The organism is Dyadobacter pollutisoli, from assembly GCF_026625565.1.
GTDB classification, from domain to species: Bacteria; Bacteroidota; Bacteroidia; order Cytophagales; family Spirosomataceae; genus Dyadobacter; species Dyadobacter pollutisoli.
The window spans coordinates 5,708,358-5,766,028 of record NZ_CP112998.1 but is presented as its reverse complement, the minus strand read 5'-3'; the positions used below and the strand labels follow the sequence as shown (position 1 = coordinate 5,766,028).

The following is a 57,671-nucleotide window of genomic DNA, read 5'->3' as shown; positions in this document are numbered from 1 at the left end:
GGCCGGACACCTATTTAATATTTTGCAAAACAATGTATTCCAAACATTCAAAAATCAGCTGAATACATTGATAGGCGATCGGCAGGCCAATATTATCAATCCGCTGACAAATGCTTTTAAGCAGATCAAGCATCATTATCCTGCATTCAATGCGCCGAAAGTGCAGTTTATGATCACTGGCTTCACAGGTGACGACCTCTACATTTCAGATTCACTGATCATTATCGGACTGGATTATTTTGGAGGGCCCGAGGCACAGTTTCGGCCCAATGTGTTTGATTATCAGTTGCGTCGCTATCAAAGAGAGTACATTGTGCCCTCGATTGTATTTTTTGAGTCGAACCGGTTTAACAGAATGGGTGCAAGTGATCAGACTTTACTCGCAGACATGATCGGTTACGGAAAAGGATATGAATTTGTGAAAACTGTCATGCCTTCGACTCCCGACAGTTTGATTTTCGGTTATTCGGAAGATAACCTGAAACGAACCAATAAAAGCCAGCAGGCGATCTGGTCCTATTTTATCGCGGGTAAATTGCTTTATGAAAAAAGCGATCTCAAGAAGAAAAAATACATTGAAGAAAGACCATTTACCACTGAGATAGGCGAGAAGGTACCTGGCGCCATTGCGCGTTGGGTAGGCTGGCGAATTGTAGACCGGTATATGAAGGAAAATCCGGATGTGTCTTTGCCACAACTGATGGAGATTGACAATGCTGCCAGGATTTTGCAAGAATCGGGATATAAAGGGGAGCCAGACGAAGAGGAGTGAGTTTTTTACTTACTTTTGTGACATCTAGCGTACCTCAAATAGCTGTTAATGCCGTTTACTCTGATCATCTTTTTACTTCTTGTTCCCGGTTTTGTGGTGGTCGGCGTATACCTGGAACGTAAGGTTTCAGCATTTATTCAGGATCGTTTGGGGCCAATGGAAGTGGGGAAATGGGGTTTGTTACAGCTTTTTGCCGATCTGCTCAAATTACTTCAAAAGGAAGATATCGTTCCCAAAGCAGCGGACCGCAAACTTTTCCTGATCGCGCCATTCATTATTTTCATATCAGTTTTTGCAGGGTTTGCAGTTGTTCCGCTAGCACCGGATTTGGCGGGTTCAGGGGCCGCTGTGGGTGTTTTTTTTCTGCTGACCATTGTTTCTGTGGACGTAATTGGGCTGTTAATGGCGGGCTGGGGTTCCAATAATAAGTTCGCATTATTCGGTGCCATGCGGGCTGTTGCGCAGATCATTTCTTACGAAATTCCATTGGGGTTATCCATACTTTGTGTCGTAATGTTAACGCAAACACTTGATTTGCAGGTGATCAGCTTTCAGCAGGGAATTTATTCTCCCGATACCGTTTATCTTTTTGGAATAAAAAAACTGGGCATTGACGTAACCAATGTTGGCGGATTTTTGTCCTGGAATATTGTACGAAACCCCTTTCTTTTACTAGCCTATGTCGTGTTTTTCATAGCCGCTCTGGCAGAATGTAACCGCGCTCCTTTTGACTTGCCTGAGGGTGAATCGGAGCTAGTTGCCGGGTTTCATACAGAGTACTCCGGTATGCGTTGGGCGCTTTTTATGCTCTCCGAATATGGAATGATGCTGCTGGTATGTTTGCTGGGGGCTATCCTTTTTCTCGGAAGCTGGAACACGCCTTTACCTAATATTGGGCCGGTAAGGCTAGCTGATTGGACTAGTGGGGAACCCGGAACCTGGTTTGGTTATCTTACGGGTGCTTTCTGGTTATTAAGTAAGGCTATGTTCGGGATACTGGTGCAGATGTGGGCGCGCTGGACATTACCACGTTTGCGTGTGGATCAGCTGATGTACCTGGGCTGGAAGGTTTTGACACCAGTAGGGCTGGTACTTTTCTTTATTTCAGGCGTTTGGCGACTGATCGGAATCTGATCTTTTGCAAAGAAGTGGTTCCTAGTCTGTGACTTCTGCCGCATCCAGGATGTAATTCATTTGATAGATATCATCCGCATTGAGCTTCAATGTCCCTGTAAAAGTCAGACGCTCATCGGTTTTGAACTTCTTTCCATCCTTTTTCTTGAAATTTAATGTCATAACCGTCTCTGGTCCCGCGCCACCGCAGAAAAAGCAGGCGCTGAAAGGAAATGCAGACAGTACATATAAATTAGCATCCAGGTCGACCGGGAGAATGTAGCCTGTAATGGACACCTGCTGGTTTTTCAGCTTTTGAACGCTAGGCCCGAAGGTGGGGTGGAGCATGTAAATGGATTCCTCTGCATACCACTTCTTTTTAAAGGTAACATCCCGCAAAGTTTCCCAGGTAAGTTTAACAGGGACATTTTTTGGCGTAAATGCGAATAGGGAAGTGACACAAAATAATAGTACGAGTGCTTTTGCAGATTTCATCAGAACCTCAAATTTTGACTGAATTAAGGATTTAACCAGGTTAACAAATTTACACAGAATATCATTCCTCTGCCAATGTCCGGGATATATTCAGTTTGTAAATGCCCAGCGAAGGAAGAGCGGCCGCAATGAGTCCGATCGCCAATGCGCCAAAAAACAGATAGATTTCTTCTGGCAAAACAGTGAATTGTTTGAGCGAATAATGAAAATCCTCTTCCGCAGCTCTCGAAAAAAGCCACAGACCAACCCGGCTCAAAATCACTCCGGCGAAGAAGCCGATCACAGCCAGCATCAGCCCTTCGATCAGTAGCATTAGAAACAGTCTGGAACGGGTCGCGCCCATCGAAAGCATCAATGCCATTTCGTATTTTCTTTCTTTTAATGAATTATATAACGAAATGAAAACGCTCACGCCGGCGATACTAATAATGATCAATGCCAGGGTACGAAGCGTTTCGATCCCTACGCCGAGTAGTGAAAATAGCCGGTTGATTTCAATGCTGGGCAGGGCGGCCTGCATGGAAGTATTGGTGTTGATTTGCCTCGGAATGGTGATCAGGCCCATTGGATTTCTGAACTGAATAAGTGCGCTGGTGACCTCCTTTCCTTCCTCGTCCGGCTCAGGATCGGTTCCTGTCGGGCCAGTATGTTCAATGTTTTCGTCATGCGCTTCGTGACCTTCCTCCGCATGCTCATGTACATCCCACACACTCGAAAGCCGCGTGAGAATGAGCTGGTCTACAACGGTTCCGCTGGCTTCAAAAATACCGGTAACCTTGTATTTCTTGTCCCCATGAACTTCGCCTTTCGAGTCGAGGCCGTGGGCGCTGGAAAATGTATCGCCGATTTTCAGCTGTGTGTTGCGAGCGACCTTACTGCCGATTACAACTTCCATGGAAGCATTATAAACCTGTCCCTGAGCAAGTTTCGCCTGGAAATGCTCAATGTACTTGGGAGTAGTACCCACAATCCTGAATCCCTGATAGCTGTCGCCCATGGAAAGCGGAATGACTGTTTTGACGAAAGGATTTTTGCGCAATGCGTTCACCTCCGCCAGTGGTACATTGCCCGTCGGCGCGTCGATCTGGTAAATGCTGGACAGGATCAGTTGCAGCGGACTTCCTTTGGCACCTACTACCATATCAATGCCCCTGATATTTCTCCTGAATTGTTCGTCCAGCTGTTTGTTAAGCAAAAGCAGCAGCGAGATCATACCGATTCCCAGCGTAAGGAGAAGTGCGCTCAGAAAACTGTTGAGTTTTTTCTCTTTCAGATTGGCGAGGCTTATTTTAAAAAGATTCATCCTGTTAGTCATTTTACAAAAAAACCTGATTAGAGAACTCGTCTTTCAGCCGCCGGTCATGTGTAACCACCACCAGGCTGGCCCCTATCGATGCCGATTGTTTTTTTAAAAGCTCAATCACTTTCTGACAGTTATTATCGTCAAGATTGGAAGTCGGTTCGTCAGCCAGGATCACATTCGGGTTGTTCATTAATGATCTGGCAATGCTTACTCTTTGCTGTTCTCCCTGGCTCAGCTGTGCTGTTTTTTTAGCTAAATGCTCCGCAAAACCAAGCTGCTCGGCCAGTTGTTTTGCTTTGGTATGGTCCTGCTTTTGATTAGCAAGATAGTTGGATAGCAAAATGTTGTCCAGCACCGACAATGAACTTACGAAGTGTGGCCGCTGGTAAATGATACCGATATTTTTTGCCCTCATTTCGGTAGTCTGTATGGGGGAAAGGCCAATAGCAGGATTATTGGCTATGACAATCTCACCGGAATCAGGGGTAATAAGCAAGGCGAGCAAATGTAGCAGGGTCGTTTTTCCTTTCCCCGACTGGCCCAGAATAAGTAATGTTTCCTTATCCTTGCAAGTAATATCAGGGAAACTGAATTTTTTTTGGGAAGAGTACGCGAAGCGAAGATTCTTACTCGAAATCATTTTAGAGTGCTTTTTTCAGTACACAATGATAGTAAAGTTTTATTTCCTATCCAGACCATACGTTTGTTAATGTGCGGTCAGCATTGGATAAGGTATTAACAGCGAAGACAATTGTATATTTCGCGTCGGGAGGTTTTCTTAAAAAATATCACCGGTACAAATAAATCATTGGGAAATACGTTGAAATGGTGATACATCCTGAAGAAAACCAACAACTATTCTATTTTTGCAAAAAAATCGATCTGAAAATGCGTAGAAATTTTGAATTGAAAAGAGTATCCGGAGCGCTGACGTTGATCTTAAGTTTTGGGCTTTTATTAACAGGCGGAGACAGCCAGGCACAGAGCCGGGGCATCTTTGTTCCCTATTCTACGGCAGGTTTTGGAATTGGAACGTCCAGTTATTTCGGAGATCTGGCACCTTACAGACGTCCGCTTGCATCTATGTTTAAGATGATGAGATGGAGTATCGGAGGTAACTACACACGCCACTTTACACCGCGCCTGGGGGCAAGAGCCAGCTTTACTTATGCAAGGATCGCGGGGGATGACTACATTATGAACAGAGATTCGAAGCATGAAAGCAATGTTTTTTATGCACGAAACCTGCATTTTCGTAATGATCTGAAAGAGTTTTCATTACAAGGTATTTTTAAACTGATTCCTGACAATCGCAGCTACGATAGACGACCACAATTTGGAGCTTATGTTTTTGCCGGTGTGGCTTTAACGGCTCACAATCCGAAAGCATTGGACTCATTAAAGGGTGACTGGGTTAAATTACAGCCATTAGGCACAGAGGGCCAGGGAAATGAAGGTTATGCAAAACCATACTCTCTCGTTCAATTTGCGATACCTCTTGGTATTGGTGTGAGATATAAAATCAATAACAAATTTGACATTTCAGCCGAAATCGGATTCAGAAAAACATTTACTGATTACCTGGACGACGTGCATGGAAACTATGCCGATCCTGCACTTTTTGCTGACAATCCGACGGCATTGGCGCTTGCAAACAGAACGACAAACCAGTATGCGGTTCGTAAAGGAGCTGACAGAACAGACGCATTGAAAAAATTCCTTCAGGTGAATTATTTTCTTGACACCAATGACCCGCTGGCGGCATTGCCAACCACTGGTTTTGGGGCTCCCGGTACTGCTAGGGGAAACAGTCCAGGCTACACGGATAATTACTGGTTTGGTATGATCCATATCAACTATATGCTTCCTTCGCAGATCAAATGTCCTCCACTAAGATAATTGACGGTTACGTTGAAGTATTTTATAAAAAATTTGAGTCGTAGATACTTGCTGCCGGTTTTGGTGGCAGGTATCTGTTTTTTTGTAACATCTGGTACCACGCTTTTTGCTCAAAAAATTGAGATTGGAGCTGGATTGGGTGGATTTAACTACAAGGGAGACATATCGCCTTCAGTAAAAGCTCGATTTTTCGAGCCGGCTGGAAGTCTGTTTTTCAGATATAATCCGAGCCAGGCCTTGTCGCTTCGCGCGGAGGTTGCCGGAGGGATAATCGGAGCGGATGACAAGCATAGTAAAGATCCGTTTCAACAACAAAGAAATAGGTCTTTCACCACACGGATCATCGAAGGAAGTGCGGTTGCAGAATATAATTTCCTTAATTTTCAGGAGCGAAGATTTGCGGTAAATTGGAGCCCGTATGTGTTTGGCGGTATCGGTTATTCCAAATTCAATCCGAATGTTCAGACTAGCGCTTATAAAACCAGCTCATTTACATTGCCTTATGGCGTTGGAATCAAGTATCAGATCCGTCGTCCGTGGAATATCGGGATAGAGTATGGGGCAAGAAAAACGTTTACTGATTACCTTGATAATCTGGGAGGGGAGCCAACATCTACCGATAAACTTCAACAAGGCGATCCGTCGCTGAAAGATAATTATTACTATTTGCGGCTCTCGGTAAGCTATACTTTTTACAAAATTGTCTGTCCGTAAAATTTATGAAAAGAATTTTCCTCATTGTTTCAGTTCTAATAGTCATTGCGATTGCCGGATTTTTTGGGTTTAGGAAATATACCAAATCATTCAGCCCCGAAGCTGTTGCAGAAAGTACCGCAAATGGTGTCAGTGTCAAGGTTATCTACAGCAGACCGAACAAAAAGGGCAGGCTGATTTTTGGGCGGGAGCAGGATAATGCATTATTGCCTTATGGAAAAGTATGGCGTACTGGTGCTAACGAGGCAACGCTCGTGGAGCTTTCCAAGGATGTGTATCTCGCGGGAAAGGCGGTTAAAGCAGGAACCTATTCATTATATTCTGTTCCGGGACAAAGCAGTTGGAAGATCATCCTCAACTCGGAAGTAGGGCAATGGGGTACAGAATATAATGATGGGAAGGATGTTTTAAATGTTGAAGTTCCCATCCGCATCAGGCCTTCCGTACAGGAATTGTTCCTGATCTATTTTGAAGAAATTCCCAACGGTACCAATATGGTGCTGAGCTGGGACCAGACTGAAGCGCTGGTGCCTTTTACCAGTAAATAGCCTTCTCAGAATATACCCGCCTTCTTTTCTATGTTCGTTGAAGCTATTGAAAAAGTAGATCAGTACACGCGTCCCGTTCATTTCATATTGCGATACTACACCGGCAGCGACATTGTACCCGGTACAGCCACATTATTTTTTGTAAACGAAGATGGTTTTGCAATCACCTGCCGACATGTTGCCAGGCAAATTTTGTATGCCAATTCCATTTACGAAAACTATCTGAAATTTAAGGGAGAACTGAGAGTTTTCGAAAAGGATCCTGCTTTTGAGACGCAAAAATCATTTCTGGAAGCCAAATACAAAATCAATGCGGATAATCCGATACGCATACTTTTCAATTTTATTCAATGTGTTTCTGCCTACAAAGGCCTCACCATTCATCTGCACCCGACTCAGGATCTTGCCATTATACAATTCCGGGATTTCGAAACAAAGCAATATCAAGGCTATGCAAGGTTTCTGAAAGACACCCGGCTTGTCAAGCAAGGAAGGTATTTGTGCAGACTAGGTTACCCATTTCCTGAATTCTCTAATTATCAATATAACAAGAACACCGGTGATATTGAATGGACAAAAAGCGGACGAGTGAATACACCCAGCTTCCCAATTGATGGCATTATTACACGCCATATTGGCGAGGGCAATGAGGTGGTCGGAATAGAGATGAGCACGCCGGGGTTGAGAGGCCAAAGCGGTGGGCCATTGTTTGATAAAAACGGAGTTATATATGGTATGCAAAGCGCGACGAGGCATTTGCATTTAGGTTTTGATCAAATTAACCGGGAAGTGATTACAGAAGGCCACCGGAAGAGGGTTTCCAACTATCCATTCCTCAATGTCGGGCAATGCGTGCATGTGGATGTGATCAAACAATTTCTACGTGAAAAGAAGATTGCTTTTCATGAGAGCGAATAAGTTGGGTAGTTTTCGGTTATACAAATCTTTTTTTCCTGAAAAGAGATAGATTATGACCGATTTGCAAACTGACCTGATTAGCAAAGAATTATCAGAGCCTTACCAACTTCCCGAGGCTGCGATTGAACACTTCAATATTTATGGCTACGTGAAGCTTAAAGACGTTTTGAGCGAATCCATTCTCTCTCATTATGATTCACTGATTACTGACCTGGTTTTTAAGCTCAATAAACTGACCAAACCGATGGAGGAGCGGACGACCTACGAACGGGCCTTTCTTCAGGTAATGAACCTTTGGCGTGAAAGCGAGGAGGTGAAAGAATTTGTTTTCTCGAAAAGACTTGCCAAAATAGCGACGGACTTGTTACAAGTTAAAGGAGTGAGGTTATATCATGATCAGGCATTATACAAAGAGTCGTTGGGTGGCATAACGCCTTGGCACGCAGACCAATTTTACTGGCCGTTATCGTCACCCAAAACCGTCACTGTCTGGATTCCGCTACAAAAAACCTTGATGGAAATGGGGCCTTTGGCATTTGCGGAAAAGAGCCATCACGTTGAAATAGGGCGTGATTTGGAGATCAGTGATGAAAGTGAAGCATTGATGAATGAGCAGCTGAAGCAATTCCAACTGAATGAAACTCCATTCGATCTCGGTGAAGTGAGTTTTCATGCGGGCTGGTTATTTCACCGTGCCGGAGCGAACGTATCCGGGCGTCCGCGCAAGGTAATGACAATGATATATATGGACGAGGCCCAGAAAATTGTGCAGCCTCGGAACGAATATCAGCAGGCGGACTGGGAGACCTGGCTACTATCCAGACCCATCGGCAGTGCGGCTGACAGCGAGCTCAATCCGCTGCTTTTCAGTTATTAAAAAATAGCTAACGAGCTCTATAAAATAATCATCAACTCTTCCAGCCGCCGGATGTCGTAAGTAGGGGATTCGTCGAACTTTAATCCGGCAGGGTTGTAATAAACTGTGTCCATACCGACCTGTTTTGCGCCCATTACATCGGCAATCCAGTTGTCGCCGATCATCAAACTTTCCTCGGGAGTGGTTTTTGCAGTTTCCAGTGCGAATTCAAAAATCCGGCGGTCAGGTTTTTTGGCGTTAGCAGTTTCAAATGTGATAATATTCTCAAAGAAGTGGCCGATCTGGGAGCTGGCGATTTTTCTGGCCTGGATTTCATTGAACCCATTGGTTATAATGTGCATTCCATACCCGGCTGAAGAAGTGTAGTCGAGCAGATTCAGTGCACCTTCCAGTAAATGTTTTTTAGTAGGCAGCGAATTCAGGTAAAGTTCTCCGATTTCCGTGTGATTAGGCGGACATTCTGCTCCCAATTCCTCGAAAACCATTTTGAATCGATTTTCACGTATATAGGTATGGTGCAATTTCCCACTATCGAATGCGTCCCACAAAGCCGTGTTGATTTTGAGAAAAGACTGCACAAATGCGTCGAGTGATGACACTCCATATTCACTCAGGGCCATTTGATGAAAAACTTCGGTCAACGATTCGGAAGAATTTCTTTCGAAATCCCATAGTGTATGGTCCAGATCAAAGAAAAGATGTTTATATTTCATATCTGGTAAAAGTTCAATTTTTATTGAAAAAGTGAAATTACTACATGGCAACAGAAAATTTCACTGCTCACGAAGGAAAAATGATCTGTTTGAGATCGGATCGTCGTATATTATTTGATAAGTTCTATTATTTGTTCTAATAGGGATAGAGAAGTTATCAAACGCTTGGATATTCTAAAAAACGTCTCTGAGTTGTTAACATGTGTTAACGAAAAATAATTTGCTGAAAAAAGAAACCCAAACATTTGCAAATTATTTTTCAAATCCATTTCTTTGATTCGTATAATTCAAAATACAGAAAAGACACTTCAATTTTTTCACCAAACAGAAAGGAGAAACAATATCGACGAACCGCTCTACGTTAACTAAATCGAATAGTAAAAATGGAGAAAGTCCAAGTTAGCGACAGTGAGTTGGTAACATTGTATATCCGCGGTAATGAAAAGGCATTCGAAAAGCTTGTTCAGCGCCATAAATCAAGAATATACACCACTATTTATCTGATTGTCAAGGACCAGTATGTAGCCGAAGATTTATTACAGGATACATTCATAAAGGCAGTTGACACGATAAAGGGGGGTAGATATAATGATGAAGGCAAGTTCCTGCCATGGATTATACGTATTGCACATAACTTAGCCATTGATTATTTCAGACGCGATAAACGCTACCCCAATGTAGTGTTCGAAGATGGAAGCAGTGTTTTTAATACGCTGGATTTTTCGGAAGATTCCGTTGAGTCGATCCAGATTCGTCAGGAAACACATGAGCAACTGCGGGAGATGATCCAGCGGTTACCGGATGTGCAAAAGCAGGTACTGATCATGCGCCATTACGAGGACATGAGCTTTCAGGAAATTGCTGATGCTACCGGCGTGAGTATTAATACGGCATTGGGGAGAATGCGTTACGCGTTGATAAACCTGCGTAAGCAATTTAACCAACGTGCCCCACAGTATGACAAAAACTTTTACTTACGATGATGTTGTAAGGTACTTATATGCCGAAACAACAGAAAATGAAAATGAGCTGATTGTTGAGGCTTTAGCGCTTGACGATAATTTGATGAACTTTTATCTCGACTCGTTGGAAATTCAGAGTCAGATGGACAAAATTGTACGTATCCCTTCGGATCGGACAGTTGCAGAAGTTGTCAAATATTCACGGCAATTCTCTTCTAAAAGACCTGCTGCTCTCTCTTACTGAGAGCGGCGGGTTTTTTTATGCCAGCTATTCCTAAAAATAGCTGGATATTGTTGTTATTTGAGAACAAAAAATTCCCTTCTTTAAGTCAGGTAAAAATTGCTCTGAAGAATGATCCCTTCAGGAGCTGAATGAGTATATGTATTTATGCAAAGACAACAACGTTTTAACTTATTTCTGGATTATTTTACCAAGAACTTTCCCGAGCCCGAAACTGAACTACATTATTCCAGTCCATATGAACTACTAGTTGCAGTCATACTTTCGGCGCAATGCACGGATAAGCGAGTAAATATCGTCACGCCCCCATTGTTCGAGCGCTTCCCCGACCCGGAATCATTGGCAGCATCTAATGCGGAGGAGGTTTTTACTTACATTAGATCGATTTCGTATCCCAATAATAAAAGTAAGCACCTGGTTGGAATGGCCCGGATGCTGACCGAGCAGTTCAATTCGGAAATTCCGACATCTGTCGAAGATTTGCAGAAGCTGCCGGGTGTAGGCCGCAAGACGGCGAATGTGATTGCGTCCGTTATTTTTAACCAACCCGCCATGGCGGTTGATACACATGTCTTTCGGGTGTCCAGGCGGCTGGGATTGGTTCCATTGACGGCCAAAACGCCATTGGCAGTGGAAAAAGCATTGTTGCGATATATTCCCAAACTACTGGTTCACAAGGCTCACCATTGGCTTATATTGCATGGGCGTTACGTTTGCACCGCCAGGAACCCGCAATGCTTTCAATGCCCGCTGTCGCCATTCTGTAAATATTTTGCGACAAATGTTAAAATAGACGTTTTTCATTCGTGATTGCAACCTTTCCACATTTGACGGAGTCTATTAAAAAAAGTTATAAATCCCATTAATTAGAAAAGGAAATCAAAATGAAGCGTACCAGTTTAGCATTGTGCTTTTTGTTGTCATTGGCTGCAGGTTTGTCGGGTTGTATGAAGGACGATAATCAGGATGAGCAAAAAATTATAGAAAATGAAGCGGCCATAGAGGCCTATATCAAAGCAGATAGTCTTGCAAGCAAGGCGATTAGAGACAGTATTGGGTTGTATTATATTATCAGAAAGTCAAATCCGAATGGCTTGCGCCCTAAACTTGGAGATGCCGCTACTGTGAAGTTTACGGGGTATCTCTTGACCAACAATACCAAAGTATTGTCTATCCCGGGAGATTCTTCTTTCAGTTTTCCCGTAGGAGGTAATGCTACTGGTCTGGCAGGATTAGAGCGATCTGTTTTTCTGATGAAAACAGGAGAAAAAGCAACTTTTTTGTTGCCGTTTTACCTCGCTTTCGGGCAAATTGAGAGAGTTAATATCCCTGCGTATTCACCGATCAGGCTGGAAGTTGAATTGGTGAAGACGCGTACTGAAGTGCAGCAGATCGATGATTTCATCGCTAAAAAAGGTTTTACAGTCTCAGACAGAACTGCTGATAATCTGGTGCTTATCCGCACAAACACTGTGACGGGAGATACGCTTGGAGTAGGTAAGTCCGTTAATGTAAAATACGTCGGCAAGTTGTTGAGTGACACGAAATTCGATGAAGGAACACTCAGCATGACAACAGGAACAGGTAGTGTAATCCCTGGATTTGACAGGGCTGTCAGGAAAATGAGAAAAGGCGAAAAAGCAATAGTTGTCTTTCCTTCCCCGTTAGGCTATAAATCAACAGGCTACAATACAATCCCGCCATATACAGTACTTCAATTTGAACTGGAAGTTCAATTATAGAGATTGATTCAACACATAAAGGGCAGCACGTGACATTTCACGCGCTGCCCTTTACTTTTCGCATAGTTCTGATATTTTCTCACTCACAACTTGAATTGATTCGGGGGGAAGGTTTGACCCGGAGGGCAAGCACAAACCAGTTTCAAATAAAGTTTCAGCGACATTTCCGCCAAAGTAAGGAGTGTTTTTAAATATCGGCTGTAAATGCATGGGCTTCCAGACGTGACGTGTTTCAATGTTGCTTTTCTCTAATGCCAGCCTCAGGGTTTCAGGTCTGATCTCAGATTCTTTTGGATCAAAAACAACCACGGTTAGCCAGCGATTAGAGAAAAAACCGATTTGTTCTTCCTGAAAGCTAACTCCCGGAATATCTTTCAGGCGGCTTCTGTACAGATCGAAAATGGAACGTCGTTTTTCAACGAGATCCTTTAATACTTCCATTTGTCCGCGACCAATACCTGCACAGACATTGCTTAGTTGATGATTATAACCGGTTTCTGAATGCTCGTAGTGAGACGCATTATCTTTTGCCTGAGAGGCTAAAAAGCGTGCTTTTTCCAGATAATCTGGACGCTGGCATAGTAATGCACCACCTCCCGAAGTTGTAATGATTTTGTTTCCATTAAAAGACAAAATACCAGCATAACCAAAAACGCCTACATTTTGTCCGAAATAAGTAGAACCAAGCGCTTCGGCCGCGTCTTCAACTAAGGGAATGTCGTATTTGGCGCAAACCAGGATAATTTCTTTCAATTGCGCGGGCATTCCGTATAAATGGACCACTACAACTGCTTTTGGTTTTTTACCCAAAGCCAGATAATGTTTAATCGCCGTTTCCAGCGTATCTGGGCACATATTCCAGGTCGTAGGCTCGCTGTCTATAAAAGCCGGGTTCGCTCCCAGGTATAAGATTGGATTAGCAGTAGCAATGAATGTAAGCGATTGACACAGAACAATATCGCCTTTCCCAACTCCAAGGATATGTAGTGCCAAATGTATCGCAGCTGTGCCCGAGGAAAGCGCCAGTGCATACCTACTACCTGTAAATTGACACAAATCCTGCTCGAAACCGGTGATATTAGGTCCAATCGGTGCAATCCAGTTAGTATCAAACGCTTCCTGAATGTACTTCATCTCCCGCCCGGTCATGTGTGGCGTGGAAAGCTGTATTCTTTCGTTCATAGTGTGTTTTAAAATCTGATTATTCTGCCGGGATTTCCCCAAACCGTCGCACAGTCGGGAATGCTTCTGGTAATGACGCTTCCTGCGCCGATGATACAATTTTTTCCAATTTCCAGATTTGGTAAAATAGTACTACCCGCTCCTATCAATGTATTTTCTCCAATTCTCACATTGCCGCAAACTACCGCACCGGGCGCCACGTGAACAAAATCACCCAAAATGCAGTCGTGATCAATGATAGCACCGGTATTCACAATGATATGGTTTCCAAGTATCGTACCAGTCTGAACAACAGCACGGTGCACAATTACTAATCCATTTCCCAACACAGTATCAGAGGCAATCACTGCACTTGGATGAATCACATTTCCGAAACTATGGACAATGTGCTGTGCTATCGTCTTCCTGGTTGTATTATCTCCAATTGCAATAATTATTAGTTCGTTTGTATCAAAATGAGGCTGATAACCTCCTGCGGTAGGCATTCCGTTGAATGTTGCGTTTGGGTTATCATCTAAAATCGCGGTTACCTTCCTGTCGCAGTCTGCTAAAATGCTGCAAACCACTTTTGCGTGACCGCCTGCTCCATATATAATCATAACAGAATGGATTGCGGGCCCTTGAATTTTTCAGCTGGCATACAGGCATCTTCAGTACCAATCCTATTTTTGACGGTAAGCAGAAGAATTTCAATGTCCATGCTGAAAGATTGGTTTTGCACGTAAAGGATGTCAAACTCAAACTTTTCGTCCCAACTCAGAAGATTCCGGCCATTTACTTGTGCCAGTCCAGTAATGCCGGGAAGGACATTGTGCCTGAGATTTTGTCTCGAATTATAAAGTGGAAGATATTCCTCTAACAATGGCCTGGGGCCTACAATGCTCATTTCACCACGCACAACATTCCATAATTGCGGCATTTCATCCAATGAACTTCTGCGAAGAAACTTACCAAAAGCAGATATTTCCGGATCTGAAACTTGCAATGCGGTATCCGCAATCTTAAAACTCCGGAATTTGAAAAGCGTAAAAACCCGTCCTTTTAGACCTGACCGACGCTGACAGAAGAATGGATTGACCCGATGCAGAATTAGCAAGAGGACTGAAATAACAACAAAAAGCGGTGACAGGACAACCAAGCCCGTCACCGCAATCATAAGATCTAAAATTCTTTTACCTCTCGGTTTGTACATTGAATCAATACATTAAAACAGCTCCGGATAACGATCTGGGTCCGCTTCACGCATGATTTTATAAACAGCTTCAAATATATCGTCCATATTAGGCTTCGAAAAATAATCACCATCCGATCCGTAGGGTGGGCGGTGATCCTTGGCAGAGATCGTTACCGGTGGCGAATCAAGCCAGCGGTAAGCATTTTGCTTTTCTACAACCTGTTGCATCATATACGCCGATGCGCTGCCAGGCATGTCCTCATCCGCAAAAATGACCCTGCTCGTTTTTTTAATGGACTCTACAATGCTGCTGTTGATATCAAATGGCAAAAGTGTCTGCACATCGATCACTTCGACGTCTATGCCAGAACTTTGCAATTGAGAAGCGGCCTCCATTACTATACGGCACATTGAGCCATAAGTCACAATGGTCAAATCATTTCCTTCACGAATTATTTCGGGCTGACCCAGAGGAATGCAGATTTCACCGACATTATCCGGCAAAACTTCCTTCTGACGGTATGAGTTAAGTGGCTCGACGATCAATGCAGGATCGTCGCCTTTCAACAATGTATTGTAAAATCCGGCTGCTTGTGTAAAGTTTCTCGGAACGATAACGTGCATACCCCGCAAGCTACTGAGCATAGTTCCCATCGGTGATCCGGAGTGCCATATTCCTTCCAGCCTGTGGCCCCGTGTACGGACAATCAAAGGCGCTTTCTGGCCGCCAGCAGTCCTGTAACGCAATGATGCCAGGTCGTCGGTTAGCGTAGACAAGGCATAATAGATATAATCAAAATATTGAATTTCAACGATTGGCCTCAGTCCACGCATGGCCATTCCTATACCCTGGCCAACGATGGTAGTTTCGCGTATTCCGGTATCGGTAATTCTGAGTTCGCCGTATTTTTCCTGCAACCCGGCAAATCCCTGGTTTACATCGCCGATCATTCCAATGTCTTCACCAATCGCAACCACTCTCGGTTCCCTTTCAAAAAGTGCATTGAAATAGGAGCGTATCACTTCCCTGCCATCCACTGTCGGGCTATCCTCTGAAAAAACAGGATCAATCGCCTGTACATTTAATGGAGATTCAGCAGTTTCGCTGTAAAGATGGGAATTGAAGCGTTCTTTGTTCTCTTCAAGGTTTTTACGCAAATACTCCTGAAGGGTAATTTTAAATGGATTATTTTCTTTCCCGAGAATTCGGAGCGCCTTGCGGATACTGGAAATCATATCCCTCCGAACGGGCAGATAGGTTTTCGAAAGCTCTAAAACTACATTGCTTAATTCATGCGAAAAGTTACTCTCCTTGCCAGCGTTCTGAAGCAGCTGAATGGTTTCGAGATATTCTTTGTCAAGTTCGACGCGGTACGCCTGCCAGGCCTGGTTACGCGAAGTACTGGCTGTATCCTTAGCCTCCGCTTCGATCTGTTCAAGTTCCTCATCCGTGGCATAACCGTTTTTCAGTATCCAGTCGCGGAAACGGAGATTGCAGTCATGTTCTGTCTCCCATTTCAGCCGCGGCTTCGATTTATATCTCTCATGGGAACCCGAAGTCGAGTGGCCCTGCGGTTGCGTCATTTCCGTCACATGCACCAACACCGGTACCTGTTCTTCCCGGCAGATTTTTGCTGCTTTCTGGTAGGTTTCTAAAAGAGCGGGATAATCCCAGCCATGTACTGTAAATATCTCAATACCAGGCTCATCCTCATTGCGCTGTAAACCAGCCAATGCTTTCGAAATACTGCCTTTGGTAGTCTGGTATTCGATCGGAACGGATATTCCGTAGCCATCGTCCCAAACAGAAACCAGCATTGGAATTTGCAGTACCCCGGCAGCATTCATAGCTTCCCAAAACATGCCCTGAGAGGTAGATGCGTCACCTATTGTTGCAAATACGATCTCATTTCCATGATTGGAAAACTGGGTCAGGTATTGCAGGTCTTTATTTTCACGATATAATTTAGAGGCATAAGCCAATCCCACTGCGCGCGGAATCTGGCCGGCAGTCGAAGAAATATCACAAACAGAATTGAAGAGTTTTGTCTGGTCCAGCCATTGACCGTCTTCGTCCAGCCAGCGGGTCGAAAAGTGTCCGTTCATGGACCGGCCGCCAGTGCTGGGCTCGTGCGCAAGATCGGCGTGCGCATACATTTGGGCAAAAAATTCTTGCCAGGTGAGGTTACCCAACGAGGCTTCAATCGTTTGGTCCCTGTAATATCCTGAACGAAAATCACCCGGGCGGAAAGTCCTTGCCAGGGCTATTTGAGCTACTTCTTTACCGTCTCCGAAAATGCCAAATTTAGAACGACCTCCCATGGTATCCTTCCTTCCCAGCAAACTTACCTGCCGACTTTCGCACGCAAGACGATAATCATTGGTAATGTTTTCCTTACTCAACACACCGGAACCGGTTAAACTATCATTTTGAAGCATAAGCAAAATTTACGGGGTTGAATCCGTAGTTAAATTACGTTTTTTTGAATGCAAGCCAAAATTATGCAGGAAAATAATAATCATCCTACTCCCTGGAACAACTTTCGATCGCATTGTTAATATTGGTTAACGATTATTAAATTTCACTTTAATACGTTAATCTTGTTTTCTAAAATGTTTTTTCACCACTTAATGTATAGTTACAATTATGAAAGTATTCTTTTCAGCGTTGGTTTTACTGGTAGGCCTGACCACCGTTAGTTTTGCGCAAAAAGGTGTTTTGAAATTCAAAGAAGAAGCACACAAATTTGGTAAAGTACCACAAGGCACTCCTGTTACGCACGAATTTACATTCACGAACACGGGAACTGATCCCGTTGTTCTTTCAAACGTTACTGTTTCTTGCGGATGTACTACTCCGGTTTGGTCAAAAGATCCTGTTTTGCCAGGTAAAACCGGTTCGGTAAAAGCTACGTTTAATGCTGCTGCTGCCGGTCCTTTCAACAAGCCTGTTACTGTATTCAGCAACACAGAAGGAGGTTCTATTACTTTGTACCTGAATGGTGAAGTAGTTCCTAAAACTGTGGCTTCTAAGCCTTCTTCAAAATAATTAATATCAATATGATATTGGAATGGCTGTTCTTCGGGACAGCCATTTTTTTGTCTCAATGTAAATCAATAAGCAGCCCTGTCGTAGAATGAGCGGCGGCGGGTCACTTTCAGATCTTGCAGAATGGCCGATTTTACTTTTAGTGTGAAGCTGTAATTGCTCACCCGGGCAGCGCTTCCAGCAAAAGGTGTCCAGCTGAAACTCATGTCCCAGCAGTGCAGGTCGCGATACAAAGTCAGAGAAGTAATGGTGGGGCTGAAAGCTGTAAAGTCAAAACCGGTATTGATACTGATTTTGAAGTTCTTCGACAGACTTAGGTCGCCCGTAGCCTGCACCGCCTGTATCAGTTGTGCTTTCGAAAGACCTGGTTTGGTCAGGCCAAAGTTATAGTTCAGTGACACATTCCAGGGTATATTGAAATCCACATACATTTCAGGGTTTTGAGCAATAAATTCGCGTTGCTCCTGCGTCACAGTAGACGTCGTCGTTGCTCCTTGCGTGGGGGCATTCTTTGTCTTATCCGAGGCTTTGGGAGCGAAACTGGTGCCAATGGTGAAACCCAGATTTTGCAGATTTGCCAGTCCCTGCCCCTGCGTAATGGCGTATTTATTGATCTTAGTCCCCACCTGATTGCTCAAAATGTTCGGATTCGCCTGGTAAGCGTAAGGGTCCAGGTTCATGTTGAAGTTCAGGTTCAGGTTTTTACCAATACGTGCATTGGCGTTAACTGTAATGTTGGACAGGTTCAATGAGTCGGCCATCAGGTTGTAGCTTCCCCCCAAACTTAAATTATCCAGCAGTGATACTTTTTCAAATTGCGTTGCAGCAGTATCGCTTTTGGTTTTCAGTTTCATTTCAAATGAGTTGTTCAAACTGAATGAAACAACGCTTGACGCACGTCCATTCGTCACACCCGAGCCTACGCCGCGGAACCTGGACAATGAGAGGTCCTTATTCTCACCTTTCCGGTCAACCACAGTGATTTTTTGGTAAAACCCAAATGCATCTCCCGTAAAGTCAGGCGTGTATGTGAATGATAGTGAAGGAATAACAGTATGCCGGATCGCTTCGAGCCGCTTCCCGCGCACAAAAAAAGTACCATAAAAGCGGGTGTTCATTCCAGCCCCGAAATTGTAAGAATACTCGGTACCAGCCTGTTTCAATGTATCAATGCGTACTTTGTTTTCCTTGTCAACTGTGTAATTATATTGTTTCGTAAAAACCTCACCTTGTAGCGATAAACTCGGCGTAATGTTCACAAAACGCAGAACCTTGAAGTTGGGAAGCGAAATAGGCAAACTGTACCGGCCCGTAAACTGGGCATCTTTCAACATATCAGGCAGGTTGCCAACATTGAATGGTACTACCTTCACAGTATTGAGTCGGGTAGTGTCAATTTTATTGGAAATTTCAAAACCGAGGCTGCTATACGAAGTGTCAATGGCCGTTAATGAGTTGGTCAATGTGTAGTTACCACTGAAATCCAGACCCAGACGGAAACTTTCATACCAGCGCCCACGCCCGCCTTTTAATGCAAAAGGAGCGATTTGATTCACACCAAAACTAAAATCGGAAGACACGTTGGTTTTGCCACCTTTCCTCTTGTTGCCGTCAGTAGGGTCAGCCTGCCCAAAGTTCTGGTTCACGCGCAAGCTGGCCGCCGCACGCATGTATTGTCCGAAAGTACGGTTGTACTGTACCGAGGAACTGGCGACGTTGGAAATGTATTTTTGAGTACTAAATTCTTGCAACTGATTGTAGCTATTGCTACTTACATTGACGTTTGCCGAAAAAGTAGAATTTCCTCTTGGCCTTGGCGCATGTGACCATACGATACTGAAATCATTGGTAACCCCGCGGCCCAGCAATTTGTCAATCTCATCGCTGGACTTGTTACGGTTGAACTTGAACGCAAAGTTTCCGCTGTACTGGTATCTCTTTATATATGCCGATGAAAGCCCCACTCCCCAGCTTCCCGTCGAATAGATCTGCCCGGTTACTTTGGCATTGATATACTCACTGATCGCGAAGTAATAGCCGCCGTCACGCAGGTAAAAACCCCGTCCATTGGGCTCCTCTCCGTAAGTTGGGAAAATAATACCCGAGGTACCACTCTCCTTTTTCTTGGGGAACGGGAAAAAACCGAATGGTAAAGCAATCGGTAAAGGAACATCGCTGATCACAAGATTGAATGGCCCCGAAATGACCTGCTTTTTGTTCACCATCTTGATCTTCGGCGCGTTAATGAAGTAATGGGGGTGGGTAAGGTTACAGGTGGTGTAAATCGAATGACGGATGTAGAAATTTCCATCTGCGTCTTTTTTTACTTTTTCGCCACGTATGTTCCCGTCGCCTTCCTGGGTTACAATTCCCTGGATCAGCGCTTTCTTGGATTTGAAATTGTACCGGATTTCCTTGGTGTTATAGGTTTCCGGGCCATCCTGGAAGATAGGCTCCCCTGCCATTTTTTTCGCCGTTGAATCATATGTTCCAATGGCGTAAACCTCGTTGGTAACCCAGTTCAGCCGAATGTAACTCGCTTTGAGATTAATGGTACCATAGTTCACTTCCGCATTTCCGTACAAATGAACTTGTTTCAGAACGGCATCCATAATCGTGGAATCCTCTGCGGTATATTGGACAACATTTTGAAGATCGTCGGGATTTGACAAGGTATCTGTGGCGGTAGAATCGGCGGGTAACCCATTGTTGGTGAGTGTACTATCACCTTTTGTACCTGCTTTTAACCGGGACGCAGCATTCTTCCCGGCAGCCGTAGTGTCGCTACCGGATTGTTGCTTAGCTGTAAGAAGAGAATCCGCTGATTGCTTTGCAGAGATTGAAACTTTCTGCTTACTCTGATTTTTCCCGGATCTCTTTGAGCGTTGCTGTACACATGCCACAGTGCTGAACAGGAGAAACGCCACCACAACCGACGATATAATAATCGCCTTTCTTTTCAGTTCTAACAAATAGAGTAATTTTGCATTTCGAAGTTCAAAATTAGCAGAGAAACATCTAACGAGTAACGCCCCAATTAAAAAATAATGTTAAAAGTTCTTAAATTGGTATTTGTAGCCAGTTCCTTACTAGTAAGCCTAGCATTCGTTTTTAAGCAGGAACCGGTTGCCTCAAAGTCCAGTAGTAAAGTTAATACGGTTGTCATTGACGCCGGTCACGGAGGCAAAGATCCGGGTACCAGAGGGCGCACTACCAAAGAAAAAGACGTGGCATTAAGTGTCGCGCTTGAACTCGGCCGGAAGATCAAAGAAGAAACTCCTGACGTCAAAGTTTTATTCACCAGGTCCACGGATGTTTTTATTGAATTAGGCGAGCGTTCAGCATTCGCCAACAGGAATAACGCGGATCTTTTTATCTCCATCCATTGCAATGCTACGCCGAGGTCAAGAAGTGTGAGAGGTACTGAGACTTTCGTAATGGGTTTGCACAAAACAGAAGGTAACCTGGAAGTTGCGAAGCGGGAAAACTCGGTAATCTTGCAGGAAACGAACTATAAGCAAAAGTATAAAGGCTTCGACCCTAACTCTCCGCTGGCTCACATTATGCTGGCCAATTACCAGAGTGCATTCATTTCCAGTAGCTTGCGTCTTGCAGATCTGGTTGAGAAGAAATTCAAGTCGGTGTCGGACCGCGAGAGCAGAGGTGTAAAGCAGGCCGGATTCCTGGTGTTATGGCGATGCGCTATGCCCAGCGTCCTGATCGAAACCGGGTTTTTGTCTTCACCTGACGAAGAAGATTATCTGAGCTCGGAGGACGGACAAGAGGAGGTGGCAGAATCAATCCATCAGGCATTTATGGCTTATAAAAAAGATATGGACCGCTAAGTAAGGTCCTGTCAGATGTTTTGATTTGTCAAAACAATTTTTGATAATTTGATGTTAGGCATTAAAACCAGTCGATTAAGGCCGTTTGTAAAGAAATCTATTACTGCTTTAAGCCTGCTGCCTTATCTTGCAGGCAAATTACTTAGTCCATGAAATTATCAAGAGAAGCAAAAGTTGGAATAATGGCCACCTTCGCCATAGTCATGCTGTATTTCGGCTTTCATATCCTCAAAGGTTCCGACGTTTTTTCAAGAACCCATAAATATTACGTGATCTACGATAATATCGACGGGCTCACGGCCTCTAATCCTGTATTGCTCAATGGCTTAAATGTCGGAAGGGTTCAGGAGATCAGACTGCTGCAAAATCAAAAAAATCACCTTTTGGTTGCCCTCGATGTTCAAAAAGGCATCGCTATTCCGGCTGGAACGGCTGCCGTACTGGCTGACGGAGGTTTGCTGGGTGGTAAAGTGATCCATTTGTCGGTAGGCACAGGAGCTGCCCTGCATGATGGCGATACGCTCATTGGCAAAAAAGAGTCCGGTATCTCAGCCGTTCTTCAGGAAAAAGCATTACCACTCGTGTCTCACGCCGATTCATTAATTAAAAATCTGGATCTGGTTGTTGCAGGTTTTCAGGAGACGGGTTTGATCTTGAATCAGGTTTTAAAGAACTATAATCAAACAGGGACCAGTCTGCAGGGATTGCTGAGCGAAAACCGCGGCAACCTGGTGGCGCTGACTACCAATCTGAACAAGCTTTCTGCATCACTGGTCGAAACTGAAAAAGAACTGAAACCGCTTCTCGCTAAAACAGGGACATTGGCGGATTCACTGAGTGCATTGAGGCTTGGAGAAACGATGCAGAATGCGAACCGCACCATTACCGAGCTGCATACATTGCTCGCAAGCGTGGAGGCAGGTAAGGGAACCGCCGGTAAATTGGTAAAAGACGAAACGCTTTATAATAACATCGACCGCACCATTGTCAGCATGAATAAGCTGCTGACCAACCTGCGCGAGCATCCGAAACGGTACATTAATATTTCTGTTTTTGGTAAAAAGGATAAAGGCCCGGCCGAATCTCCGCTGGATACCGCCACGAAAATCAAGTAGTGATACATTTTACTTTTACCAAATTATTAAAGTCGTTTGCTTACCGGTAAACGACTTTTTATTTTTGAAAATAAACCTGCTATCTGCATTGGGTTAAGTTAATTATCATTTCATCTTCATCACCGATCAATGACCAACCAGGACAGTCTTCCGCAATTGATCCAAGCCCTCAATCAAAAATATGACCAGGTAAAACTGGGGGGAGGGTTGAAAAAAATGGATGCCCAGCACAAAAAGGGCAAACTGACAGCCCGGGAAAGGATTGATTACCTCATTGATACCGACTCTTATTTTCTTGAAATAGGCGCTTTTGTTGCCGACGGAATGTATGAGGAAGAAGGCGGCTGTCCTTCCGGTGGAGTGGTGACGGGCATTGGATATGTTGCGGGCAAGCAATGTATGATTGTCGCAAATGATGCTACGGTGAAGGCAGGGGCCTGGTTTCCGATCGCGGCTAAGAAGAACTTGCGCGCCCAGGAAATTGCAATGGAAAACCGTTTGCCCGTCATTTATCTGGTTGATAGTGCGGGGGTTTTTTTACCTATGCAAGCCGAAGTTTTTGCTGATAAAGAGCATTTTGGGCGTATTTTCAGAAATAACGCACAAATGTCCGCGATGGGAATCGTGCAGTTGTCTGCCATTATGGGAAGCTGCGTGGCAGGTGGGGCATACCTGCCCATTATGTCCGACGAAGCATTCATTGTGGAGGGTACCGGCTCCGTATTCCTGGCTGGCCCCTATCTGGTCAAATCTTCGATAGGTGAGGACATTGATGCTGAATCGCTAGGAGGGGCGTCCATGCATTGCGAGATCTCCGGCGTAACCGATAATAAGTTTCCGGACGATAAATCCTGCCTGGATGCGATCAAAAGGCACATTGATAAAATCGGCAAACCATTATCCGCAGGTTTTGATAGAAAAATTGCCATTACTCCAAAGCGGAACGCGGAAGAGATTTACACGCTGCTGCCGACCGATCGGCTGAAACCCTACGATGTAAAACCGATTCTTGAATGCATTGTTGACGACTCTGAACTCGATGAATACAAGCCAGATTATGGAAAAACCATCATATGTGCCTATGCGAGAATAGATGGCTGGGCCGTAGGAATTGTCGCCAATCAGCGTAAAATGGTGAAATCGGGGAAAGGTGAAATGCAGATGGGGGGCGTGATCTATGGCGAATCGGCTGATAAAGCGGCCCGGTTTATCATGAATTGCAACCAGAAGAAAATTCCGTTACTGTTTTTTCATGACGTAACAGGTTTTATGGTCGGAAGTCGTGCGGAGCAGGGAGGTATTATCAAAGACGGGGCCAAGATGGTCAATGCAGTTGCGAACTCGGTGGTGCCTAAATTCACATTTATAGTAGGAAATTCGTACGGGGCAGGTAACTACGCCATGTGTGGCAAAGCCTATGATCCAAGGCTGATATTTGCCTGGCCGACCGCACAAATGGCGGTAATGAGCGGGGCTACTGCTGCGAAAACACTTTTGCAGGTGCAAACGGCGACATTGAAAGCCAAAGGCGAAACCATTACGCCGGAAGCTGAAAAGGAATTATTGAGTCAGATTACAGACCGATATAACCAGGAATTGTCGCCATACTATGCCGCGGCACGACTTTGGGTAGACGGTATCATTGATCCTGTCGAAACACGCAGGATTATCTCAACGGGTATTGAAGCCGCAGACCAGTCACCGATTGAAAAAGCTTTCAATGTGGGTGTGATGCAGGTTTAATGTTTTTTAAAAATTAAAAATCTCAACTATGTCTGAAAAAATAGCATTTCTGGGTCTTGGAAACCTGGGAACACCGATCGCCGAAAGCCTGATCAACGCAGGATATGAACTGACAGTTTGGAACAGAACAGCTTCAAAGGCAGATCCGCTGGTCAAGCTGGGCGCCACAGTTGTGGAAGATCCGATGGACGCGATCATTCCGGGAGGTATTGTATTTTCGGTACTTGCGGACGATGCGGCTGTGGAAGAAATTTTCTCTATGGAATTGGTTGAAAAATTAGGCAAAGGGGGCATTCACGTTTCCATGAGCACCATTTCGCCTGAAACTTCACGCCAACTGAGCCAGATCCACGACTGGTATGGAGCATCTTACGTAGCTGCACCGATTTTTGCAAGACCGGAAGCCGTAAAAGCAGGGGTAGGTAATATTTGTGTTTCGGGAAAAGCGGAAGCGAGAGAGATTGTAAAGCCGATCGTTCAAACTTTTGTCAAAGGAGTTTACGATTTTGGTGATGATCCCGGAGCTGCCAATGTGGTGAAACTGGCAGGTAACTTTATGATTGCAGCCAGCCTGGAAATGATGGGAGAGGCTTTTACGATGGCCGAGAAGAATGGAATTTCACGTCAAAGCATCTACGAAATGCTTACTCAGACGTTGTTTGCGGCGCCAATATTTCAGAACTATGGAAAGATAGTGGCGCAACATGCCTACGAACCTGTGGCCTTTCGTCTGGCACTAGGCTTGAAGGACATTAAATTGACATTACAGACCGCGTCCGACGTCAATGTACCCATGCCGATGGCCGATCTCATCAAAAACAGATTTGTCAGCGCGTTAGCAAAAGGTAGGGATAATTTGGACTGGGGAGCACTGGCAATGGGAGCGTCGGATGATGCGGGATTGTAGAAGGTTGTCACGTTGGGATTTGCCCGTCACTCGTAGTCATGTTGGGCGATGCCCGTCACTTTTAGTCATTCATTGTCATTTCTCGTGCAGAGCTTAGTCGAAGCACAGTACACAGAGTGCTTCGACTAAGCTCTGCACGACAATAAATGACGATAAATGACCACTATGACCATTTTGACCACGTATGACTATTGCAACAAATTACGACTCATGTATTTCAAGCAACATTTCATCAGTAATATTATTTTTTGACTTAAAGTCAGCGAGTGTTTCGGTGAAAGAGGTTTGGAGATCTTCTACGCTCTGAAGATTTTTGTAAACACCATCATAAATCTCATTCAATGATTTGTCGAGGTCCTGAACATTCACATTCATGTTCTCCGTTTCGATCTGACCTATCTTTTTGATCACCGCAGTCTCACTGTTTTTCAAATCTTCGATTTCCCGGAGAATCTTCTCCATGGTCTTGAATTTTTCGATCTTATCCATAAGATTTTATATCTGGTTTGACCCATAACCTTAAAATATCATACCAAAGTTAGCGGTGCCTTACCGGTAAATTCGGGTACACTTCCTCTTTAACTGCTATGAATAAGAAAAACTTTCAGCGGCTTGCAGTTACCTTTTTAATGCTCACAGGGCCGTTTCTCTACGCTCAAACTTCCGAGAAAGTGACCTCCTGGAAGGGATTTGAAAAGGTCGAATTCACTTTTGAAAACAGGAATGCCTGGTATGTAAAACCCCAGAAGGCAATCGCCGGAAACCCGTGGATATGGCGCGCGCATTTCCCAACCTGGCATACTGATATGGACAGTATTTTGTTGGCCCGGGGATTTCATGTGGCTTACGTTAACACGAATGATATGTTTGCTCATCCGAAAGCCATGCAGGTATGGGATGCGTTTTATGATTATCTGGTCAAGGAAAAACAGTTTGCGCCCAAAGTGGCATTGGAAGGCGTGAGCCGGGGCGGGTTATATGTGTATGGGTGGGCGAAAAGAAATCCGGACAAAGTAAGCTGCATTTATGCCGAGGCGCCGGTGTGTGATCCCAAGAGCTGGCCTGGCGGCAAAGGGAAAGGATTAGGTTCGCCGAAAGACTGGGAAGCCTGGCTGAAAATATTCAATATTACCGAAGAGGAAGCATTGAAATTCACAGATATACCGCTGAATGATCTTGCCGGTCTGGCCTCTTTCAAAGTGCCTATCGTGCATGTTGTCGGGTTACAGGATAAGCACGCGCCCGTGGCAGAAAACAGCGACCTGCTCGTTCAAAACTATCTGAAATTAGGTGGGCCGATCAGTGTTTACCCGATGACGCGTGGCGAGCAAACTTTGGAAGGTCATCATTTTCCGATAGAGCACCCTGAGTTCTTCGCCAATTTCGTCGAGGAGAATAGTGTTCCCATAGTAAAGCCACTTTCCCACCAGCCTTACATTGAATTGAATCAGGGGCTGGGTAATGCGTTCGAAACGTTTCGCACTACAAAAAAGGGAACAGTAGCTTTCCTGGGCGGTTCGATTACGCATAATCCGGGATGGCGCAACAAAACCGCACAATATTTGCAGGAGCATTTTCCTGACACAGAATTTACATTTATTACAGCCGGAATTCCTTCGCTCGGAAGTACGCCGCACGCTTTTCGGTTTACCCGGGATGTGTTGGCCCAAGGCACTCCCGATCTGCTTTTTTTAGAGTCTGCTGTGAATGACCGGGGTAATGGTTTTAATGAAAAAGCGCAGATCAAAGCGTTGGAAGGCATTGTACGTCAGATGTATTACAAGAATCCAAAGGCTAATGTAGTACTCATGGCTTTTGCCGAACCCATGAAGAATGCCGATTATGATGCAGGAAAAGAACCTTTGGAGGTGGCTGTGCATCAAAGGATCGCGAAATATTATGGTGCCGCTTACATTAACCTGGCGCGTGAAGTGTATGACCGCATTAAGGCTGGTGAATTTACGTGGAAGTACGATTTCAAAGACCTGCACCCGTCACCATATGGGCAGGAAGTATATTTTCAAACCATTAAGGAGTTGTTGAAAATAGAACCGTCGGCAACTACGGCTGCTAAGTTACCGCCACCTATCAATAAATTCTCCTACGAAAAGGCCAGCTATCATGCTTTGGAGGAGGCTAAAAACCTGAAAGGCTTTACATTGGTACAAGATTGGATACCGGCAGATAAGGTTTCGACGCGGCCGGGTTTTGTGAATGTGCCCATGATCGTCGGTGAGGAAGCGAATGCGTCAATGGATTTTGAGTTTAAGGGGAGAGGAGTTGGTGTAGCGATCATTTCCGGGCCTGATGCCGGCAAAATAACCTACACCATCGACGGCAAAAAGCCTCAGACTCTGGATCTTTTCACGCAATGGAGCACGCAGCTGCATTTGCCCTGGTACCTCATGTTAGCAGACGAACTTTCCCCCGGCAAGCACAAGCTGCACATTACTATCTCGCCCGACAAAAATGAAAAGAGCATAGGCAACGCCTGTCGCGTTGTTCATTTTCTTGTGAATGAGTGAGGTGGGTTTTTATTCAGAAAAGAAATACATAATTTAGTATAACAATCTTTTCAGGATATGAGTAAAAATGATTTAAAATCCAGTCTTCACGCACTGATCGAAGGCATTGAAGATACCGCTGTTTTGCAGGCGTACCTTATTTTGCTATCCAGAGAAGTGAAATCGCAGGAGGATTTTTGGGAAACTATTGATAGTAAAACCAAATTGGCGATTGAAGAAGGTCTTGCTGATTTTGCGCAAGGCCGTGATCAGGACTTTTTTCAATATATGAAGACGGCACATGGCGTTGAACGTTAGGTTGTCTGATAGAGGGAATTTGCGTTCTCAAAGCAATATTTTATGACGTTAACCTTGTCATCCGAGCGGAGTCGAAGGAATTTTGCTGAGTGCTTGTGCACTTCGACTCCGCTCCTTGTGACAAACTGGTTAAACTAGGTGAGGCATTAATCACTTCAAAGTCTGCGTGGTATAAGTACTTTCAAAAATCTTGTCAGCATTGGCGGCTTCGAAGCCGTCGCGGCGGTGTTTTCTTTTAATTTCAGAAGTAGGGAGATTTTGGAATTCGGGTAAGACTTTCCGTTCGGCGAATTCTACATAAGAGCCTGAAATACTCAATTTTTCTCCGTCCGCGAATTCGGCATCAATCATTTCAGCAACCGTAGCGCTTTGTAATAAACCGCCATCTGGGCTAACCTTTATTTTTCCACCAGAAGTATTCAGCCGGATACCGATTTTTTCCAAAAATGTGTTGAAATCCGCCACGGTATTGTAACCCTCGGGCAGGTTATGCAGGCTGATCGTGAAATGATTGAGATAATAGCGATTGTAGATCACCCAGGCCGCATATTCGCTTTCTTTTAAAAGTGTTTGATAGTCCGCCACCGTCGGTGTTCTCCATAATGGCTTGTGCAAAAAAGCATCCACTTCTTCACCATTATCCAGATTCAACGTGTCGGCAGGATCATTGGGTACTTCATCGGTATAGCTCCTGATAATGCGCCGGCTTTCTTCCGAAAGATCTCCTACCCGTAATTCACTCACAAAAATGCGGGGATCCGTTTCTCTTGGCGGGCTGTACCACCAGGCATCCAGTTTTTTCCCTTCAAAAAAATAATGTTCCCGTTTTTCGTAGCCATAGTGAAGGAATATTTTTTCAAAAGACTGAACGCCAAGCTGCGGAACGCCCATGGTACGGAAAGCAATGTGGTCATTTTCAATATCTCCGATGCTTTCAACAATTCCTTGCCGTACCATTGCATTCAAAATAATCCCGACATCGGGAACACGCTCCCTGTAACGGCGCATGAGGCCATCCAAAACCGCATCCAATGTTGCCAGCCGACCTGATGAATCACTCATATTCTGGAAGTTTAAACTGAGAAATCATTAATTCCAATACAGCATCAAGCACCAACTTGACACTATTTAGCCTTTTGACAGTTCTGAGGAGCGTTTTTGTGCCGCGATAATTCCCTGTTTCAAAGTATCATCCAACTTGCCGGCTTCAAATTCCCGCAATGCAGCCTCGGTGGTTCCACCTTTTGATGCGACGGCTTTAATGAGTTCATCAAGCGATTTGTCAGCAGTATTGATCAAATGGAAGGAGCCGAGCATAGTTTGCTTCACCAGCAATGCAGCTACCGACTCTTCAAAACCCATTTGTTTGCCCGCCTCGATCATCGCTTTTACCACATAAAAAAAGTAAGCCGGTCCGCTACCGCTCAGTGCTGTCACGGCATTCAATTGTTCCTCATCTTCCAAGAACACCGACCGTCCGGTTGCGTTGATCAGGTTTTCGACTTTCCTTAATTGGTTAATATCCACTTCCGGCGACGCAGAATAAGCCGTAATGCCCATTCCGAGCATAGCAGGAGTGTTAGGCATAGCGCGGATCACCGCTTTATGATCCAATGCATCCTGAATGATCTGGATCGTGACGCCGGCCATGATCGACAATACAACCTGGTTCGGTTTGACCACTTCGCGCAGTGCTTGCGACACGGATATGAAATCCTGCGGCTTGACGGAAAGTATAATCAGGTCGTATTCGCCTACCTGAGGGCCAATGATGCCGGTAATAACCCCTGGCTGGAAGCTGTTGAGGCTATCCATGCGGTCGGCGCTCTTTTCGACCATCAGAAAATCTTCTTTTCGTACCAGGTCAAATTTCAGAAAGGCGCGTGCAAAGGCCATTCCCATGTTGCCGCAGCCAATTATTGCAATTTTCATTTGAAAGGATAATGTATTGGTATTGTAACGAATTAGGCGAATTACGTAACTTTTATACAATATTCAGCTTTGGCAGAATAAATACGCAAGGTAAGGGCGGGAATGAATTGCGGGAGAGGCACGTTAGAAAAATATACTGTTACCTTCGTTGGAAAAAAAGCGCAGGTACGGTCCAATGCTTTGGATTAGAAATTATATTTTGTGTAAATTATTTATTGCAATGATATATTTTGAAAAATAAGTATAATACATTTTTTTAGAATCAGGCAGTCTTGATACTGCCAAATTATTTAATATTATTGTAATACTCCAACTATGGCTATAAAAGTTGCTATTTCGCATAAAACAAGATATCAGTTTGACAGGAGTGTTTCACTTTCGCCCCATATTTTTCGTCTTCGCCCCGCGCCTCATTCGAGGACCGCTATCGAAGGATATTCTTTAAAGATTTTACCTGAAAACCATTTTATAAACTGGCAGCAGGATCCGTTTGGGAACTACCAGGCCAGGGTTGTATTTCCTGAGAAAACGACCGAACTGAGCCTCGAAGTGGAAGTGATCGCCAAAATGCAGGTCATTAACCCTTTCGATTTCTTTGTGGAAGAGTATGCCGAAATGTACCCTTTCGCTTACGATGCTACATTGAAAAAGGAGCTGGGGCCTTATCTCGAACCAAGGGAATTTGGGCCTCAGCTGATGCAATGGGTGGAAGAATTAAGGCTGGATAACAAGATCAAAATAGTTGATTTTCTGGTCCATTTGAATCAGAAAATATACAATGCGATCCACTATAATATCAGAATGGAAGCCGGGGTGCAAAGCTGCGAGGACACGCTGAGCATTAAAAGTGGCTCATGCCGTGACTCTGCCTGGCTTTTTGTACAAATTCTGAGGCATTTGGGTATCGCATCGCGTTTCGTGTCGGGCTACCTCGTGCAGCTTACTTCCGACATTAAATCTTTGGACGGTCCTTCGGGGCCTGAGGCGGATTTTACCGATTTGCACGCCTGGACGGAAGCCTATGTACCGGGCGCTGGCTGGATCGGCCTCGATTCTACTTCGGGGCTTTTCGCGAGTGAAGGGCACATTCCACTTTGCTGCACGCCGGATTACGAAAGTGCGTCGCCGGTTTCGGGGGCAACGGATGTTTGTGAAGTGACATTTGAATTCGATAATAAGGTTTTCCGTATCCACGAAGATCCGCGTGTGACCAAGCCTTACACGGAGGAACAATGGGCCGCCGTCATGCAGGTTGGCCACGATGTTGAAAAAGACTTGCAAGACGGTGACGTGCGGCTCACAATGGGCGGCGAACCTACATTTATATCTATCGACGATTTCGAATCGCCTGAATGGAATACTGCGGCAGACGGCGCATTAAAAAGACAACTGGCCTATGACCTTTCGTTGAGGCTGAAAAAGAGATTCGCTCACGGCGGTCTTCTACATTTCGGTCAAGGGAAATGGTATCCCGGCGAACCTTTTCCCCGCTGGCAATATGCATTGTATTGGAGAAATGACGGCGTGCCGATGTGGCGCAATGATGATCTGGTTACCAAAGAAGGGCAAACCAAATATACATTCCGCGAAGCTGAGCTATTCACTACCGAACTGACCAAATATCTCGGTATTGACATCAATAACATTACCCCGGCTTACGAAGACCCCATTTACTGGGCTTTGGAAGAAGGGAAAATACCGGTCAATGTTGATCCTTTAAAAGTCAATCTTAAAGATTCCATTGAACGAAGAACACTGGCCAAGCTTTTGGAAAAAGGGCTTAATAACCCTGCGGGCTTTGTTTTACCAATAAAATGGGAAGAAAAAGGGAAACACTGGACGAGTACAGCCTGGCAATTCCGACGTAACAACTGCTTTTTGATTCCTGGTAATTCTGCGATAGGTTTCCGTTTGCCATTGAAATCGCTGCCGGAGGTTGCGAAAGAGAACCGCGAGCAACCGGTAGACCGGAGTCCATTTGAGGATTTGCCACAATTGATTGACTATAAGCCAGTCGTTGAGTCGCGTTACGGAAGCGTTGCGCCTGTGTATCAGGTACCTGTAAATCCTAAAATTGAGGAAGAGGACGAAGACGGGAAGAAAGTACCTGAAAAAGAAGAGGAGGATCCGCTGCTTTTCAAAGTGCCAATTATTAAAACGGCGATTTGCGTGGAAGAACGGGAAGGCATTATATATGTGTACCTGCCGCCGACAGACTACCTGGAACATTACCTTGATTTGATGGCTTCCATTGAGGCCACAGCCGAAAAGCTGAAAATGCCGGTCCGGATCGAAGGCTATCCTGCGCCGTCGGATCACCGTGTGCAAAAGCTGATCGTTACACCCGATCCGGGGGTAATTGAAGTAAATATCCACCCCGCCAAAAACTGGCAGGAGCTCGTGGATAACATCAGTGCATTGTATGAGGAAGCGTTCTTTTCAAGATTAGGTACTGATAAATTCATGGTCGATGGACGCCATACCGGAACCGGTGGTGGTAACCACGTGACCATTGGTGGCGCGAAACCTGCGGATAGTCCGATACTCAGACGTCCTGATCTACTAAGAAGCCTGCTCACGTACTGGCAGCATCACCCTGCATTGAGTTACCTGTTTGCCGGGCCATTTATCGGCCCTACGAGCCAGGCACCGCGTATTGATGAAGGTCGTGATGAAAGACTTTATGAAGTTGAAATTGCATTTGACCAGATCCCTGAAGATGGCGAAGTGCCGTTCTGGATGGTGGACAGGATTTTCAGGAATTTACTGGTTGACATTACCGGTAATACCCACCGCTCGGAGTTTTGTATGGACAAACTTTATTCACCGGACTCTTCGACGGGGAGACTGGGGATATTAGAGTTTCGTGCATTTGATATGCCACCTCACAAGCATATGAACCTGGTTCAAACATTGCTGGTACGGGCATTGATCGCGAAATTCTGGAAGGAACCTTACAAGCATAAACTGATCCGCTGGGGTACTGAGCTGCACGACAGGTTCCTGCTGCCGCATTTTGCGTACCTGGACATGGTAGACGTGGTGAATGACCTGAAAGAAGCAGGTTATAACTTCGATATTTCGTGGTTTGACCCATTCTTTGAGTTCCGTTTTCCACATTACGGAGGTATTAAAGTGGATAACATTCAACTCGATTTGCGGCTGGGCATTGAACCCTGGCACGTCCTGGGAGAGGAATTATCGAACTCTGGCACTGCCCGTTTTGTAGATTCTTCATTGGAGAGGTTACAGGTAAAAGTGAGCGGATTTGTGGAAGGAAGGCATATTCTGGTCTGCAATGGATGCCGTGTACCGCTTCGGAGTTCGGGTATCAAGTCTGAATATGTGGCAGGAATTCGTTATAAAGCATGGAATCCACCATCGGCACTGCACCCGACTATTGGTGCGGATGCGCCGTTGGTTTTTGATATTGTAGATACATGGAATAACCGTATATTGGGAGGTTGTACCTATTTCGTTTCGCATCCCGGAGGACGTAGTTTTGATACCTATCCCGTGAACAGTTTCGAGGCAGAGTCCCGGAAAATCAGTTTGTTCCAGGGTTTCGGGCATACGCCTTCTTCAAGACAGGAGGTGCCGATCATGGAAAAAACCACGGGAAGTGTTTCCAGATTTGTAGCCGAAACGAAAAAAGAAATGAGGAGCGACACACCCATTGAATTAATCAATCCAGAGTATCCCAATACGCTGGATTTGCGTAAATACTGGAAATCGAAATAGATTTGCAGCGTAACCCCTACTTTGAATTATGCTTACCGAGGCTTCCGTGAATCTATTACAATCCTACCAAAATGGACTTAGCTCCTATGATGAAGTGCTGGATATGCGCGGAAATATTAAACCGCATTGGAAGGCGCTTTTTTCTACGTTGGAAAAGCTCGGTATAGAGGAACTCAAAAACAGGAATCAGGAAATTATCAGCAAGCTGCGCGAAAATGGCGTGACTTATAATGTATATGGTACCCCCGACGGCCTTAACCGTCCCTGGCAGCTGGATCCCATTCCTTTTTTGATTGAACAAAAAGAATGGAATGGCATTGCAAAGGGATTGCAGCAGCGCGCTACTTTGCTGGACATGGTCCTGAAAGATCTGTATGGTCCGAGGAACCTCGTGAAAGACGGCATCATCCCGGCGGAACTGGTTTATGATAACACCGGCTTTTTCCGGCCATGTGTCGATTTAAAACTTCCGGCCAGCAGACAGCTCACATTGTTTGCTGCGGATATGGCCCGCGGCCCGGACGGACAAATGTGGATTGTGGATAACCGTACGCAGGCACCGTCAGGATCAGGTTATACCTTGGAAAACAGGGTCGTGATGAGCAAGTTGCTGCCCGAACTGGCGGACGGAATGTACGTTAGCAAGCTGGCGCCTTACTTTAATAGTGTTCAGAACACGGTTTTGAGGTTATCGGACAAAAGTAAAGACGCTCCGAACATTGTTTACCTCACACCAGGACCCAATAACGAAGCTTATTTCGAACACGCATACCTGGCGTCGTACTTGGGTTACACGCTGGCACAAGGTGATGACCTGCTGGTAAGGAATGGCTGTGTGTGGCTCAAATCCATTGACGGACTCCAAAAGGTGGACGTGATCATTCGCCGGATTGATGATGACTGGTGCGATCCGCTGGAATTACATGAAGGATCAAGACTGGGCGTGCCTGGTCTCCTGCAGGCGATCCGCATGGGGAATGTACAAGTACTGAACCCGCCGGGCACCAGCGTGCTGGAAAATCATGCTTTTTTGGCCTTTATGGAAAACATTAGTACGTATTTCCTGGGAGAAAAACTGATGATGCCCTCGGTCGCTACCTGGTGGTGCGGACATGCGAAGGAATTGAATTATGTTCTTGAACACATTGATGAGCTGATCATTAAGAAGGCCAATCGCAAGAGTAGATTCAGGTCTATTTACGGTCGGCTGCTCTCATTTAATGAAAAGGAGGATCTGAAACGGATGATCACTCAGCGGCCGTATGAATTTATAGCACAACAGGAAGTCAGTTTGTCGACGACACCTTCGCTGGTGGATGGAAACATTGAGCCGCGTTATGCTGCTTTGCGGGCATTTATGGTGGCCGATGAAAATGGCTACCACGTCATGCAGGGCGGTCTGACGAGAAGCTCGCCGGTGAAAGACCGTTTTGTGATCTCTAACCAACATGGCGGCCTGTCGAAAGATACCTGGATTGTTTCGGACAAAACGGAGGAGTTGCAGGAAAAGATCACTTTGCCGATTCTGGCTACTGTCAATAAACATATATCCCTGCCTAGCAGAAGCGCTGAAAACCTGTTTTGGGTAGGCCGGTATTGCGAAAGGGCGATGTCGATCATCAAGTTCATGAACACGACCATTAATGTTCTGAACCTGGACCGCAACTTCGGCGGCCCGGCAAAACAGGAGCACATTAAGGTTTTGCTGCAATCGCTGACACACCTTTCGGCAACTTATCCAGGGTTTTTGGAAGAAGAAGACCCGCTTGCGGATCCATATAAAGAGATTATTGACCTGATCTCTAATACTTCAAGACCTGGTACGGTATCGTCGAATATAGGGCTGTTCCTGAATGCCGTGGGAGCGGTACGTAACCAGTGGGACCTGGAAATATGGCGAATCGTGGACCTGGTGGACAATGGTTTCCATGAGATACGGAATGCGTCAACCATGAATAGCAACAACATTCAGAAAACACTGGACGGTCTGTTTAACAACATGTTTACTTTCCTGGGCGTGATCGCGGAAAGTATGCCGCGTGACAATAGCTTTTTATTGCTGGAAACGGGGAAGCTGATCGAACGAATTTTATCCAGGATCAGCGTTTTGCAATCTAATTTTGGTGTAAAAAATGCGCAGGCGGTTGAAAATGAGTTGATCGAAGCTACATTGATCAATCATCATTTGCTGGTAAATTATCGTCAGATTTATAAGTCGCACCTGAGCGTAGAGGCGATGCTTGATATGGTTTTGTTGGAAAAAACACTGCCATATTCATTGGTTTACATGGTGGACGAGCTGAAAAAGAACCTGACAAAACTTCCTACCACCACCCGGAGTAAGCGATTGAATGACGCTCAGAAATTTGTTTTGCAAGCATCCACATTGATTAAGCTGGCCGATATTTCGGATTTGAGCAAATGCAATGCGGACTCGGAGCGGGTAGAGCTTTTCAATTTACTTTCCGAAGTATCCAGACTGATCAGCTCCGTGTCCAACACCCTGACGAATATGTATTTCAGCCACACGCTGATGCAACATTCATTTTTTGAACCTGCGGATTACGATACGGATGAAATATAAACTAATCCATAAAACCGAATATAAATACGCCGAGGCTGTCAATAATTATCACAGCCTGCTATGCCTTGCGCCGAGGACATTGCCCAACCAGTTGTGTCAAGGTTTTACGATACAAGTGACACCTGAGCCGTCGCAGCTCGTGGAAAGGACAGATTATTACGGCAACACCACGCATTATTTTTCATTGCATTCTCCTCATAAAAACCTCACTGTGCTCACTACGGGCATTGTTGAAAGACTGACTGAGGCAACCGGCTCGCTTTTTATTCCGTCGGAAGTTACCTGCAGCGGGGCGCGTGAACGGTTTAAAAATGACAGGGCGCTGAAAATCAATGTGCTGGAATATATGCTTCCGAGTCCATTGGTCAAATGGGATGCTGAAATCAGGGCGTATGGTCAGGATTGCTTTCAGGACAATATTCCGCTTTATGAATGTGTGAAGGCACTTTGCCGGAAAATTTATACCGAGTTCGATTTTGTTCCTGACTTTACCACGGTCAATACGCCAATCAAAGAAGTGCTCGCTTTGAAAAAAGGAGTATGTCAGGATTTTTCACATTTGGCGATCGCCTGCATCCGGAGTTTTGGATTTGCGGCACGATATGTCAGCGGGTATCTGGAAACGCTTCCCCCTCCCGGGAGGCCCAAGCTTCAAGGGTCGGACGCGTCTCATGCATGGATCTCTGTTTTTATCCCTGATTACGGCTGGTGCGATTTTGACCCTACCAACAATATTGTACCGGGTGAAAGGCACATTGTGACGGCGTGGGGAAGGGATTATAGTGATGTGCCGCCGCTGAAGGGAATTATATTCAGTTACGGAAAACATACGCTTTCTGTGGAAGTAGATGTGATCCCGCTATAATCACATCATTACGCGTATTTTTAACACAATGGTTCTTTGAAAGAATTTGAGAATTGACCTTGTTTCTCTAATTTTACCAGATCATTTTGAAATAAGTATACAAAACCTCTTTTAATGAAACCGTGCAGGTTAAATCCAATGAAAGATTTTGAAATTTTGCGCCGGTTTCTTCTAAGAATTAAATAATTATAAAATTACGAATGAAAGAATTAGCATTTAGAGATGCCATTCGCGACGCTATGTCGGAAGAGATGCGCCTTGACAAGAGTATATTTCTGATGGGTGAGGAAGTTGCGGAATACAACGGCGCCTATAAAGCCAGTCAGGGAATGCTGGATGAATTCGGGCCAGAGCGCGTAATAGATACACCTATCGCAGAGCTTGGTTTTGCAGGGATCGCTGTGGGAGCTGCCGGAAACGGTCTTCGCCCTATCGTTGAATTCATGACATTCAACTTTTCTCTGGTTGCTATTGATCAGATCATCAATAGTGCTGCTAAGATTCTTTCAATGTCTGCAGGACAGTATGGCTGCCCTATCGTTTTCCGTGGCCCGACAGGGAATGCGGGACAGCTGGGAGCACAGCATTCACAAAATTTCGAAAACTGGTTTGCTAATACACCAGGCTTAAAAGTAGTAGTTCCTTCCAATCCTTACGATGCAAAAGGACTTTTGAAATCTTCAATCCGTGATAACAACCCTGTTATTTTCATGGAGTCAGAAGTAATGTACGGCGACAAAATGCAGGTTCCTGAGGAAGAGTATCTGATACCGCTGGGCAAAGCAGACGTAAAGCGTCAGGGAAAAGATGTTACCATTGTTTCATTTGGTAAAATGATTCCGCGTGTTGTTATGCCGGCCGTTTTGCAATTGGAAAAAGAAGGTATTGATGTTGAAGTTGTCGATCTAAGAACAGTTCGTCCTATTGACTATCCTGCTATTATTGAGTCGGTTAAGAAAACGAACCGTTGCGTGGTAGTAGAAGAAGCATGGCCTCTGGCGTCGATCTCAACAGAGATCACTTACCACATTCAGCGCCATGCATTCGATTATATGGATTCGCCAGTGATCAGGGTTACCAACCGCGATGTGCCGCTACCTTACGCTCCGACATTGATCGAAGAGATTTTACCAAGTGTAAAACGGGTAGTTGAGGCAGTTAGGTCGGTTCTTTACAAGTAACCCGAAGCCAATGCTAATACCCAAGCAAAGCCATTTCCTGTTAGAGGTTGTGGCTTTGTTACGTTATACTCTCTGATATCGCTGTTAATTGAATTCTTTTTAGAAAGTAGTTATTAATATTTTATAATTCCGAAATAGGCAGAATACTAGTACTTTTGTACTTTGAAACGCTCCTTCATACTAAGATTAACAAAATCAATTAAGATTATGCAAGAAGAACGCACAAGATATTCAGAGGAAGAATTGAGGGAATTCGAAGAGCTCATTCGTGGAAAACTGGAAGCTACAATGAGCGAGCTTAATTATATCAAAGGAGGGTTGAGCAAAAAAAACGATAGCGGTACAGACATCACTGCCGGTTCAGCTAAATTGGTAGAGGATGGTGCTGATGCCAGCGAGCGTGAAAACCTGAGCCAGCTTGCGGCGAGGTTGCAGAAATATTCCATCCAGCTGGAAAATGCACTGGTTCGCATTAAAAACGGAACATACGGAGTTTGTATTGATACCGGTAAGCTTATCCCAAAAGAAAGACTAAGAATTGTACCTCATACACAGCAAACGATCGAGGCGAAATTGAGACGCGCGAGCTGAAAGTAGTAATAAAATAATAAACAGAAGCGACAGATAGTCTAAGGATGGTTTGTCGCTTTTGTTTTTATCCCCGGTCATTTTCAATTGTAGGTATTAAGGATTAATGTAAATTTACAACTGAACCTACCGAGCTAAATGAATGAGGAAATCAGATAAACCAAATATTCCTGCCCGGCTTCTCTGGGAATTTGACTACGATAATTTCAATTTCAGGAAGTCTTACAAAATTGTAATTGAGCGGGTATTGGAGCGAGGCAACCTTGATAATTGGCGTGAAATGATCCAGTATTATTCAAAGGAGCAAATCTTGGAAACCATCGAGTGGTCTTCACAGCTGGAAGAAAGGGACAAACGTTTTTCGAGATTATTTATAAACTCAGATTTTGTAAATGCTGTGTAAAGATCCATTCATAATTGATCCGGGTACCTTTCAGCTTATCCAACAAATCCAAGCTACGCCTGGCTTCAGTGAATTTTATCTGGTAGGAGGTACTTCACTCGCACTACAGATCGGGCACCGTAATTCAATTGATATTGACCTTTTTACGGCGGGAGATTTTGTAACAGATGACATAGTTGAATTCTTACAACCCTTTTTTAATGTAGAGGTATCGTCCAAGAGAAATTTAAATAGTCTTTTTACATTCATCAATAATGTGAAGGTTGACTTTATACGTCATAATTATAGTTTGATAAAATCCCCAAAAATTGAAGATGGGATAACCTTTTTATCCGCTGAAGATATTTCGGCCATGAAGTTAAATGCTATTATCAATTCGGGTAAGCGCTTGAAAGATTTCGTAGATATATATTTTTTGCTGGAGCATTTCAGTTTGAACCAAATCATTTCATTTTTTGAAACGAAATATCCTCACATGAACGCAGTGATTGCGTTAAAATCTCTCTCTTACTTTGATGATATTGATCCACAGCTTGATCCCCCTAAAATGAAGAAAAAATTATCTGCGGGACAGATTCAAAGAAGGATTGAGCAGGCAATATTAAACAGGGATATACTATTTTAAGACTCCTCTTCTGTACCCAGCACCTCCCGAAAGACCTCCATTAAACCCTCCGATGGTTCCTGGCCCTTATTTCTGGTTTTGAAATATTCGCCAAAAAGCTTTTCAATGCTTAGCGAAAGGTCGATTTCCGACGTAGCTTCGGCTACTTCACTCCTTTTTATTTGCGGAATAATCTGGATAATGCCTGAATGGGCTTCGGTAAGCCGCTTTTTGTCTGCCGCTTCGAGGTAGTTGTCTGAAATAATGGTCAGCTCGATGAGATCGTCGGTGTGTCCGCCGAGCCAGGTGATGGCTTCGTCAATGCTGTGAAAGCTTTTCCGGCGCAGTTTTTTGCCTTTTGTGAGTTCAATGGGCCGGTAACTAGCCAATTTTCCAGTCTCTGCCTCAATCAGAACTACATATTTGGTCTGGTTAGCTTCGGAAAAACTGTAAGCCAGCGGGCTGCTGGAATAGATCGCGGGTGCAGGATTTTTATCCACAACCTGATAACGGTGCAAATGACCAAGTGCAATGTAATGCACCTGTGCCGGGAAATTTTCGGTATAAATGGCCTGCGCGCCTCCAATGTGCAGAATAGGTCGCTCGTCATCCGGCTCTTCGGGCATTGGGCCGCCATTTTGCATCACAAACAAATGCGTGGCGAGTAAGTTGAAACCTTTGTCGTCGAGGTACAAGTCTGCCAGTTCCTGCCAATGGTTTTGCAAATGAACTCTTAATGCTTCTTCCGATTCTTCAATGCCCAGAAATGTGCGCAATCGCTGTTCATTGGCATAAGGTGTATGCAAAATGCGCAGCGGAAAATCAGCATTGGGCAATGTGAGCTCAATAAAACCTTTGGCCGTCCGTACGATCTCAACTTTCCCCTGCGTGCAGAATGGTTTGATCTCGGTGTTAGGAAAGCCCACGAATAATATTCCGCAAACTTTCGCCAATGCATCCGGTACCTGTATGCGCTCGGGGGAATCGTGGTTACCTGCGATCGCGATCACTGCGCGGGTTCCATTCGCTGAAAGACGATGCAATGTGCTGTATAGTAGCTCGGTAGCTTCTGACGACGGATTAAAATTGTCAAACAAATCTCCTGCGACGATGATAGCATCTACATTTTCCCTCTCCGCAATCTCACATATCTCGTCCAGCACGAGCCGCTGCTCTTCCAGACGGGAATAGTTATCTAGTCGTTTGCCAATATGCCAGTCGGCGGTATGGAGAATTTTCATTTGCAGTGATTAATTTAGCGAAAATAACATTTCATCCCGGAAGTATTGAAATATTCAGCCGTAAGAACCACATTCAGCCCAGGCATTCAGATAGCCTTTTTAATGTTGATCATTTTCATGTCGGCCTGCTCGAACAACGCTGAAAACACTGAAAAGGCCGGGATAGCGATTTCTTTTGACGATCATTTTATCAATGACTGGTATGAATTAAGGCCATTATTCCAGAAATACGGGGCAAAGGTGACATTCTTCGTTACCTGCGGCGATACATTGACGACGGATGAAATTGCAAAGCTGAAACAACTCGAAAAGGATGGGCATGAGATCGGGTTTCACGGTACGGTACATGGCAAATCCACAGAATTGATAGCTGCAGTGGGGCCAGCCAAATATGCAGAAACTGAATTGACACCCGGGCTGCATTACATGAAACTGGCGGGTTTTGCTCCACAATCCTACGCGCATCCGGGAGGTAATCACAATGACCAGGTTGACTCGGTACTATTGGCAACTGGTTTTAAAATCCTTCGAGACGTAGCCATTTCGCGGCGAAAAATGTTTGGGGTACAGCTTTATGCATTGGCGCCGAGGTTGATGGACTGGATTTTTTATCCGTTCGATCAGGAAAAAATTGTAGATGCCCTTTTGATCGATACGGATGCGGAATTGACGGCGGAGGAAATGAAGGAAGCGATTACCAAAGCAAAAAAGACGGGTACTGCATTAATGTTATTTGGCCACCAACCATTATATAGTCAGCCCAAAAACGGTGCGTATGGTTTCGATGTGGCCTTTCTTGAAAAAATATTGAAAGAAGCACATGAGCAAAAACTCCAATTTTATAAGATGAGCGAGCTGCCCGCAAAATGAAAAACAATACTATCGTCCGAAACGCTTGTCCTTAAATGCAAGCAAAGGCTTCTCAAAGTAGGAATAGGATAGTGACGCCACCGCAATGGATCCCAGGAGCGATAAAATGTAAAGAACTGTTTGATAAACGGGCCCTTCCCATTTCGGAGAATATTTGGTAAGTACATTGATAATGACCACGATCACAAATACGTGATAAATGTAAAGGCCGTAGGAAATCCTTCCCATATAATCCATAAATGGGTTTTGCAAACTAATGATCGTTTTCTTATTACAGGAGACATTCAACACGAAAAAGGCAAAGAAGACTGCGTATACTTCCAGAAATCCATTGAAATGAACCCCGGAAAAAAACAAAACAGCGAGCATGGTGTAAACTGCGATCTGCAAATCTTTTCTGAAAACGATCCGGAGAATGTGCTCTTTTTCTTTGTAAACAAGCCAGGCACAAAATCCACCCAGTGCCATCGTTTGAATGCGGAACTGTCCCAGAAATGTCGTGATCATCGCGTCCTTTACTTCTTCGGATGGGTTCACCATTTTTAAACCAAGAAACAAAATCCCTGCGGTAATCGCCAGAAAGAAGAAAATGATCGGAATACGCCTTTTCGGATACTTGATCAGCCAGGGCCAGAGATAATAAAACTGCTCTTCCACTCCAATGGACCACGTTTGGGCGCACCAGTAAGGCAGATCATAAAGTACGAAAGCAAAATTGGGCAGTACGAGCAAAAGGAGACCGAGGCGTTCTGCCAGATCGACGGTCAGCTTCTCTTCGACGCCGGGGTAACTAAGCAGTTCTAAATGCGGAAAAACAAAGAATGACAGACCAATGATAAGGAAATAAATAGGCCATATCCTGAAAACCCTGCGCAGGTAGAACTTTTTGGCATCGACATTGCCGAACCGGCCTCTTTCTTCCAGCAATAGATAGGTAATAAGAAAACCGCTCAGAACAAAAAATAAGCCGACGCCCAGTCTTCCGGCATGTTGGATAATGGGCCATTCATATACATTAGCAATTCCCAGAGCATGCTTGGCTTGTTCCAGGTGATGAAAAACTACCAAAAGTGCCGCAATGCAGCGAATGCCGTTCAGGTTTGGGAAGTAACGCTTTTTTTCCAAAGATTTCTGCACCGTATTTCTTTCGTCAGTCGTTTATTCAAACCAGGTCATCCACTTTCCCTGCACTTTCATTACTTGTTCTATCAGGTCGCGTACTGCGCCGCGGCCGCCATTTTTAGGGGATATATAATCTGCAATTGCAAGAATTTCATCGGCTGAGTCGGCCGGGCATGCGGCAAGTACATTGGTGCGCATTACTTCATAATCGGGCAGGTCATCTCCCATGAAGACAATTTCGTCTTCGGTAAGATTTGTTTCAGCAAGATACTTTTTGAAAACAGGGAGTTTGCCGTCTGGTGATGTTCCGATAAAAATGTCGGACACGCCCAGGTATTCGAGCCGTTTGCGGACACCCAGCTGGCTTTGTGCCGATATAATAGCGACCCGGTAGCCCATTTTAACGGCCCGATTGATACCGTAACCATCCCTTACATTAAAAATTCGGGGCTGCTCGCCGGTTTCAAGAGCGATCACGCTTCCGTCGGTCATGACACCGTCGATATCAAAAATAAAGGTAGTAATGCGCTTGAAACGGTCCGTTAATGTAGAATTCATGAAAATGATCTATTGTGAATCCTGCAAATATAGCCTAACTTTTTTCCGGACGGCACGGGTTCTTATTATTTTGAAATATAGAAGTTTCGGATTTTGTCCGTCATCAGTCGGTAAATTTCCGTCCAGTCTTCATCCGTTTCCTGCAGGTATTCAAGATGGCGGCCGGTTGTTTTCCAGTCACCACGTCGCGCCGGGCCAGTTTGGGCCACGGCAGGATTGTTGGATACCAATGCTTTTTCAATGGTGGTTTGAATCAATGGTTTGAGCAATTCGAAATCCAGCTGCTCGCGGTCGAGCATATCGTGGGAGATAGTAAGAAGGTAATTGGTGAAATTGCTCGCAAAAACGGCTGCAACGTGCAGAATAAATCGCTCGTCTGAATCCATCCGGCTTACATTGTCGCTGATACTCTGCGCTAGCTGTATCAGTTTGTTCTCAATCAGCTCGTTTTTGGATTCAATGCAGAAAGGAAGCGACTTATAATCCATTTCAATTCCTTTGGTAAAAGTCTGAAGTGGATAAAAAACACCGGTATGGACGTATACGTCACTGTATATCTCAATCAGATTTTGAAATTCAGCTAACGAACGGGTACCAGAGGTATGGACCAGAATTACACCTTCCGGCAATACAATCCGTTGAATAATACTCTCGATAGCATCATCGGAAACCGCAATAATGATGACATTTGCCTCGCTTTCTGAGAAGTTTAGGTCAGGCTGAATGTTGGTATCATATAAAGAAGAAGCCAGCTGACGTGCCTTTTGAGTGTCACGGCTATACACTTCACAAATCCAGTGACCAGCATCTTCAAAAGCCTGGGCAAGATGCCAGGCCACATTCCCTGAGCCAACGAAGGAGATTTTCATGCGGAGTAGAATTAATATCTGTCCCTAAGTTATAGCAGAAAGTTTATTTCACCAATCAATTAACCACCGGCGCTGTTTGTGCGGCCGAGGTAATTCCTGAGGGTAATTCGAGAATCCTGAAATTACGGAAATGAATCTCTGCGCCTTCTGCTTCGAGGCATATATAGCCTTTTTTACGCTCCGAATTGCGCAGGCCATTAACAAACTTGCCATTCACCGACAACTTCACGGTCCCGTCGACGCATACCACTACATATTTGTTCCATTCTCCTTTGCCTTTACACCTTTTTTCAAGCGATTTGCTTCTCGGGCCGCGGGGGTTGTCAGGAATCGCAGTCATACCCATGGTCGGGAAGAGTTCTCCGTGGACGTAGTCTTCAGTTGCATTGTGCTGCCGGGCGTAGTCCAGTTCGAGCATCTGTACTTCGATGGCTTTGGTGAGGGGATCATTTTCCTGAGGGGTACCTTCGCTCCATATGAAAATACCCGAGTTGCCCCCTGCTTCCATATGTTTCCATTCAATTTCGAGGATGAAATTCTCGTATTGTCTGTCCGACCGCATGACACCGATCGGCTTGCCGGAACAAATGAGAGTGCCGTTTTTCACTTTCCATGTTTCCTTCGACGTGTTCACATCTACCCAGCCGTCCAGGTTCTTACCGTTGAACAATGGAACGAAGGATAAATGATCGGTACCCTGTGCTAATGCCTGGTAACTAAATATGCATAATAAATAGCATATTGTCAAAGATTGGAGCAAAGGGAATATTTTGTTAAGCATAACGGGTGCTATATTTAACAAAGCGTTATCCGAAGTGTCTGAGTTTACATTTCTCATCGAACTGAATTTTAGCATGAAAGTATTAAAAGTATTGTTTCTTGTTTTATTACTGAAAACCGGGAATGGATGGGCACAGAATGTCTCCCCCATCGGTGCTGGTGTAGACGTGGGAACAGGAATAGGCAGTATCTCTTGGGCGCCGTCCATCTTATATCATGAAGAATTAGGCTCTAAAAGACTACCCTGGCTGCGAGTTGGGCTGGGGTTCAGGGCGTGGGGATATTATGCCGGACGTACAAATCTGGAATCTAAGGCAATAAAGAATACAACGGAGATTTTAGAATACCGCGATGTTTCGGTGAATGGACTGAGTGTAATCACCGGACTCAACATTGTATTCTGGAAAATTGACCTTGGAGTGAACACTGATTTACTTGGATTGGCTTTCGGTTCGGAGCGAAACGCATTTTATGAAAAAACTGCACAGGTGCCGGGCAGCGGGCAAGCTAACTATAACAAATGGCTCCCCACGCATCCAACTATATTCAATGCGCTGCCACTGGTACTAAATAAAAACAGCGGACAATCCGAAGCTTTTGTGCGTTTCAGGTTCAGTCCGAAGGTGGGAATAAAGCTTGGGTATCTCTATGGAAGAACGACTTATACAACTCGTAAGGCAAAGGACTTCAACGTTTACCTGGACAACAGACAGCGCCATGTTTCAGTGGTTTATGGCCTGCCTTACGCCGCGTTGTCCTTTTCAATCAGCGATTGACGAAGGAATTTCCCAAACATACTTGTAATTCAATTTGTTAAACTCTATATTTGCACTCCCATTTTGCGATGGGACTGTCTTGTTACAGTGTAATTTATTGAAAATCAATTAAATTTTTGTTAATCGTGGATACGTTAAGCTACAAAACCATCTCGGCGAACAAAAACACAGTGAACAAGGAGTGGGTTGTTGTGGATGCTCAGGATGCAATTTTAGGTCGTTTGGCCAGTGAAGTTGCGAAAATTATCAGAGGCAAGCACAAGGCAAGTTACACTCCTCATGTGGACTGTGGTGATAATGTTATCATTATCAACGCCGATAAAATTAAGTTGACAGGAAAGAAAATGACGGACAAAATCTATGTTCGCCATACAGGTTATCCGGGAGGTCAGCGTTTTCAAACTCCCCGTGAGTTGCTCGAAAAACACCCAGGTCGTGTAATCGAGAAAGCCGTAAGAGGCATGCTTCCAAAGAATCGTTTGGGACGTCGTTTATTCACAAATCTGTTTGTTTATGCTGATGCAGAACACCCGCACAGCGCTCAGCAACCAAAAGAAATCAAGTTGTAATTCATGGAAGTGATCAACACAATAGGTAGAAGAAAAACAGCCGTGGCTCGTATTTATATGACGCCGGGTAAAGGAGATATCAAAGTAAACGGTCGCGATTACAAAGAATATTTTCCATTTGAAGTTCACCAGATCGTTCTTCAGCAACCTTTCGCTACTATCAGCGGTGGTAATGGATATGATATCAAAGTGAATGTAAGAGGTGGTGGTATCACAGGTCAGGCGGAAGCAATCCGTATGGCAGTATCACGCGCTTTGGTTGAATATAACGGAGAATTCCGTGGAGCACTTAAAAAAGAAGGATTTCTTACTCGTGACCCTCGTATGGTTGAACGTAAGAAATACGGACGTGCTAAGGCCCGTAGAAGATTCCAGTTCTCGAAACGTTAATATTACACTGTCATGTGTGGTCATTGATAGTCATGACTGGTCATTTATTGTTCTTTTTTAATTTGAAACAATACCTGACTACAAATGACAACTCCTGACAATAAATGACAAAAAAATTGTCCAGACATTGCTTATCGTGCCCGATGCTTTGTGCTGCGTAATTTCAAAAACATTTTAAATTTAATTTGGCAATGGCACAAATAGAATATAAAGAACTATTGGATGCAGGTGTCCACTTTGGTCACCTTACCCGCAAGTGGGATCCACGTATGGCTCCATATATCTTCATGGAGAAGAACGGGATCCACATCATTGACCTGAACAAAACTTTGAGCTGCATCGATCAGGCTGAGGCCGCTTTGAAGCAGATCGTTCGTTCAGGACGTAAGATCATGTTTGTTGCTACTAAAAAACAAGCTCAGGAAATCGTAACAGAAGAGGCAAAACGCCTTAAAATGCCTTACGTAACTGATCGCTGGTTGGGTGGTATGCTTACAAACTTCGGTACTATTCGCAAGTCTTTGAAAAAAATGCAGACTCTTGAGAAGATGCTAAAAGACGAAACCACGGTTAGCAATATTGCGAAAAGAGAACGCCTGATGCTTACACGTGAAAAGGATAAATTGGAAAGAGTGTTGGGTGGTGTAGCTGACCTGACCCGCCTTCCTGCTGCCCTTTTCATCGTTGATGTAAAACGCGAGCACATTGCGGTTGCAGAAGCAAAAAGATTGAACATACCCATCTTTGCGATCTGCGATACCAACTCAAACCCTGAACTGGTTGACTTCCCTATTCCAAGTAATGACGATGCTTACAAAGCAATCTCATTGATCACTTTGGCAATTGGAAAAGCAATTGAAGAAGGTTTGATGGAACGCAAACAAGATAAAGACGATCAGCGCATGGTAGAGGAAGAAGAAGCGAAACGTCAGGTTGACAAAGGCAATGAAGAGGCTGCAGCTGCTGCACCTCGTGCTGAAGTAGCCGAAGAAACAGCTGTCGCTGAAAGTGATGAAGAGTAATCAGGGCGATATGGATCGGGTGTAAGCCTGTCTCCTGTCTGAACAGATAAAGTAGCCCATAGCCTAATTGCTATGGGCTACAGTTTTTTTAAATTCAATCTGAAACGGATTTCTTAACCATTTGATCATTCAAGGATAACAGGTCAGTTTCTTTCAAAACAGTAATAAAATTTATTAAATAAAATCATGGCAATTACCGCACAAGATGTAAACAAACTCCGCCAAATGACTGGCGCAGGCATGATGGATTGTAAAAAAGCACTTCAGGAAGCTGATGGTGATTTTGACAAGGCTGTTGATATTCTTCGTAAACAAGGACAGAAAGTAGCTGCAAAACGCGCTGACAATGCAGTTTCCGAAGGAACCGTAGTAGTACAAATCAGTGCTGACGGCACAAACGGAAAGCTTATTGCCCTTGCTTGCGAAACTGAACCGGTTTCTAACGTTGAGGATTTCAAAAATCTGGCGCAAAGCATTTTGGACAAAGCGGTAGCAGATAACATTTCTGATAAAGAAGCTTTGCTTTCAGCTACTTTGGCTGATGGTCGTCCGGTAAGCGAGCACATCGTTGACCTGGTTGGTAAATTGGGAGAGAAACTTGAAATCACAGCTTACGAAAATGTAACTGCTGATCAGGTTGTTCCTTACATTCACTCAAACGGTAAATTGGGCGTACTTGTCGCATTCAACGGTGTAAACGGAACGGATGTTAATGAGCTTGGTAAAGACGTAGCAATGCAGATCGCTGCGATGAAACCTATCGCTTTGGATAAAGACGAAGTTGATTCTGCGACTGTTGAGCGCGAAATCGAAGTAGGTAAAGAGCAAGCCCGTGCAGAAGGTAAGCCCGAAGCAATGCTTGAAAAAATCGCGCAGGGAAAACTTCAGAAGTTTTATAAAGACAATACTTTGTTGAATCAGGAATTCGTAAAAGATTCTTCTTTGACTATACGCCAATTGCTTGAGAAAACTGCGAAAGGATTAACCGTTAAGTCTTTTAAGCGTATTGCTATCGGAGGCTAAGCACATTCGGTAATAAAATAATATTGACAACGCCTGGTATGTATTTGTATACCAGGCGTTGTTTTTTAATATTTACAAAAAATTAAGGATATAGTTTAATTTTTTGCACACACTATCGGCGACATTTTGGAATACCAATGCTTGAAACATTAGTTAACAATTATGCACGGCATAATTCAACGGACGAAGAACTAGTCAAACTTTTCCTGGAATCCCAAGACAACCGTTACTTTGAAAAGCTATATGAAAGATATTCATTCAAGGTTTATCAAAAGTGTTTGTCATTAATTAAAGATGCCTCAAAGGCAGAAGATCTCACCCATGATGTTTTCCTTAAACTGATGTTCAAAATGAACACTTTTAAGGAAGATGCCAAGTTCTCAACGTGGCTTTTCTCAATCACATACAATCATTGCATGGACCTGCTGAGGTCGGGCAAAAAGCAAATCGTGACGGTGCACGAAGAAAAAGCTGATTTCGTGGATGACTTTGATATGTACGACATTTTTGAGGTCGAAGCGGTCGACACTCGAAAACTTAGAGCCGCATTGAAACAATTGAATGTTGAAGAAAAGGCCATGCTTTATCTGAAATATATGGATAACCGTAGCATCCGCGACATCGCTAATATCTTCAGATTAACCGAAAGTGCTGTAAAAATGCGCCTCATGCGCTCACGTGAGAAGCTCAGAAAGAAATACCAGGACTGCATTCTATTTAGCTGATTTCTTTTAATCAAATTTTAAAATGCGTTACTTTATCCGCACCCTCTTCAACTCGTTCAAATACAAAAGTGGAAACTTAATCAATTGATTCACTAAATATCTTGAAAATGAGCGGAAAACTCCAAAACGTTACCTTTATTGCCCTGGTACTATTCCTTTCATCAACCATCCCCGTATTTTCCCAGAATAAAGTTGATCTCAGTAACTCGTTGAATGCCGGCAAATTGAAAACGCAGGGAGATACGACCTGGAAAAAAATTGAATTTGGTGCAAACCTGAACCAGGGTTCTTTTAGCTCAAACTGGACCGGTGGTGGAGTAAACTCAATCGCATTGGGTCTCTTTTTTAACGCTTTGAGCGAAAAGAAAAAAGGTAAAAACTCCTGGCGAAATGACTTTCAGTCGCAGTACGGTATTGTCAGGAACAAAGGCCAGCAAAGTCGCAAGAATGTGGACAGGATCTTCTTCGACACCAAGTACAACCGCGAGCTGACATCGAAATGGAGCCTTTTTGCTAACATTAACTTTCTTTCTCAGTTCGGTTCGGGTTATGAATACTCTTCCGATCCTGACTCTGCGGATGTTAAGAAAAAAGTATCCGGAATCCTGTCACCTGCCTACCTGACCGAAGCAATAGGTATCGAATACCGTCCCGTCCCTTATTTTTTCATTGATTTTGCGCCAGGTGCTTTGCGGCAAACTATAGTAGTCGACAAAGATCTTTACGTAAACACACCGGATCAGAAAAATTATGGTGTTCCTATCGGCAAGCGAGTGCGAACGGAGGCTGCCCTGATCCAAATGGTAGCCAATTTTGACAAGGACATAGCTAAAAGCGTCAACCTGAAATTCAGGTATTTGTTATTTTCGAGTTTCAAGCATCCACTTAATATCGATAACCGTCTGGATGCGATGTTAACTGCCAAAGTGAACAAATTTGTGAATGTGAACCTGGGCGCGATAGTCGTTTATGATGAAGATCAGAGCGACAAAATTCAGTTTGCCCAGGCTCTCAGCATAGGTTTTTTATACTCTTTTTAATTTTCATCCAACTAACCTCAACTTATTATGCTTAAGGAATTCAAAACCTTCATTGCCCAGGGAAATGTATTGGATCTGGCCGTCGGTGTTGTTATTGGTGCCGCTTTTGGAAAAATCACTACTTCGCTCGTAGAGGACATCATTAATCCTATCCTCGGATTGCTCATTGGCGGAGTGGACTTTACCCAGCTGAAAATTGTATTGAAAGAAGCGGTTGGCGAAACGCCGGAAGTTGCTGTTAAATACGGAAATTTTATTCAGGTACTCATTCAGTTTGTGATCATTGCCTGGGTTATTTTCATGATTGTGAAGGCTGCTAACAAGTTGAGACTTTCTGAATCAGCGAAAAAGGAATAGGATAAATCATTCGAATAAATTGGTACAGAGAGGCATATCTGATATGCCTCTCTTTTTATTCAGGTTAATGCCCGGAGAGTAAAAAAAATTTTCGCCAAAAGATTTACCTTCGTATTCCATGCTGGTTGTTCAATGTTTAAACGGAGTCTTGTGCAAAATAGAGTAGTTGTTTTGGGAGGAGGAGAAAGCGGTGCCGGAGCTGCAATCCTAGCCAAATCCAAAGGATTTGATGTTTTTTTATCTGATAAAGGCCAGCTTCATCAAAAATACAGCGACATCCTGATCGCTGAAAATATTCCTTTTGAACAAGGGCAGCATACGGAAGAGAGAATTCTGGATAGTGATCTGGTTGTTAAAAGCCCGGGTATTCCCGACACGGTTCCGCTGATCGTCGCGTTGAGAGAGAAGGGCATTCCGGTTATATCCGAAATCGAATTTGCCTCGCGTTATACCGATGCACAGCTTATTGCCATCACGGGCAGCAACGGCAAAACTACTACGACGCTTCTTACATATCATATTCTGAAAAATGCAGGCTTGAATGTAGGGTTGGCGGGTAATATTGGTGAAAGTTTCGCCTGGCAGGTAGCCGAGAAGAAGTTTGATTATTATGTGCTCGAAATCAGCAGTTTTCAATTGGATAATATTATTGATTTCAGACCGCATATTTCAGTGCTGCTCAACATTACACCGGACCATCTGGATCGATACGGGTATAGTTTTCAGAACTATGTTAATTCAAAATTCAATGTGATCCGTAATCAAAAAGTGAGTGACCATTTGATCTATTTTGAAGATAGTGAAGTGATCACGGACGAATTTGCGAAAAGAAACATTATACCTCATCAATGGGGGATTTCATTGGAAGAAAAACTCGAATCGGGTTCGTACTTGAATGATGGTCAGCTGTTTTCCCAAATCAATGGTAGGACTTTCGAGCAGGAATTCGATAAACTACCTATAAAAGGACCGCATAATGCGATCAATGCGATGGCGGCCATTTCGGTCGCACAGTTATTAGGAGTTAATCCAGCCCAAATCAGCGAAGGGTTGTTGTCGTTCAGCAATGCCCCGCACCGACTGGAAGAAGTAGAAGTAATTAATGGGGTAACTTATGTCAATGACTCCAAAGCCACCAATGTTGATTCGGTTTTTTACGCATTGGGAAGTTTCAATCAACCGGTCATTTTGATTGCCGGTGGGGTGGATAAGGGTAATGATTACAGCCAGATAGAAGAGCTGGTGCGTAATAAAGTGAAGGGTTTGATAGTTTTAGGTAAAAGTTTTGAAAAACTACAGGACTATTTCTCCGGAAAGGTTCCTCAGATTTATACTACGCAGGATGTTCAGGATGCCGTCAATAAGGGACAGGAGTGGGGAGTTCCGGGTGACATTGTCCTGCTTTCTCCGGCTTGCGCCAGTTTTGATCTTTTTAAAAACTACGAAGACCGGGGAGATAAATTCAAGGCCGCAGTCAGAAATCTTATCAGTCAATAATAATCAGTAAACCATTATTAACCGGTAACCATTATGGATTTCTTGCAAAGGTCGAGAGACGATACACAGGCATGGTTTGGCAAAAATCTGAAAGGTGATCCCTGGATCTGGGGTATTTGCATTATTATGCTTTTGTGGAGCATCGTGGTGGTGTACAGCGCCAGTGTGAAAGATGCTTACAGCCAAATGGACGGCAATACGGAGTACTATTTGTATAAGCACGTCCTGTTATGCGTGCTGTCATTGATCGTCATGTATTTTGTCCATCGCATTCCCTATATCAAGTTTGTGTACGTAACCAGGCTTGCCGTGTGGAGCTCAATTTTGCTGTTGATTTTCACGATGTTCTTCGGAACGTCCGTCAATGATGCCGCACGATGGATTGAAATTCCGGTGATTGGTCAGCGGTTTCAGCCTTCGGAATGGGCCAAGGTGGCGCTCATTGCACATTTATCGTTGATCCTTGCCAGGCATATCAAAGGTGGCTGGAACACCAGGGAGCTATTTATGGAACCGCTTGCGCTGGTCGGCGTAGTGTGCGGGCTCATCTTTACCAGTAATGTGTCCACGGCGGTCATGTTGGCGGGAATTTGCTTTTTGCTGATGTTTGTGGGCAAAGTACCAATTCATTACTTGTTATTTACGGCAATGGGGCTGGTGTTTTTCGCTACCATTGCTATTCTTCTTAATTCTACACAAAGGTCAGGAACGGCCCAGAGCAGGATCTCTACTTTTTTTGATAAAGATGTGGTGGTATACCAATCTCAACAGTCGTACATGGCGATGGCGCGTGGCGGACTTTATGGGGAAGGTGTAGCCAAAAGCCGCCAGAGACGCTTTCTTCCTGAGCCTCAAAAAGACTTTATTTTCGCTGTGGCCGTGGAGGAATACGGCACATTGGGAGGTACTATCCTTATTGTCCTTTATCTGATCCTGCTATATCGGGGACTGAAAGCAATTGAAGCAACCAAGCGACCATTTGGTGGACTACTATCTGCCGGACTGACATTTATCGTGGTGAGCCAGGCATTTTCAGCCATGGCAGTAACGGTGGGACTGGTGCCTGTTACGGGGCAGACATTACCTTTTTTCAGCCAGGGAGGAACATCATTGTTATTTACGGGCATTGCCATGGGCATGATCCTGAGTGTGAGCCGCGGCGAGACGCTCGAAGAGAAACGCATTTAAAATGTCAAAAAGAGTCATTATTAGTGGAGGTGGTACCGGCGGACATATTTATCCGGCCATTGCCATTGCCAGTGCATTGCAGCAAAAACATCCCGACCTGGAAGTTCTTTTTGTGGGCGCCCTGGGGAAAATGGAAATGGAGAAAGTGCCTCGTGCAGGCTATAACATTGTAGGATTACCGATTGTAGGGATTAAGAGAGCGCTTTCATTGTCTAATCTCGCATTTCCTTTTAAGCTGGCCGATAGCCTTCTGAAAGCCAAAAAGGTGATCAAAGACTTTAAGCCGGATGTTGCCGTGGGAGTCGGTGGCTTTGCGAGTGGGCCTTTGTTAATGATGGCGTCTTTCGCAGGAATACCTACATTGATCCAGGAGCAAAATTCCTATGCAGGGATCACCAACAAGTTGCTTTCCAAAAAAGCCAGCACCATCTGCGTGGCTTATCCTGGAATGGAGTCTTTTTTCGCCAAAGAAAAGATCAGATTACTGGGAAATCCGGTAAGAAGCGACATTGTAGATGTATCTTCCAAAAGGAAGGAAGCATTGCTGCATTTTGGATTGAATGAGGGTCGGAAAACTCTTTTTGTAATGGGTGGGAGCCTGGGGGCGAGGTCTATTAATGAAAGTATTGAGGCAGGACTTGGCCAACTGGTTGATGCGGGTTATCAGGTACTGTGGCAAACTGGCAAGACTTACATTGATACCGCACAAGCGACCATCGCTGGCCTTAGAACAGATCAGGTGAAAGCCTTTGATTTTATTTATACAATGGATCTTGCCTACGCGATAGCGGATGTGGTCGTGTCCCGAGCGGGTGCGTTGTCGGTGTCAGAACTTTGCCTGGCAGCAAAACCGTCAGTGCTGGTGCCTTATCCGGCGGCTTCTGAGGATCATCAGACCAAGAATGCATTGACATTGGTAGAACAGGACGCGGCAATCATGGTCAAAGACTCGAAAGCGAGACAGGATCTTGTTGCGGCTGCACTTGAACTGCTAAATGATATTGCGAAACAGGAGGACCTTAAAACCAATATCAGGAAACTCGCGCGACCAACAGCGGCGGACGATATCGCGGAAGAAGTGTTAAAATTAATCAGGTAACTAATCTCAGAATTACGAATATCATGTCATCTTCTATGACGAATTGGAAATACATTTATTTTGTCGGAATCGGCGGAATCGGCATGAGTGCATTGGCCAGGTGGTTTAAAGCCAATGGTTTCACTGTAGCGGGCTATGATAAAACCTCGACAGTCCTTGTGAAAAAGCTCGTGGAAGAGGGAATCGAAGTCACGCTGGAAGATGAAATTGGAAGTATTCCCGAAGCATTTATCGCAGATCCCGAACATACGCTTATCATTTATACGCCCGCCGTGCCGGTCCAACATAAGCAAATGAATTATTTCCGGGACCAGAATTTCCTGATCTTAAAGAGATCTCAGGTACTTGGTTTGCTGACTAAGAATTTACGGACGATCGGAGTGGCGGGGACGCACGGAAAAACTACTACATCTTCGTTGGTAGCTCACATTCTCCGCCATGCTGAGGTTAATAGCACAGCATTCCTGGGCGGAATAACACAGAATTACGGTACTAACCTGCTGCTGAATGAGCCTACTGAAAACCTTGAAGAAGTGTTTTGTGTGGTAGAGGCAGATGAGTTTGACAGGTCATTTCTTACGCTTTTTCCGGAAATAGCAATTGTGACTTCCACGGACGCGGACCATTTGGATATTTACGGGAAACATGAGAATGTGCTGGAATCTTTTCGTGACTATGTAAGCCAGATTGATGATGACGGCGCGCTTTTTATGCGCGACGGTTTGGAGTTGGCGGATAGTACGAAAGCGAAAGTTTTTACCTATTCGCTGAATTCCGGGGCTTATCATGCTTCCAACATTCACATTGAGAATGCACGATTCGTTTTTGACCTGGTTCATCCTGATGGTGTCATTAAAGACATTGCGATGAAAATTCCGGGTTATCATAACATTGAAAATTCGGTTGCAGCGAGCGCGGTAGCACTTTACATTGGTGTGGCCGCGGACAAAATAAAGGAAGCGCTTGAAAGTTATGGCGGCGTGAAAAGGCGTTTTGAATATCAGGTTGAGGAGAAAGGCCATGTTTACATTGACGATTATGCGCACCACCCGACCGAGATTGAAGCGTTTTTATCTTCTGTGAAGGGGTTATACCCCGGAAGGCATGTGACAGCGATATTTCAGCCGCACCTATTTACTAGAACCCGCGATTTTGCGGACGGTTTCGCGGAGAGTTTGTCCATGGCGGACCGACTTCTTTTACTTGAAATTTACCCGGCCAGGGAATTACCGATCGAAGGTGTAAATGCCGAAATGTTACTGGATAAGGTCACCACGTTAGATAAACAATTGGTTGCTAAAGATAATGTTTTGAGTGTTTTAGCTGGTTTAAATACCGATATTGTGGTTACAATCGGGGCCGGAGACATTGATACTTTGGTGGAGCCGGTGAAGAACTTGCTTAAAAATCCATTTGCGAATAATTAGTCAAAGCATTTTTAATATTACTAAGATGTTACGTAAATTTGACTATTCATGGCTTTTGTTGAAACGTAGTTTGTGGCTTATTCTGCCAATTGCCGGCATTGGCATGGCAGAAAGCAGGCTTGGGCAACAGCGTTGCGAGAATCTCGTCATATCGATTGAAGGGGATTCGGGTACGCGCTTTTTGAATCAGATGGACGTACAAATGCTGGTTACCGAAAACGGAGGAGATCCGTTGCTGGGCAGCAGACTAAAAGACGTAGCATTGAATGATCTTGAAAACAGGGTCAAAAGGAATAAATTGATAAAGAAATGTCAGGTTTTTCGTGACCTTAGAGGTAATATAGTTGTAGAGGTAGAACAGGAGAAACCGCTCGCGCGCTGGATTAACACGTCGGAAAATGGGGAATTGCGGAATACGTCGGGATACTATATTAACGATGAGGGCGTTTTTTTTTCCGCTGTCAGAGAGTTATTCAGCCAGAACATTATTGGTTTCAGGATCCTATTTCAATGATCCTAAAAGATTGCAGACTGTAAAAGGGGCTTCTTTTATGGAATTGCTGCGTTTTTTAAACACAGATCCATTTTGGAAAGCACAAATTGCCCAGCTTCATGCTGACAGGTACGGGGAGATTTCCTTAATGACAGTTTTGGGTGACCAAAGAATAGAATTTGGTTTGGCAGAAGATTATCAGGCCAAATTCAAAAAGCTCAGAACGTTTTATGAAAAGGTACTAAGTCAGGACTGGAGCAGATATAAGAAGATTAGTATTAAGTTTCAGAATCAAATAGTTTGTGAATAATAATTCACCATCAGCATGGCACACGACAAAATTGTAGTAGGAGTAGATATAGGAAGCACGAAGATAACCGTGATTGCCGCGCAGGGGGCCGCATCCGGAGCCCGTCAAAATAACATCGAAATTTTAGGATTTAGTGAAGTTCCTGTACCAGCAGGAGCAGTAGTAAACGGATCAGTAGAAAATATAAAACAAGTTGGTAGTGCCATTCGGGAAGCACTTGCGGAAGCATCGTCCCGTTCCGATCTTGACATTGGTATTATAAATGTAAGCTTTGGGGGAACGC

58 protein-coding genes (2 of these 58 cut by a window edge) are annotated in these 57,671 nt (G+C 44.4%); 41 read left to right on the top strand and 17 right to left on the bottom strand.

The window, feature by feature from the left end; all coding sequences use genetic code 11:
* Window positions 1-772 carry the 3' portion of a gliding motility protein GldB-related protein gene (locus tag ON006_RS23625; protein WP_445438767.1) on the top strand. Its footprint begins 239 nt before the window's first position, so only the last 772 of its 1,011 coding nucleotides appear in the window; the start codon falls outside the window, past its left edge; its stop codon occupies window positions 770-772.
* Between the two features lie 48 nt (window positions 773-820).
* Complete coding sequence (locus ON006_RS23620; RefSeq protein ID WP_244822484.1) at window positions 821-1,906, top strand: complex I subunit 1/NuoH family protein; 1,086 nt, start codon at window positions 821-823, stop codon at window positions 1,904-1,906.
* 21 nt (window positions 1,907-1,927) lie between these two features.
* On the opposite strand, the gene ON006_RS23615 is transcribed toward ON006_RS23620, so the two are convergent.
* The 3 genes from ON006_RS23615 to ON006_RS23605 all read right to left on the bottom strand — a co-directional run bounded on the left by ON006_RS23615 (window position 1,928) and on the right by ON006_RS23605 (window position 4,323).
* Window positions 1,928-2,380 (bottom strand): DUF3299 domain-containing protein, encoded by a 453-nt coding sequence (locus ON006_RS23615; RefSeq protein ID WP_244822483.1) that lies wholly within the window; start codon window positions 2,378-2,380, stop codon window positions 1,928-1,930.
* Between the two features lie 61 nt (window positions 2,381-2,441).
* Window positions 2,442-3,683 (bottom strand): ABC transporter permease, encoded by a 1,242-nt coding sequence (locus ON006_RS23610; protein ID WP_244822482.1) that lies wholly within the window; start codon window positions 3,681-3,683, stop codon window positions 2,442-2,444.
* 13 nt (window positions 3,684-3,696) lie between these two features.
* Entirely contained in the window at window positions 3,697-4,323 is a 627-nt protein-coding gene (locus ON006_RS23605; protein WP_244822481.1) for an ABC transporter ATP-binding protein, read from the bottom strand.
* A gap of 248 nt (window positions 4,324-4,571) precedes the next feature.
* Between ON006_RS23605 and ON006_RS23600 the strand changes: the two genes are divergently transcribed.
* The 5 genes from ON006_RS23600 to ON006_RS23580 are packed head-to-tail and all read left to right on the top strand — an operon-like array spanning window position 4,572 to window position 8,639.
* On the top strand, window positions 4,572-5,582 hold the full coding sequence (locus tag ON006_RS23600) for a DUF6089 family protein (RefSeq protein ID WP_244822480.1): 1,011 nt from the start codon (window positions 4,572-4,574) through the stop codon (window positions 5,580-5,582).
* Window positions 5,583-5,615: 33 nt separating this feature from the next.
* The gene (gene porG, locus ON006_RS23595) at window positions 5,616-6,296 is read left to right on the top strand and encodes a type IX secretion system protein PorG (RefSeq protein ID WP_244822479.1); all 681 of its coding nucleotides are present in this window, start codon (window positions 5,616-5,618) and stop codon (window positions 6,294-6,296) included.
* 5 nt (window positions 6,297-6,301) lie between these two features.
* The gene (locus tag ON006_RS23590; protein ID WP_244822478.1) at window positions 6,302-6,844 is read left to right on the top strand and encodes a DUF2911 domain-containing protein; all 543 of its coding nucleotides are present in this window, start codon (window positions 6,302-6,304) and stop codon (window positions 6,842-6,844) included.
* A 30-nt stretch (window positions 6,845-6,874) separates the two neighbouring features.
* Complete coding sequence (locus ON006_RS23585; RefSeq protein ID WP_244822477.1) at window positions 6,875-7,762, top strand: trypsin-like peptidase domain-containing protein; 888 nt, start codon at window positions 6,875-6,877, stop codon at window positions 7,760-7,762.
* Window positions 7,763-7,814: 52 nt separating this feature from the next.
* The gene (locus ON006_RS23580) at window positions 7,815-8,639 is read left to right on the top strand and encodes a phytanoyl-CoA dioxygenase family protein (RefSeq protein ID WP_244822476.1); all 825 of its coding nucleotides are present in this window, start codon (window positions 7,815-7,817) and stop codon (window positions 8,637-8,639) included.
* A 17-nt stretch (window positions 8,640-8,656) separates the two neighbouring features.
* Here the strand turns inward: ON006_RS23580 and ON006_RS23575 are convergent, their stop codons facing one another.
* Window positions 8,657-9,352, bottom strand: a complete 696-nt coding sequence (locus tag ON006_RS23575) for a YjjG family noncanonical pyrimidine nucleotidase (RefSeq protein ID WP_244822475.1) — start codon at window positions 9,350-9,352, stop codon at window positions 8,657-8,659.
* Between the two features lie 383 nt (window positions 9,353-9,735).
* On the opposite strand from ON006_RS23575, the gene ON006_RS23570 reads away from it, so the two are divergent.
* From ON006_RS23570 to ON006_RS23555, 4 genes are all read left to right on the top strand, one after another.
* Window positions 9,736-10,335 (top strand): RNA polymerase sigma factor, encoded by a 600-nt coding sequence (locus tag ON006_RS23570; RefSeq protein ID WP_026632052.1) that lies wholly within the window; start codon window positions 9,736-9,738, stop codon window positions 10,333-10,335.
* Window positions 10,310-10,558 carry a hypothetical protein gene (locus tag ON006_RS23565; RefSeq protein WP_244822474.1) on the top strand — a complete coding sequence of 83 codons (249 nt, stop codon included), beginning with the start codon at window positions 10,310-10,312 and terminating at the stop codon, window positions 10,556-10,558. The genes ON006_RS23570 and ON006_RS23565 overlap by 26 nt, the downstream gene beginning before the upstream one ends.
* 144 nt (window positions 10,559-10,702) lie before the next feature.
* Complete coding sequence (gene nth / locus ON006_RS23560; RefSeq protein WP_244822473.1) at window positions 10,703-11,365, top strand: endonuclease III; 663 nt, start codon at window positions 10,703-10,705, stop codon at window positions 11,363-11,365.
* A gap of 74 nt (window positions 11,366-11,439) precedes the next feature.
* The gene (locus ON006_RS23555; protein ID WP_244822472.1) at window positions 11,440-12,297 is read left to right on the top strand and encodes an FKBP-type peptidyl-prolyl cis-trans isomerase; all 858 of its coding nucleotides are present in this window, start codon (window positions 11,440-11,442) and stop codon (window positions 12,295-12,297) included.
* Between the two features lie 51 nt (window positions 12,298-12,348).
* Here the strand turns inward: ON006_RS23555 and ON006_RS23550 are convergent, their stop codons facing one another.
* From ON006_RS23550 to ON006_RS23535, 4 genes are read right to left on the bottom strand one after another with little or no spacing between them, the layout of a single operon-like run.
* Window positions 12,349-13,479, bottom strand: coding sequence for a DegT/DnrJ/EryC1/StrS family aminotransferase (locus tag ON006_RS23550; RefSeq protein WP_244822471.1), 1,131 nt, complete (start codon window positions 13,477-13,479; stop codon window positions 12,349-12,351).
* A gap of 8 nt (window positions 13,480-13,487) precedes the next feature.
* On the bottom strand, window positions 13,488-14,078 hold the full coding sequence (locus ON006_RS23545; protein ID WP_244822470.1) for an acetyltransferase: 591 nt from the start codon (window positions 14,076-14,078) through the stop codon (window positions 13,488-13,490).
* Entirely contained in the window at window positions 14,075-14,671 is a 597-nt protein-coding gene (locus ON006_RS23540) for a sugar transferase (RefSeq protein ID WP_244822469.1), read from the bottom strand. The genes ON006_RS23545 and ON006_RS23540 overlap by 4 nt, the downstream gene beginning before the upstream one ends.
* A 12-nt stretch (window positions 14,672-14,683) precedes the next feature.
* Entirely contained in the window at window positions 14,684-17,092 is a 2,409-nt protein-coding gene (locus ON006_RS23535; RefSeq protein ID WP_244822468.1) for an alpha-ketoacid dehydrogenase subunit alpha/beta, read from the bottom strand.
* 208 nt (window positions 17,093-17,300) lie between these two features.
* Here ON006_RS23535 and ON006_RS23530 point away from each other — a divergent pair, with 208 nt between their 5' ends.
* The gene (locus ON006_RS23530; protein ID WP_244822467.1) at window positions 17,301-17,702 is read left to right on the top strand and encodes a DUF1573 domain-containing protein; all 402 of its coding nucleotides are present in this window, start codon (window positions 17,301-17,303) and stop codon (window positions 17,700-17,702) included.
* 65 nt (window positions 17,703-17,767) lie between these two features.
* Here the strand turns inward: ON006_RS23530 and ON006_RS23525 are convergent, their stop codons facing one another.
* Window positions 17,768-20,674: a putative LPS assembly protein LptD gene (locus tag ON006_RS23525; RefSeq protein ID WP_244822466.1), complete on the bottom strand. Its 2,907-nt coding sequence runs from the start codon at window positions 20,672-20,674 to the stop codon at window positions 17,768-17,770.
* Window positions 20,675-20,749: 75 nt separating this feature from the next.
* Here ON006_RS23525 and ON006_RS23520 point away from each other — a divergent pair, with 75 nt between their 5' ends.
* The 4 genes from ON006_RS23520 (at window position 20,750) to ON006_RS23505 (ending at window position 25,312) form a co-directional block, all read left to right on the top strand.
* Window positions 20,750-21,547 (top strand): N-acetylmuramoyl-L-alanine amidase family protein, encoded by a 798-nt coding sequence (locus tag ON006_RS23520; protein WP_244822465.1) that lies wholly within the window; start codon window positions 20,750-20,752, stop codon window positions 21,545-21,547.
* Between the two features lie 149 nt (window positions 21,548-21,696).
* The gene (locus tag ON006_RS23515) at window positions 21,697-22,662 is read left to right on the top strand and encodes an MlaD family protein (protein ID WP_244822464.1); all 966 of its coding nucleotides are present in this window, start codon (window positions 21,697-21,699) and stop codon (window positions 22,660-22,662) included.
* A gap of 129 nt (window positions 22,663-22,791) precedes the next feature.
* On the top strand, window positions 22,792-24,405 hold the full coding sequence (locus ON006_RS23510) for an acyl-CoA carboxylase subunit beta (protein WP_244822463.1): 1,614 nt from the start codon (window positions 22,792-22,794) through the stop codon (window positions 24,403-24,405).
* Between the two features lie 28 nt (window positions 24,406-24,433).
* Window positions 24,434-25,312: an NAD(P)-dependent oxidoreductase gene (locus ON006_RS23505; RefSeq protein WP_244822462.1), complete on the top strand. Its 879-nt coding sequence runs from the start codon at window positions 24,434-24,436 to the stop codon at window positions 25,310-25,312.
* A gap of 201 nt (window positions 25,313-25,513) precedes the next feature.
* Here the strand turns inward: ON006_RS23505 and ON006_RS23500 are convergent, their stop codons facing one another.
* Window positions 25,514-25,801, bottom strand: coding sequence for a hypothetical protein (locus tag ON006_RS23500; RefSeq protein ID WP_244822461.1), 288 nt, complete (start codon window positions 25,799-25,801; stop codon window positions 25,514-25,516).
* 98 nt (window positions 25,802-25,899) lie between these two features.
* Here ON006_RS23500 and ON006_RS23495 point away from each other — a divergent pair, with 98 nt between their 5' ends.
* Window positions 25,900-27,837 carry an SGNH/GDSL hydrolase family protein gene (locus ON006_RS23495; protein ID WP_244822460.1) on the top strand — a complete coding sequence of 646 codons (1,938 nt, stop codon included), beginning with the start codon at window positions 25,900-25,902 and terminating at the stop codon, window positions 27,835-27,837.
* 57 nt (window positions 27,838-27,894) lie between these two features.
* A complete protein-coding gene (locus tag ON006_RS23490; protein WP_244822459.1) occupies window positions 27,895-28,134 on the top strand; it encodes a hypothetical protein in 240 nt (79 codons plus the stop codon).
* A 150-nt stretch (window positions 28,135-28,284) separates the two neighbouring features.
* Here the strand turns inward: ON006_RS23490 and ON006_RS23485 are convergent, their stop codons facing one another.
* Together ON006_RS23485 and proC are read right to left on the bottom strand one after the other, a co-directional pair.
* Window positions 28,285-29,196, bottom strand: coding sequence for a DUF1338 domain-containing protein (locus tag ON006_RS23485; RefSeq protein WP_244822458.1), 912 nt, complete (start codon window positions 29,194-29,196; stop codon window positions 28,285-28,287).
* 66 nt (window positions 29,197-29,262) lie between these two features.
* Window positions 29,263-30,066, bottom strand: coding sequence for a pyrroline-5-carboxylate reductase (gene proC, locus ON006_RS23480; protein WP_244822457.1), 804 nt, complete (start codon window positions 30,064-30,066; stop codon window positions 29,263-29,265).
* A gap of 315 nt (window positions 30,067-30,381) precedes the next feature.
* Between proC and ON006_RS23475 the strand changes: the two genes are divergently transcribed.
* The 7 genes from ON006_RS23475 to ON006_RS23445 all read left to right on the top strand — a co-directional run bounded on the left by ON006_RS23475 (window position 30,382) and on the right by ON006_RS23445 (window position 40,053).
* Window positions 30,382-33,807: a transglutaminase family protein gene (locus ON006_RS23475; protein ID WP_244822456.1), complete on the top strand. Its 3,426-nt coding sequence runs from the start codon at window positions 30,382-30,384 to the stop codon at window positions 33,805-33,807.
* A gap of 46 nt (window positions 33,808-33,853) precedes the next feature.
* Window positions 33,854-36,391: a circularly permuted type 2 ATP-grasp protein gene (locus ON006_RS23470; protein ID WP_244822455.1), complete on the top strand. Its 2,538-nt coding sequence runs from the start codon at window positions 33,854-33,856 to the stop codon at window positions 36,389-36,391.
* Window positions 36,381-37,256 (top strand): transglutaminase family protein, encoded by an 876-nt coding sequence (locus tag ON006_RS23465; protein WP_244822454.1) that lies wholly within the window; start codon window positions 36,381-36,383, stop codon window positions 37,254-37,256. Before ON006_RS23470 ends, ON006_RS23465 begins: the two co-directional genes overlap by 11 nt.
* A 200-nt stretch (window positions 37,257-37,456) precedes the next feature.
* On the top strand, window positions 37,457-38,437 hold the full coding sequence (locus ON006_RS23460; protein ID WP_244822453.1) for a pyruvate dehydrogenase complex E1 component subunit beta: 981 nt from the start codon (window positions 37,457-37,459) through the stop codon (window positions 38,435-38,437).
* Window positions 38,438-38,641: 204 nt separating this feature from the next.
* A complete protein-coding gene (locus ON006_RS23455; RefSeq protein WP_234606066.1) occupies window positions 38,642-39,028 on the top strand; it encodes a TraR/DksA family transcriptional regulator in 387 nt (128 codons plus the stop codon).
* A gap of 139 nt (window positions 39,029-39,167) precedes the next feature.
* The gene (locus ON006_RS23450; RefSeq protein WP_244822452.1) at window positions 39,168-39,428 is read left to right on the top strand and encodes a DUF6922 domain-containing protein; all 261 of its coding nucleotides are present in this window, start codon (window positions 39,168-39,170) and stop codon (window positions 39,426-39,428) included.
* On the top strand, window positions 39,418-40,053 hold the full coding sequence (locus ON006_RS23445; protein WP_244822451.1) for a nucleotidyl transferase AbiEii/AbiGii toxin family protein: 636 nt from the start codon (window positions 39,418-39,420) through the stop codon (window positions 40,051-40,053). Before ON006_RS23450 ends, ON006_RS23445 begins: the two co-directional genes overlap by 11 nt.
* Here ON006_RS23445 and ON006_RS23440 read toward each other — a convergent pair.
* Window positions 40,050-41,273: a metallophosphoesterase family protein gene (locus tag ON006_RS23440; protein WP_244822450.1), complete on the bottom strand. Its 1,224-nt coding sequence runs from the start codon at window positions 41,271-41,273 to the stop codon at window positions 40,050-40,052. The two genes, ON006_RS23445 and ON006_RS23440, sit on opposite strands and share 4 nt — an antisense overlap.
* Window positions 41,274-41,318: 45 nt before the next feature.
* Here ON006_RS23440 and ON006_RS23435 point away from each other — a divergent pair, with 45 nt between their 5' ends.
* The gene (locus ON006_RS23435) at window positions 41,319-42,143 is read left to right on the top strand and encodes a polysaccharide deacetylase family protein (RefSeq protein ID WP_244822449.1); all 825 of its coding nucleotides are present in this window, start codon (window positions 41,319-41,321) and stop codon (window positions 42,141-42,143) included.
* 9 nt (window positions 42,144-42,152) lie between these two features.
* Here the strand turns inward: ON006_RS23435 and ON006_RS23430 are convergent, their stop codons facing one another.
* The 4 genes from ON006_RS23430 to ON006_RS23415 form a co-directional block, all read right to left on the bottom strand.
* The gene (locus ON006_RS23430) at window positions 42,153-43,268 is read right to left on the bottom strand and encodes an acyltransferase family protein (RefSeq protein WP_244822448.1); all 1,116 of its coding nucleotides are present in this window, start codon (window positions 43,266-43,268) and stop codon (window positions 42,153-42,155) included.
* Window positions 43,269-43,301: 33 nt separating this feature from the next.
* On the bottom strand, window positions 43,302-43,823 hold the full coding sequence (locus tag ON006_RS23425) for a KdsC family phosphatase (RefSeq protein WP_244822447.1): 522 nt from the start codon (window positions 43,821-43,823) through the stop codon (window positions 43,302-43,304).
* Window positions 43,824-43,888: 65 nt separating this feature from the next.
* Window positions 43,889-44,692 carry a Rossmann-like and DUF2520 domain-containing protein gene (locus ON006_RS23420; protein WP_244822446.1) on the bottom strand — a complete coding sequence of 268 codons (804 nt, stop codon included), beginning with the start codon at window positions 44,690-44,692 and terminating at the stop codon, window positions 43,889-43,891.
* Between the two features lie 55 nt (window positions 44,693-44,747).
* The gene (locus tag ON006_RS23415) at window positions 44,748-45,473 is read right to left on the bottom strand and encodes a 3-keto-disaccharide hydrolase (protein WP_244822445.1); all 726 of its coding nucleotides are present in this window, start codon (window positions 45,471-45,473) and stop codon (window positions 44,748-44,750) included.
* 73 nt (window positions 45,474-45,546) lie between these two features.
* Here ON006_RS23415 and ON006_RS23410 point away from each other — a divergent pair, with 73 nt between their 5' ends.
* From ON006_RS23410 to ftsA, 15 genes are all read left to right on the top strand, one after another.
* Complete coding sequence (locus ON006_RS23410) at window positions 45,547-46,248, top strand: hypothetical protein (RefSeq protein ID WP_244822444.1); 702 nt, start codon at window positions 45,547-45,549, stop codon at window positions 46,246-46,248.
* 125 nt (window positions 46,249-46,373) lie between these two features.
* The gene (gene rplM, locus ON006_RS23405; RefSeq protein ID WP_082216882.1) at window positions 46,374-46,817 is read left to right on the top strand and encodes a 50S ribosomal protein L13; all 444 of its coding nucleotides are present in this window, start codon (window positions 46,374-46,376) and stop codon (window positions 46,815-46,817) included.
* Between the two features lie 3 nt (window positions 46,818-46,820).
* Complete coding sequence (gene rpsI / locus ON006_RS23400) at window positions 46,821-47,207, top strand: 30S ribosomal protein S9 (protein WP_244822443.1); 387 nt, start codon at window positions 46,821-46,823, stop codon at window positions 47,205-47,207.
* A 191-nt stretch (window positions 47,208-47,398) separates the two neighbouring features.
* On the top strand, window positions 47,399-48,229 hold the full coding sequence (gene rpsB, locus ON006_RS23395) for a 30S ribosomal protein S2 (RefSeq protein WP_244822442.1): 831 nt from the start codon (window positions 47,399-47,401) through the stop codon (window positions 48,227-48,229).
* Window positions 48,230-48,415: 186 nt separating this feature from the next.
* On the top strand, window positions 48,416-49,252 hold the full coding sequence (gene tsf / locus ON006_RS23390; RefSeq protein ID WP_244822441.1) for a translation elongation factor Ts: 837 nt from the start codon (window positions 48,416-48,418) through the stop codon (window positions 49,250-49,252).
* A 137-nt stretch (window positions 49,253-49,389) separates the two neighbouring features.
* The gene (locus tag ON006_RS23385; RefSeq protein WP_244822440.1) at window positions 49,390-49,977 is read left to right on the top strand and encodes an RNA polymerase sigma factor; all 588 of its coding nucleotides are present in this window, start codon (window positions 49,390-49,392) and stop codon (window positions 49,975-49,977) included.
* Window positions 49,978-50,084: 107 nt separating this feature from the next.
* The gene (locus ON006_RS23380) at window positions 50,085-51,017 is read left to right on the top strand and encodes a DUF3078 domain-containing protein (RefSeq protein ID WP_244822439.1); all 933 of its coding nucleotides are present in this window, start codon (window positions 50,085-50,087) and stop codon (window positions 51,015-51,017) included.
* Between the two features lie 27 nt (window positions 51,018-51,044).
* A complete protein-coding gene (gene mscL, locus ON006_RS23375; RefSeq protein WP_244822438.1) occupies window positions 51,045-51,374 on the top strand; it encodes a large-conductance mechanosensitive channel protein MscL in 330 nt (109 codons plus the stop codon).
* 132 nt (window positions 51,375-51,506) lie between these two features.
* Window positions 51,507-52,871, top strand: a complete 1,365-nt coding sequence (gene murD, locus ON006_RS23370) for a UDP-N-acetylmuramoyl-L-alanine--D-glutamate ligase (RefSeq protein WP_244822437.1) — start codon at window positions 51,507-51,509, stop codon at window positions 52,869-52,871.
* A 33-nt stretch (window positions 52,872-52,904) separates the two neighbouring features.
* On the top strand, window positions 52,905-54,059 hold the full coding sequence (locus ON006_RS23365; protein WP_244822436.1) for an FtsW/RodA/SpoVE family cell cycle protein: 1,155 nt from the start codon (window positions 52,905-52,907) through the stop codon (window positions 54,057-54,059).
* Between the two features lies 1 nt (window position 54,060).
* Window positions 54,061-55,158, top strand: coding sequence for an undecaprenyldiphospho-muramoylpentapeptide beta-N-acetylglucosaminyltransferase (murG, locus tag ON006_RS23360; RefSeq protein WP_244822435.1), 1,098 nt, complete (start codon window positions 54,061-54,063; stop codon window positions 55,156-55,158).
* A gap of 23 nt (window positions 55,159-55,181) precedes the next feature.
* A complete protein-coding gene (gene murC, locus ON006_RS23355; RefSeq protein ID WP_244822434.1) occupies window positions 55,182-56,585 on the top strand; it encodes a UDP-N-acetylmuramate--L-alanine ligase in 1,404 nt (467 codons plus the stop codon).
* Window positions 56,586-56,610: 25 nt separating this feature from the next.
* Window positions 56,611-57,099, top strand: coding sequence for a cell division protein FtsQ/DivIB (locus tag ON006_RS23350; protein ID WP_267609911.1), 489 nt, complete (start codon window positions 56,611-56,613; stop codon window positions 57,097-57,099).
* The gene (locus tag ON006_RS32485) at window positions 56,984-57,388 is read left to right on the top strand and encodes a hypothetical protein (protein ID WP_510185781.1); all 405 of its coding nucleotides are present in this window, start codon (window positions 56,984-56,986) and stop codon (window positions 57,386-57,388) included. Before ON006_RS23350 ends, ON006_RS32485 begins: the two co-directional genes overlap by 116 nt.
* 15 nt (window positions 57,389-57,403) lie before the next feature.
* Window positions 57,404-57,671, top strand: the beginning of a protein-coding gene (ftsA, locus tag ON006_RS23340) for a cell division protein FtsA (protein WP_244822432.1). 1,088 nt of this gene lie beyond the right edge of the window; the window shows 268 of its 1,356 coding nt (coding positions 1-268); its start codon is at window positions 57,404-57,406; its stop codon lies beyond the right edge, outside the window.

Coding starts and splice junctions, on each gene's coding strand:
- ON006_RS23620 (WP_244822484.1), top strand. CDS start 821: ATGCCGTTTACTCTGATCATCTTTTTACTTCTTGTTCCCGGTTTTGTG.
- ON006_RS23615 (WP_244822483.1), bottom strand. CDS start 2,380: ATGAAATCTGCAAAAGCACTCGTACTATTATTTTGTGTCACTTCCCTA.
- ON006_RS23610 (WP_244822482.1), bottom strand. CDS start 3,683: ATGAATCTTTTTAAAATAAGCCTCGCCAATCTGAAAGAGAAAAAACTC.
- ON006_RS23605 (WP_244822481.1), bottom strand. CDS start 4,323: ATGATTTCGAGTAAGAATCTTCGCTTCGCGTACTCTTCCCAAAAAAAA.
- ON006_RS23600 (WP_244822480.1), top strand. CDS start 4,572: ATGCGTAGAAATTTTGAATTGAAAAGAGTATCCGGAGCGCTGACGTTG.
- ON006_RS23590 (WP_244822478.1), top strand. CDS start 6,302: ATGAAAAGAATTTTCCTCATTGTTTCAGTTCTAATAGTCATTGCGATT.
- ON006_RS23585 (WP_244822477.1), top strand. CDS start 6,875: ATGTTCGTTGAAGCTATTGAAAAAGTAGATCAGTACACGCGTCCCGTT.
- ON006_RS23580 (WP_244822476.1), top strand. CDS start 7,815: ATGACCGATTTGCAAACTGACCTGATTAGCAAAGAATTATCAGAGCCT.
- ON006_RS23575 (WP_244822475.1), bottom strand. CDS start 9,352: ATGAAATATAAACATCTTTTCTTTGATCTGGACCATACACTATGGGAT.
- ON006_RS23570 (WP_026632052.1), top strand. CDS start 9,736: ATGGAGAAAGTCCAAGTTAGCGACAGTGAGTTGGTAACATTGTATATC.
- ON006_RS23565 (WP_244822474.1), top strand. CDS start 10,310: ATGACAAAAACTTTTACTTACGATGATGTTGTAAGGTACTTATATGCC.
- nth (WP_244822473.1), top strand. CDS start 10,703: ATGCAAAGACAACAACGTTTTAACTTATTTCTGGATTATTTTACCAAG.
- ON006_RS23555 (WP_244822472.1), top strand. CDS start 11,440: ATGAAGCGTACCAGTTTAGCATTGTGCTTTTTGTTGTCATTGGCTGCA.
- ON006_RS23550 (WP_244822471.1), bottom strand. CDS start 13,479: ATGAACGAAAGAATACAGCTTTCCACGCCACACATGACCGGGCGGGAG.
- ON006_RS23545 (WP_244822470.1), bottom strand. CDS start 14,078: ATGATTATATATGGAGCAGGCGGTCACGCAAAAGTGGTTTGCAGCATT.
- ON006_RS23540 (WP_244822469.1), bottom strand. CDS start 14,671: ATGTACAAACCGAGAGGTAAAAGAATTTTAGATCTTATGATTGCGGTG.
- ON006_RS23535 (WP_244822468.1), bottom strand. CDS start 17,092: ATGCTTCAAAATGATAGTTTAACCGGTTCCGGTGTGTTGAGTAAGGAA.
- ON006_RS23530 (WP_244822467.1), top strand. CDS start 17,301: ATGAAAGTATTCTTTTCAGCGTTGGTTTTACTGGTAGGCCTGACCACC.
- ON006_RS23520 (WP_244822465.1), top strand. CDS start 20,750: ATGTTAAAAGTTCTTAAATTGGTATTTGTAGCCAGTTCCTTACTAGTA.
- ON006_RS23515 (WP_244822464.1), top strand. CDS start 21,697: ATGAAATTATCAAGAGAAGCAAAAGTTGGAATAATGGCCACCTTCGCC.
- ON006_RS23510 (WP_244822463.1), top strand. CDS start 22,792: ATGACCAACCAGGACAGTCTTCCGCAATTGATCCAAGCCCTCAATCAA.
- ON006_RS23505 (WP_244822462.1), top strand. CDS start 24,434: ATGTCTGAAAAAATAGCATTTCTGGGTCTTGGAAACCTGGGAACACCG.
- ON006_RS23500 (WP_244822461.1), bottom strand. CDS start 25,801: ATGGATAAGATCGAAAAATTCAAGACCATGGAGAAGATTCTCCGGGAA.
- ON006_RS23495 (WP_244822460.1), top strand. CDS start 25,900: ATGAATAAGAAAAACTTTCAGCGGCTTGCAGTTACCTTTTTAATGCTC.
- ON006_RS23490 (WP_244822459.1), top strand. CDS start 27,895: ATGAGTAAAAATGATTTAAAATCCAGTCTTCACGCACTGATCGAAGGC.
- ON006_RS23485 (WP_244822458.1), bottom strand. CDS start 29,196: ATGAGTGATTCATCAGGTCGGCTGGCAACATTGGATGCGGTTTTGGAT.
- proC (WP_244822457.1), bottom strand. CDS start 30,066: ATGAAAATTGCAATAATTGGCTGCGGCAACATGGGAATGGCCTTTGCA.
- ON006_RS23475 (WP_244822456.1), top strand. CDS start 30,382: ATGGCTATAAAAGTTGCTATTTCGCATAAAACAAGATATCAGTTTGAC.
- ON006_RS23465 (WP_244822454.1), top strand. CDS start 36,381: ATGAAATATAAACTAATCCATAAAACCGAATATAAATACGCCGAGGCT.
- ON006_RS23460 (WP_244822453.1), top strand. CDS start 37,457: ATGAAAGAATTAGCATTTAGAGATGCCATTCGCGACGCTATGTCGGAA.
- ON006_RS23450 (WP_244822452.1), top strand. CDS start 39,168: ATGAGGAAATCAGATAAACCAAATATTCCTGCCCGGCTTCTCTGGGAA.
- ON006_RS23445 (WP_244822451.1), top strand. CDS start 39,418: ATGCTGTGTAAAGATCCATTCATAATTGATCCGGGTACCTTTCAGCTT.
- ON006_RS23440 (WP_244822450.1), bottom strand. CDS start 41,273: ATGAAAATTCTCCATACCGCCGACTGGCATATTGGCAAACGACTAGAT.
- ON006_RS23425 (WP_244822447.1), bottom strand. CDS start 43,823: ATGAATTCTACATTAACGGACCGTTTCAAGCGCATTACTACCTTTATT.
- ON006_RS23420 (WP_244822446.1), bottom strand. CDS start 44,692: ATGAAAATCTCCTTCGTTGGCTCAGGGAATGTGGCCTGGCATCTTGCC.
- ON006_RS23415 (WP_244822445.1), bottom strand. CDS start 45,473: ATGCTTAACAAAATATTCCCTTTGCTCCAATCTTTGACAATATGCTAT.
- ON006_RS23410 (WP_244822444.1), top strand. CDS start 45,547: ATGAAAGTATTAAAAGTATTGTTTCTTGTTTTATTACTGAAAACCGGG.
- rpsI (WP_244822443.1), top strand. CDS start 46,821: ATGGAAGTGATCAACACAATAGGTAGAAGAAAAACAGCCGTGGCTCGT.
- rpsB (WP_244822442.1), top strand. CDS start 47,399: ATGGCACAAATAGAATATAAAGAACTATTGGATGCAGGTGTCCACTTT.
- tsf (WP_244822441.1), top strand. CDS start 48,416: ATGGCAATTACCGCACAAGATGTAAACAAACTCCGCCAAATGACTGGC.
- ON006_RS23385 (WP_244822440.1), top strand. CDS start 49,390: ATGCTTGAAACATTAGTTAACAATTATGCACGGCATAATTCAACGGAC.
- ON006_RS23380 (WP_244822439.1), top strand. CDS start 50,085: ATGAGCGGAAAACTCCAAAACGTTACCTTTATTGCCCTGGTACTATTC.
- mscL (WP_244822438.1), top strand. CDS start 51,045: ATGCTTAAGGAATTCAAAACCTTCATTGCCCAGGGAAATGTATTGGAT.
- murD (WP_244822437.1), top strand. CDS start 51,507: ATGTTTAAACGGAGTCTTGTGCAAAATAGAGTAGTTGTTTTGGGAGGA.
- ON006_RS23365 (WP_244822436.1), top strand. CDS start 52,905: ATGGATTTCTTGCAAAGGTCGAGAGACGATACACAGGCATGGTTTGGC.
- murG (WP_244822435.1), top strand. CDS start 54,061: ATGTCAAAAAGAGTCATTATTAGTGGAGGTGGTACCGGCGGACATATT.
- murC (WP_244822434.1), top strand. CDS start 55,182: ATGTCATCTTCTATGACGAATTGGAAATACATTTATTTTGTCGGAATC.
- ON006_RS23350 (WP_267609911.1), top strand. CDS start 56,611: ATGTTACGTAAATTTGACTATTCATGGCTTTTGTTGAAACGTAGTTTG.
- ON006_RS32485 (WP_510185781.1), top strand. CDS start 56,984: ATGGGGAATTGCGGAATACGTCGGGATACTATATTAACGATGAGGGCG.